This window comes from Pantoea sp. B65 (assembly GCF_047308185.1).
Classification (GTDB): domain Bacteria; phylum Pseudomonadota; class Gammaproteobacteria; order Enterobacterales; family Enterobacteriaceae; genus Erwinia.
On sequence record NZ_JAHXPU010000045.1, the window covers coordinates 10433 to 68103 of the forward strand.

Consider the following 57671-nt stretch of genomic DNA (forward strand, 5'->3'; position numbering starts at 1 on the left):
TAAACCGCCGGTTTTTTCACCATACTGAACACAAACATCAGCGCCGAACATAACACCACCGAAGGCCCCGCCGGGGTATCATAAAACGCCGAGAAGGTCAGCCCGCCGCTTACCGCCAGGATGCCAATTGCCACCGCTACGGCCGCCATCTGCTCCGGGGAACGGGCAAATCGCCGCGCCGTCGCCGCCGGAATAATCAGCAGTGAAGTGATAATCAGCGCGCCGACAAATTTCATTGATACGCCAATGGTCAGTGCGGTCACCAGCATTAACATCAGCTTGGTGCGCTGAATATTGACTCCATCGACCTGCGCCATCTCCGGACTGATGGTAATCGATAGCAGCGCGCGCCACTGCCAGGCGAGGATCGCCAGTACCAGCGCCACGCCGGTGGCAATGGCGATTAGATCCAGCGGAGTTACCGACAGCAGATCGCCAAACAGATAAGCCATTAAATCGACGCGCACGTTCGCCATCAGGCTCACCACCACCAGACCCAGCGACAGGGCGCTGTGCGCCATAATCCCCAGCAGGGTATCGATCGCCAGATGCGGGCGCCGCTCCAGCCACACCAGGCCAAACGACAGCAGCAGCGTGACGGCGATCACCGCATAGAACGGGTTGATATTCAGCAGCAGGCCAAAAGCCACACCGAGTAACGAGGCGTGCGCCAGCGTGTCGCCAAAATAGGACATACGACGCCAGACCACAAACGAGCCGAGCGGGCCGGCCGCGATGGCCAGCATCACGCCGCCCAGCCAGCCAGGAAGTAACAATTCAATCATAACGGGCCTTGTCCCCGGCGCAGAATAATACGTCCCTGAAGATCGTGACGATGATTATGGTGATGGCGATAAATCGCCAGCTGTTCGGCGCCGCGCGGGCCAAACATCGAAATAAATTCCGGATGCGTTGACACCACTTCCGGGGTTCCCGAACAGCAGATATGCTGATTAAGGCACAGTACTTCATCGGTTTTGGCCATCACCAGGTGCAGGTCGTGGGAAACCATCAGTACGCCGCAGTTCAGTTCATGACGTAACTGATCGATCAGATCATACAGGGATACCTGACCGTTAACATCGACACCCTGGGTCGGTTCATCCAGCACCAGCAGCTGCGGGTTATTGAGCAGTGCGCGCGCCAGCAGCACCCGCTGGGTTTCGCCGCCGGAAAGTTTTTGCAGCGGATATTCCAGCAAATGCCCGGCCTGCACGCGTTTAAGCGCCGGCAGAATATCGGCGCGTTTAACCCCAGGGCGCAGTCGCATAAAGCGATCCACCGTCAGCGGCAGGGTAGAGTCGAGATGCAGTTTTTGCGGTACGTAACCGATACGTAAACCTGCCGGGCGTTCGAGCTTGCCGCTGCCAGGGGCGATCAGTCCGAGCACCACGCGTACCAGCGTCGATTTTCCGGCGCCGTTTGGCCCCAGCAGCGTGAGAATACGTCCGGGCTCCAGTTTCAGTGAAACATCAGACAGCACGCGACGTTGACCAAAGGTCACCGAAATGTTTTCCAGCGTTACAAGTGAGGTCATCATCAATTACAGGTTGCAGAAGATATCGAATGTTATAATATCACACGCCATCAGCTAATCACGATGGATTGACGCATTATGTTACATAATAAAAAACGTTTATTTTCCGCTATTGCCGCGCTCGGATTCAGCGCTTCGCTTGCCGCGCCAGCCTCCGCCGCGGTGGTCGCTTCGATTAAGCCGCTCGGTTTTATCGCCGCCGCTATTGCCGATGGCGTCACGCCGGTGGAAGTGATGCTGCCTGATGGTGCATCAGAACATGACTACGCATTACGTCCCTCCGACGTGAAACGCTTGCAGAGCGCGGATCTGGTGGTGTGGATCGGCCCGGAAATGGAAGCTTTTCTCACCAAACCCGCGGCGAGTTTACCGGCGCAAAAGAACCTTGAACTGGCTGATTTACCCGGGGTAAAACCGCTGTTGATTCGCGGCGCCGACGAGGATGAACACCATGATGCAGACCATTCTGAGCACGCAGATGAGGGGCATGATGAGCACCATCACGGCGAGTATAATATGCACCTGTGGTTATCCCCTGAAATTGCACGACAATCGGCGGTTGCAATCCATGGAAAATTATTGGAACTTATGCCGCAAAGCAGGGACAAACTAGACGCTAACCTCCGGCAGTTTGAGGATAGCCTGGCGAAGTCTGACCAGCAGATTGGTTCCGAGCTGGCGCCGGTTAAAGGGAAGGGATATTTCGTTTTTCATGATGCTTACAGCTACTTTGAAAAACACTACGGCCTGTCACCGACAGGACATTTTACCGTTAATCCTGAGATCCAACCGGGCGCGCAGCGCTTACATCAAATACGAACACAGTTGGTTGAGCAGAAAGCGGTATGTGTTTTCGCTGAACCACAATTCAGGCCGGCCGTCATCGATGCCGTGGCCCGCGGAACCTCTGTGCGTAAAGGCACCTTAGATCCGTTGGGAATGGGTATCAGCTTAGGAAAAGACAGCTATGTGAAATTCCTCTCACAGTTGTCGAGCCAGTATGTGAGCTGCCTGAAAGGAGCATAGAGGAATAGTAAAAAGTGCAGCAGATAGCCCGCTCTGTCGCCATGGCGTTCAACAATTTACCGCGCCCCCACCGTGTAATGCTGGGGTCGCTTACTGTCGTTACTCTGGCCGTCGCGGTTTGGCGGCCTTATGTTTACCACCCGATTGAGAGCGAAAGCCCGATCGTTAAACAAATTGAACTGGATAAGAACGAGCTGCGCACCTTGCTGCCGGAAGCCAGTGAACCGATCGATCAACCGACGCCGGCGCCGGAAGAAGATATTCCGCAAGATGAAATCGATGAAGATGTACCGAATGAAGCCGGTACCCACGATTACACGGTATCTGCCGGAGACACCCTAAGCAGTATCCTTAATCAGTATGGCATTGATATGTCCGATATCAGTCAGCTGGTAAAAGAAGATAAGGATCTGCGCAATCTGCAAGTCGGCCAGCAAATTTCCTGGACGTTAACTGATGACGGTCAGCTACAGCGCCTGACCTGGGAAATGTCGCGCCGCGAAACCCGTACTTATGACCGCTCCGGTGATGGCTTTAAGGCCTCCAGCGAAATGCAGACCGGCGAATGGCAGAACAGCGTGCTGAACGGTGAACTGAATGGCAGTTTTGCCGTCAGCGCTCAGCGTGCCGGCCTGACCAGCGGCGAAGCCAGCGCGGTGATTAAAGCGATGCAGTGGCAGATGGATTTCCGCAAACTGCGCAAAGGCGACCAGTTCTCCGTGCTGATGTCGCGCGAAATAATGGATGGCAAAAGTGAGCAGAGCCAGCTGTTAGGCGTACGTCTGCGCAGCGGCGGCAAAGATTACTATGCGATCCGGGCGGAAGACGGCAAATTCTATGACCGCAACGGTTCCGGCCTGGCGCGTGGATTTATGCGTTTTCCGACGGTAAAACAGTATCGCGTCTCCTCTAACTTTAATCCGCGTCGCCTTAATCCGGTTACCGGACGTGTGGCGCCGCATAAAGGTGTCGATTTTGCTCTGCCGGTCGGCACGCCTGTGCTGGCGGTGGGCGACGGTGAAGTGGTGGTGGCAAAACGTGGCGGCGGCGCCGGTAACTACGTGGCGATTCGTCATGGACGCCAGTATATGACGCGTTATATGCATCTGAAGAAACTGCTGGTGAAACCCGGCGAGAAGGTGAAACGTGGCGATCGTATTGCGCTGTCCGGTAATACCGGCCGTTCTACCGGGCCACACCTGCATTATGAAATCTGGATTAACAATCAGGCAGTTAATCCGCTCAGTGCCAAACTGCCGCGTTCTGAAGGGCTGACGGGGCAGGATCGCAAAGCCTACCTGGCGCAGGTCAGGGAAGTGACGCCGCAGCTCAACTTTAATTAAGCGGCCTGAGCAACCAAACCGACCGGGAAACCGGCCGGTTTTTTTTATCTATGGTTTACAATGATTGCAAATTTGCCCGTCAGCACTATCATTAGCCGGTTATTGTTTGAGGCGAGTGCATGGAAAATAGCAAAAAAAGTACTAATGAATTTATTCCCGTCTTTCAGAAGGCTTTCCTTAAACCGAAATACTGGGGTGTCTGGTTAGCGATCGGCGCTTGTGCGGGTATTGCGCTGCTGCCTGCGCGCGTGCGTGATCCGATGCTCGGTGCGCTGGGGCGCACTGCCGGTAAATTTGCCCGTAGCGCGCGGCGGCGTGCGCAGATCAACCTGCTTTACTGCATGCCGGAGCTGTCTGAAGCACAGCGTGATGCGATTATCGACCAGATGTTTGCTATCGCCCCGCAGTCTATGGCGATGGTGGCCGAACTGGCGTTGCGCAAGCCGGAGAAAATGCGCCAGCGTATTGTCTGGCATGGCCGGGAGATTATGGATCAGCTGCGCGATAGCCAGCAGAATGTGATTTTCCTTGTGCCGCATGGCTGGGCGATCGATATCCCGGCGATGCTGATGGCCGCTGAAGGCCATAAAATAGCCGGCATGTTCCATCATCAGCGCAATGAGCTGGTGGACTATATGTGGAACCTGGTGCGCCGTCGTTTTGGCGGCCGCCTGCATGCGCGTGAAGATGGCATTAAGCCGTTTATCAGTTCGGTGCGTCAGGGCTACTGGGGCTACTATCTGCCCGACGAGGATCATGGCCCTGAGCAGAGTGAGTTTGTCGATTTCTTTGCCACCTACAAAGCCACGCTACCGGCAATCGGGCGTCTGATGAAGGTGTGCCGCGCCCAGGTGGTGCCGCTGTTCCCGACCTATGACAATAAAACCCATCAGTTGCATATGCATATTCGTCCGCCGATGGAGGGTCTGCTGGATGCTGATGATGTCACACTGGCGCGGCGGATGAACGAAGAAGTAGAAATTTTTGTCAGACCGAATCCGGAGCAATATACCTGGATCCTGAAGTTGCTGAAGACGCGCAAAGCAGGTGAAGAAGAGCCTTATCAGCGTGATGAGCTGTACCCTAAATAACCTGCATACGGGCGCCATTTATGGCGCCCGTTTTTATGGCAGCGGGGTAATCAGCGTGCAACGTTTACGTTCGCGCAGAAAGGCGAGTACCAGCCACAGCCATAGCATACCGCTGACCAGATTCACCAGACTGAACAGCCGGTTGCCACCGGAAAAATACGCGTATTTGGCTGCCTCAATACCGACTGCGAACACCGCGATACTGAACATCCCCACCATGGCCGCCACGCTGCCTTTACCCGCCTCGCTGGAGAACAGCGTCAGACGATACAGCCCGGCATTGACCATTCCGGCGCCAAAAGCATAGATGCTGAGGCCGCCGATCAGCCACAGATACGCATGGCTATCCAGCAGGGTACTGATTAACGCCAGCAGTAAACCCAGCAGGATCGGCCAGGCGCCGAGGCGCAGCGGCTGTTCAATCGGCAGACGTCCGGCCAGCTTACCGAGCGTCAGGTTACCGGCAATCATCGCCAGAAATACCGGCAACTGCAGCAGCGCATACATCATGCGGCTTAAGCCTTCATCATGGATCAGAATCACCGGCGACAGCGCCACCCAGGCGAGGATCGGCACAATCACCATGCCAATAGCCAGCGAGCCGCTCATCACCTGGCGATTCTTCACCAACGCCAGATAACCCTGCGCCATTGAGCCCAGGGCAATCGACTGGGTTTTATCACCGGCGGTTTCCGGCATAGTGCGCCACAGGCCGACAAAGGCGATGGCAGATAAGGCGGCAAACAGATAAAACATATTGCGCCAGCCGCTAAAACCCAGAAAAACGGCGCCGGCCACCGGACCGAGGATCGGCGCCAGCAGGGCCACGTTGGCCATCAGCGCCGAAATGCGCACGCTGAGGGTTTCATCGAAGGCTTCCTGTACCGCGGCGTAACCGACGGCGCCGATAAAGCACAGACTAATGCCCTGCATAAAACGCAGCGCGATAAACTGCTCGATACTCGCCACCCAGTGCATCAGCAGGCAGGAGAACAGAAAGAAGATCACCCCCGCCAGCATTACCGGCCGCCGGCCATATTTATCGGATAGCGGCCCCAGCAGCCACTGCAGCACAATGCCGCCAATCAGATAGCCGGTGAGTGAGGCGGACACCCATTCCGGTCCGACGTTAAATTCGGCGGTGACCAGCAGCATGCCGGGCTGGATCATATCGTGCGCGATATAGGTCGCGAATTCGAACAGCACCAGAGAGAGGGGGAAAATCAGGTGACGAAAAGTGAGATTCGACACCGGGGTATACGACGACGCCATCCAGGCTCCTTGTTTCCAGTAACGTAAAACGCGATCGCCAGTGCGATCGCGTTCAGGGTAAAGCAGATTAACGACGGTTTGATGAACGATTATCGCTGCGCAAAGGCGGCAATCGGATTGCTCAGCGTACCGGCAAACTTCAGATTTTCTGCCGGATCGGACAGATTAATCATCTGCTGATTATTGGCCAGCTGCAGGCGGTTGAGACATGAGCGCTGGAATTCTGGCATAAACAGATCGTAGCGGGCAAATTTGCTGCTCAGCTGTGGGTGCGCCTGCTGATACTCGTGCACGCAATCCGCCACGCAGCGCCAGAATACCTCTTCCGGCAGTGTATCGTCCTGCGCCAGAATAGCGCTGATAAAACGGAAAATACAATCGAAGACATCGGTAAACAGCGACAACAGTTTTAGCTGCTCCGGTACTTCCACCGCCAGACGCTGTGCTTTCTCCGGCAGCACCGCCTGCGGGTTCAGGACCGCAATCTCTTCGCCGATATCCTTCATATACGCGCTAACCGGCAGGTTATTTTCCAGCAGCAGGATCAGATTTTCACCGTGTGGCATAAACACCAGATCGTGCTGATAGAAACAGTGTAGCAGCGGGCTGAAGTAGCAGCGCAGATAAGCGGTTATCCAGTTTTCGGCACTGACGCCGGAATCGGCAATCAGCGCCGGCAGCAACGGCTGTTGCTGATGATCAATATGCAACAGTGACGCCATGGTCATCAGGCGCTGATTGGGCTGCAGAGTGGCTACCGGGTTATCGCGCCACAGGGCGGCGAACATCTTTTTATACGCGGAGTCGCCGCTGATCGCCTGCTCATAATAGCGGTTGTGATAGCCGATGGCCGCCACTTCACGCAGAATGCGGAAGTCACAGCGCTGTAGCCAGCTGTCATTTTTCACCAGCCCTTCCAGCCACTGATTCACCGCCGGAGTCGTGGCCATATAGTATGGCGACAGGCCACGCATAAAGCCCATATTCAGTACCGACAGGGCGGTTTTGACATAGCGTTTATGGGGCTGACTGCGGTTGAAGAAGGTACGGATCGATTGCTGCGCCTGATACTGGTCGTCGCCGGTGCCAAGATAAATAATATCGCGGGCGGCGATATCCGGGGCAAATACCGTTAACAGCTTATTCTGCCATTGCCACGGGTGTACCGGCATAAATAGATAGTCGCCACGCGCCACGCCCAGCTCATCAAGACGGGCGTTAAATTTTGCCAGCGTCGCGTCACCCAGTTCGTCACGCATTAGCTGTTCATAACTGAGTCGATCGATACTGGCGAAGTGCGCATTGCGCTGATGCACTGCAACCCACACCAGATTTACCGGGGTGGCGGCTTCCGGTGCGAAGGCCAGGTAATCGCGGGCATCAAAGCCGATGCGGCCATTGTTGGCGACAAAGCACGGATGGCCTTCGGTCATTGCCGCTTCCACCGTCTGGAAATCAGCGCGGGTCAGCGCCGCACTGTCCGGCAGCGTGTTTTGCAGCTTAAACACGCTGCTGCACAGGGTGCTGGTGATCTCTTCCATATAGGTCGCCAGCATCGTGGCCGGAATGCCGATCTGCTGACTGAATTCAACGATAAAGCTTAGCGCATCCAGCTTCAGGGGTTCGCCATTTTGATGCTTGCGCAGCGAATCGGCATCGATAGCCCAGTGATCCAGCGCCATACGCCGCGCGCTGAACTGATATCCGGCTTCGCTACCGGGGACCGCCAGACTATAGTAGTGGCCTTTCCCCGCGATCCCCAATTTTTGCGGCTCGATTAGTTTTTCATGAGCGAACTCGGAGATCGCTTTGCGGATCAGCAGGCGGTTGGCGCGTTCCCAGTGGTCGCTGGCAAGATGGCTACCGGTAAGCAGTGATGAGGTATTGGTCATAGTAAGCGTTTCCTGCAATAAAGCTTTTTGATAATCGTCACGCTGACAGAAAGCCAGCCAGGCGGTTTTGTGGCCCATATCGATGGTGTGCTGATAGCGGAAGCCGGCGCGCTTGTTGAGCGGGTGGATCTTGTGATTGCGCACGTCCGGTTCGACCACCACCCGCGCCACCTGCGGCAGACTGAACATGTACTCCATCACCGTGCTGAATACCTGCCAGCTAAACTGGCGGATCGGTTGTTCTGCCGGAGCAATCAGAATATGCATGCCGTAGTCGTCAGCGCGCGCCGGGTAAAATTGTCCAATCTGATCCTGCTGCGCCTGATAAAACTCCAGCAAAAACACCGGCTGCTGGTTACAACAGCCAATCATTGCCGCGTGGGGGTTATCACGCGTCAGATCGCGGTAAAACGCCGCCACCTTGTGGTACGGATCATCCTGCATACCCCAGAAGCGGGCGTATTCCTGCGTCACCCAGCGGTAAACTATCTGCGCATCTTCGGGCTGCATCGGACGCAAGGTAAACTCTCCCGCGCTACGCCTGCTGCGGTAAACCAGGTTAGCGCTCATCCGTGACCTCCGACTGCGCCGGGAAGGTCTGGAAGGCGATCTGACGTTCCACCGGGTAGACTTCGTGACCGACGATTTCACGGATTAATACCGAATTGCGGTAGCAGGCCATGCCTAAATCCGGCGTGACAAACCCGTGGGTATGCAACTCGGCGTTCTGTACAAATATCTGGTTATGCTGATCGATACTGTAGTTACGCTGCACGTCGTAACGGCCTTTCTCATCCCAGCGCAACCGATCGGCGATACCTTCGATAAACATCGGCGGCTGATAGTGATAACCGGTTGCCATAACCACACCTTCACTACGGCGGGTATAGGACTGGTCCTGCTCCTGCTGATGCAGTGAGAGTTCAAACTCGCCGTCTGGCAGCCAGCGCAGGTCGGTAAGTTCGGAGTGGGTAAACAGATTGACGTTAAGATCGCCATCCAGCTGTTTGATATACAGCAGGTCATAGATGTCGTTAATCAGCGTGGCGTTAATGCCTTTGTACAGACTCTTATGTTGCGCATTCAGCCGATCGCGCTGGCCGGCGGGCAGTGCATGGAAATAGTCAATCCACTCCGGCGAGGTCATCTCCAGCGTCAGCTTGGTATACTCCAGCGGATAGTAGCGCGGTGCGCGCGTCACCCAGTTCAGCTGATAGTGATAACGGTCGATATCCCCCAGCAGGTCATAGAAAATTTCCGCCGCGCTCTGGCCGCTGCCGAGTACCGTGATCGACTTTTTCTGCTGTAACGCCGCTTTATCCGCCAGATAGTGGCTGGAGTGGGTCAGGCGCTGATGATGAGGGCGGGCGCACGGCGGCATCCAGGCGCCGGGGCCGGTGCCGAGCACCAGTTTGCGCGCCAGCCAGCTTTTGCTCTCGCCGTTGATGGTTGAGCTGCTGCGCACCCGGTAACACTGCAATGTATCGTCATAACTGACATAGTCCACCCGCGTATTCCAGTGCAGGTTATGCAGTTGCGCGCTGGCCCACTGGCAGTACTGGTTATACTCTTTGCGCATCAGGAAGAAGTCTTCACGGATGTAAAAGCGATACAGCTTACCGCTCTGCTTCATATAGTTGAGCAGACTGAAACGGCTGGTGGGATCTGCCAGGGTCACCAGGTCCGCCATAAATGGCGTTTGCAGGTGCGCGCTCTCCAGCATCATGCCGGTATGCCAGTCAAATCCCGGATTCTGGTCGAGAAATACGCCGTTAAGCTGTTCAATCGGATCGGTCAGGCAAGCCAGACTGAGGTTAAACGGGCCGATGCCGATGGCGATAAAATCATAAACCGGACTATTCATCGTTATCCTCTCACTGCCTGACGGCATTCAGATTCTGACTGTGTGCCAGTTCGCGGCCGTAATGCGCGATCAGGGCGATGATATCTTCCAGATCCGCTGTGGTCGCGGCCGGGTTGAGCAGGGTGAATTTCAGATACTGGCGGCCATTCACTTTGGTTCCGGCGATCACCGCGCTACCTGAACGGAACAGCGCCTTGCGGATCTGCAGGTTAATCTCGTCGATGGCGGCATCACTTAAGCCGGGGCGCGGGAGATAGCGGAAAATCTGCGTAGTCAGCTCTGGCTGATGCAGGACCTCAATCGCCGGATGCGCCTGTAGTAACTGATGGGCGCTGTGCGTCAGCGCCAGCAGACTGTCAAAAGTGTCACCGAGCGCGTCCGGCCCCATAATGCGCAGCGTCATCCACATTTTCAGCGCGTCGAAACGGCGGGTGGTCTGAATGCTTTTGTTTACCAGATTGGGGGTGCCTTCCTGCTGAGCGCTTAACGGATTAAGGTAATCGGCATGGACCGTCACATGACTCAGGTGCTGACGATCACGGACGAAAAAGGCGCCGCAGCTGACGGTCTGGAAGAAGGATTTGTGATAATCGACGGTGACGGAATCCGCCTGCTCAATACCCTGCAGCCGCTGACGATGCTGCGGTGAGACCAGCAGCCCGCAGCCGTAGGCTGCATCCACATGCATCCATAAACCATAGTGCTGGCAGAGAGTGGCGATCGCACTCAGCGGATCAATACTGCCAAAGTCGGTCGTGCCGCTGGTAGCCACCACGGCAATCGGTATCAGCCCCTGCTGCTGACAGCGTTGAATCTCCTGCTCCAGCCGCGCCGCATCCATGCGGAAATGATCATCGTGGTCGATGGCGATTACCGCGTCGTAACCAAGCCCGAGGATCGCCGTTGATTTCTGGATGCTGAAATGACTCAGGCTGGAGGTGAAAATACGCCATTTACTGGCTTCCGGCGGCAGCCCTTTCTGTTTGATCAGATGGCCGGGGCGATGGTGTGCGCACCAGCTGTCGCGCGCCAGCAGCATCGCCATCAGATTTGACTGGGTGCCGCCGCTGGTAAAAATGCCGTCGGCGCTGGCTGGCAGGCCAATGCGACTCAGAGTCCAGTCGATAACCTTCTGCTCAATCAGCGTTGCGCCTGCACTCTGATCCCAGGTATCCACCGAGCTGTTAATCGCACTCATAATCTGCTCGGCGAGTAGGGAAGGCAGCACCACCGGACAGTTCAGGTGAGCGATATATTTCGGATGATGGAAGTAAACCGCATCACGCAACCACAGCTGCGACAGTTCATCCAGCGCAGCCTGATGGTGCGGCAGCGGCACATTAAGGTCGACGGCGGTAAACTCTGCCGCCAGTTCGTGGGGCAGAATACCGCTAAAAGGTTTTTCAACCTGCTGCATGGTGCTGTTGATCAGTTGCAGCGCGGTGAGCGTTTGTTGTGAATAAGCGTCGAGCTGAAGCGCGTTAAACAGCAGTTCAGCGGCAACCGGTGTGGATTGCGGTTGAATCTGCGTGGCAGCGCGTGCCGTTTGCGAACCAAAGACCATACCCTGTACCTTTTTTTGGACGTAAGAAACCCCGCCGCCATAACGTAATGACAGCCGTTACCCTGCGATATATGTGGATATCTGTTAAGTTTGTTTAACGTTTTTTTCTGCTGCGTCGGTTTTTGCTCAATATTGCGCTAATAGAAATAGTTAGCATAAATCGACTAATACCCTCATATTATTATGTAAAATCACTACTTGTAACATTGATGTTAGATTTATTAGTGTGAATGAGATTATAAATAGGAATCATTAGCATTCAATAAGTTTATTCTTACAACATATGTATAAATATTATTGATGTTAATTATGTGATGTAGATCACGTTGTTAAACAGAAGTAAACAGAGTGATTATCGGGTTATTGGCAAACTGGCGCTGTCGAAGGCAGAAAGGGGGGCTAAAAAAAAGGGCTGCACAACGGCAGCCCGGATTGAAACGGATAATAAATTACTCGACGCGCAGTACGCGGCTGGTGTTGGTGGTGCCGACGGTGCTCATCACATCACCCTGGGTGACGATCACCAGATCGCCCGATACGAGGAAACCTTTGTCACGCAGCAGGTTGATCGCATCATTTGCGGCGACAACCCCTTCGTTGTGACTGTCGAAGAATACCGGCGTCACGCCGCGATACAGCGCAGTCAGATTCAGAGTGCGTTCATGACGCGACATGGCGAAAATCGGCAGACCGGAGGTGATACGTGACGTCATCAGTGCGGTACGACCGGACTCGGTCATGGTGATAATCGCGGTGACGCCCTGCAGATGGTTGGCGGCATACATCGCGGACATGGCAATGGCTTCTTCGATATTATCGAACTGCACATCAAGGCGGTGTTTGGAAACGTTAATACTGGGGATTTTTTCGGCGCCGAGACAGACTTTCGCCATCGCTGCCACGGTTTCTGCCGGATACTGACCGGCGGCGGTTTCAGCCGACAGCATGACCGCATCGGTGCCGTCGAGCACGGCGTTGGCGACGTCCATCACTTCCGCGCGGGTTGGCATCGGATTGGTGATCATCGATTCCATCATCTGGGTCGCGGTGATTACGGAACGGTTTAACTGACGCGCGCGACGAATCAGCGCTTTTTGAATCCCCACCAGTTCCGGGTCGCCGATTTCCACACCGAGGTCGCCACGGGCAACCATAACCACATCAGAGGCGAGGATAATATCATCCATTGCTTCCTGCGATGCGACGGCTTCTGCCCGCTCGACTTTAGAGACGATCATCGCTTCGCAACCGGCTTCACGCGCCAGGCGACGGGCATAGTGCAGATCTTCGCCGCAGCGAGGGAAGGAGACCGCCAGATAGTCGACGCCGATTTTAGCCGCGGTCAGGATATCGGCCTTATCTTTTTCGGTCAGCGCTTCTGCTGACAGACCGCCGCCCAACTTGTTAATGCCTTTATTATTGGACAGCGGTCCGCCGACGGTGACTTCGGTGAACACTTTCATGCCCTGAACTTCCAGTACTTTCAACTGCACGCGGCCATCGTCCAGCAGCAGCACATCGCCCGGGACCACGTCTTCCGGCAGACCTTTATAGTCGATGCCGACTTTCTCTTTATCGCCTTCACCTTTGCTCAGGTTGGCGTCGAGCAGGAAGCGATCGCCCTGATTAAGGAATACTTTACCTTCTTTAAAGGTCGATACGCGAATTTTTGGACCTTGCAGATCGCCGAGGATTGCCACATGCCGTCCCAGTTTGGCGGCAATTTCACGAACTTTATCGGCACGCAGCTGATGATCTTCTGGCGTACCATGCGAGAAGTTAAGACGAACAACGTTAGCGCCAGCAGCAATGATTTTTTCAAGGTTGTTATCGCGATCGGTTGCCGGACCCAAAGTAGTTACGATCTTGGTTCTTCTTAGACGTCTTGACATGTAGGACTCCGTTGACTTTAACGTGGTGTTGCCATTGCAATCACAGTGTATTCTTTTTTATGCCCTGTGGTAGCCCGGACCGCTGCGCAATGACGGGTGTTACTGTCTTGCTACAGGCCGAATTACATTGGGTAGCTTTATATAACATTTATATAACAAATCGCACTTGCATGCGACACTAATGACATGCGAGTACCTGCACGCTATCGCGGCAAGAGAGATATCGTGGCGTCCTTATCTAAACGCGATTCTTTTAAACCTTCTTTGACGCGCTTCAGGTTATCTCTGAATTTTGGCCCGCGGCGTAAAGTAAAACCGGTTGCCAAAACATCAATAACGGTTAACTGCGCCAGACGCGACACCATCGGCATATAGATGTCGGTATCTTCCGGCACATCCAGCGTCAGGGCCAGCGTGGCTTCCCGCGCCAGCGGCGAGTGAGGGGAGGTGATCGCCAGCACCGTGGCATCATTTTCCCGTGCAAGCTGCGCCAGTTCGACTAAATTTTTGGTGCGGCCGGTGTGAGAAATCAGTACCACCACATCGCCTTCCGCACAGTTCATACAGCTCATGCGCTGCATCACAATATCATCGGTATAGATCACCGGCACATTGAAGCGAAAAAATTTATTCATCGCATCATGCGCCACCGCCGCAGAGGCGCCTAAGCCAAAAAAGGCGATTTTTTTGGCCTGGGTCAGCAGGTCGACGGCACGATTTATCGCGCTGATATCGAGATGCTGACGCACCTGATCCAGACCGGCCATCGCCGATTCAAATATTTTACCGGTATAGGATTCGGCACTGTCATCTTCGGCGACATGACGGCTGACATAAGGGGTGCCGGTGGCCAGACTTTGCGCCAGCTGCAGTTTAAAATCGGGAAAGCCTTTGGTTTCCAGACGGTGGCAAAAGCGATTCACCGTCGGTTCGCTCACCCCGGCGGCGCGTGCCAGCAGGGCGATACTCGAGTGGATAGCGCTTTGCGGCGAGGCGAGGATCACATCGGCGACTTTGCGTTCAGATTTGCTAAGTTGTTCGAGGAAAACGCGAATTTTTTCCAGCATATTCATAGGTCGATGACCACTCATCAATTCTGACGATTTCAGACAAAGGAGAAATCGATGTCATTTTGTAGAGAATATACAATGCCGTAGCGGACGACGGGCAGCGCTATCCCGGCGGAAAGTGACATTTTTTGCCAGAGTTTGAGCTGGGTCTGATTTTCATTACTGTAAAACAGTAACAAAAAAGTCGAAAAATTACGCACAAACTGACGCTACTGTTGATTATAACAGCCGGTAAATTGAACATCGGTAAATACATGAGCCTGGCAAATGCTGCGCTGGTTTACGCGCAATAGCCAAAGAAGTACATTGTATTGAAATAAAATTACAATAAGAATCTGACTGGTTACGGAACCCGCAGGTCAGATTCATCCTGCAACGAGGAGATAAAAATGGCGGTAACACAAACAGCCCAGGCGTGCGATCTGGTTATTTTCGGTGCCAAAGGCGATCTTGCACGCCGGAAACTGTTGCCTTCCCTGTATCAGCTGGAAAAAGCCGGACAGATTCATGAAGACTCGCGCATTATTGGGGTCGGACGCGCAGACTGGGATAAAGCGGCCTATACCAAGGTGATTCGTGAAGCGCTGGAAACCTTCATGAAAGAGAAAATCGACGAAGCGCTGTGGGATAAACTCAGCAACCGTCTCGATTTCTGCAACCTCGATGTTAATGATCACTCGCACTTTCCAAAACTGGGTAAGATGCTCGATCAGAAAAATCGCGTCACCATTAACTACTTTGCCATGCCGCCAAGTACCTTTGGCGCGATCTGTAAAGGTCTCGGCCTGGCGAAACTGAATGCCAAACCGGCGCGCGTCGTGATGGAGAAACCGCTCGGGACGTCACTGGCGACCTCGAATGAAATTAACGACCAGGTGGGAGAGTATTTCGAAGAGAGCCAGGTGTTTCGCATCGACCACTACCTCGGTAAAGAGACGGTGCTTAACCTGCTGGCGTTGCGTTTTGCCAACTCGCTGTTCGCCGCTAACTGGGACAACCGCACTATCGACCACGTGCAGATCACGGTGGCGGAAGAGGTGGGTATCGAAGGACGTTGGGGTTACTTCGATCAGGCCGGCCAGATGCGCGATATGATCCAAAACCACCTGCTACAGATCCTGACCATGATCGCCATGTCGCCACCGGCCGATCTCTCCGCTGACCGTATTCGTGATGAGAAAGTGAAAGTGCTGCGCTCACTGCGCCGTATCGATCACAGCAATGTGCGGGAAAAAACCGTACGTGGTCAGTATACCGCCGGTTTTGTGCAGGGGAAAAAAGTCCCTGGCTACCTCGAAGAAGAGGGGGCGAATAAGTCCAGCCATACCGAAACTTTTGTCTCGATCCGCGTTGATATTGATGACTGGCGCTGGGCTGGCGTACCTTTCTATCTGCGTACCGGTAAACGTCTGCCAACCAAATGTTCCGAAGTCGTGGTCTACTTTAAGAACCCGGCGCTGAACCTGTTTAAAGAGTCCTGGCAGGAACTGCCGCAGAACAAACTGACCATTCGCCTGCAGCCGGATGAAGGCGTGGATATTCAGATTCTGAATAAAGTGCCGGGCCTTGACCATAAACACAATCTGCAGACCACCAAGCTGGATCTGAGCTACTCGGAAACGTTCAACCAGTCGCATCTGGCGGATGCTTACGAGCGTCTGCTGCTGGAAACCATGCGCGGTATTCAGGCGCTGTTTGTGCGCCGTGATGAGGTAGAAGAAGCCTGGAAGTGGGTTGACTCGATCATGGAAGCCTGGGCCGCGGATAACGAAGCACCTAAGCCTTATCAGGCCGGTACCTGGGGCCCGGTGGCCTCAGTGGCGATGATTACCCGTGATGGCCGTTCCTGGAACGAATTCGAGTAATCTGTAGTGGCTGGTAAACCCGCGTAAAGCGGGTTTTTTTTGCGACGAAGCCGGTAGCTGAGAAAATGAACCGGGGTTTTAAAAATTGCGCTAGCGCATGGACGCTGTGGCGGAAAATCATGTATGGTAGGGACGATGTCACATTCCTGACGCCAGATGCGCGTCACTTTTGCCAGCTGCAGCCACCGGGATCAGCAGCGGGCTCGACGGGAGATATACACTGATGAAGAACTGGAAAACGAGTGCTGAACAGATTTTGACTACCGGCCCGGTAGTGCCGGTGATTGTGGTCAATAAGCTGGAGCATGCGGTTCCGATGGCGAAGGCGCTGGTTGCTGGCGGGGTGCGTGTGCTGGAAGTGACACTGCGCACGCCGGTAGCGATGGATGCCCTGCGCGCGATTATCAAAGAAGTGCCGGAGGCGATTGTCGGCGCCGGTACCGTACTGAATACTCAGCAGCTGGCCGAAGTGACGGAAGCCGGTGCGAAATTTGTTATCAGCCCGGGTCTGACGGAGTCCCTGCTGAAGGCGGCCGTTGAAGGCTCGATCCCATTGATTCCCGGAATCAGTACCGTGTCTGAACTGATGCTTGGCATGGAATACGGTTTGCGTGAGTTTAAATTCTTCCCGGCGGAAGCCAACGGCGGCGTGAAAGCGTTACAGGCAATTGGTGGTCCATTCCCGCAGGTGCGTTTCTGCCCAACCGGCGGTATCTCACTGAGTAACTATCGTAATTACCTGGCGCTGAAAAGCGTGCTCTGTATTGGTGGTTCGTGGTTAGTGCCAGCGGATGCGCTGGAAGCGGGCGATTACGCGCGGATTACTGAGCTGGCGCGTGAAGCGGTGGCTGGCGCACGTTAATTTATTGATAATTTGGGCGGCATAAATCCCGCCCTGGGTAAATTTAGCCGAAACACCCTGCGGGAGCCATTAATGGCTCCCGTCACATGGTTGTTAGCCGCTAACCTTGACGCCAGTAGCGCAGGCGATAGCGCGCGCGACAGCCTGATCGATAGTCTCAGCGCTAGCCAGTGCCACACCTAACCGACGCTGACCGCGGATCTCCGGCTTGCCGAACAGGCGCAGCTGCAGACCCGCGCCCAGCACTGCCGTTACTCCGCTAAACTGCACGTTATCACTGTCCAGCTCGGGCAGAATCACCGCCGATGCCGCCGGACCGTACTGGCGGATAGCGCCAACCGGCAAGCCGAGGAAGGCGCGCACATGCAGGGCAAACTCGGACAGGTCCTGCGAAATCAGGGTTACCATGCCGGTATCGTGCGGGCGCGGCGACACTTCACTGAACACCACTTCATCACCGCAGACAAACAGCTCAACGCCAAACAGACCATGGCCACCGAGAGCGATCACCACTTTGCGCGCGATCTCTTCGGCACGCTGCAATGCCAGCTCACTCATCTGCTGTGGCTGCCAGGATTCGCGGTAGTCGCCATCTTCCTGGCGGTGGCCAATCGGCGCACAGAAATGTATACCGTCGACCGCGCTGATGGTCAGCAGCGTAATTTCGAAATCGAAGTTAACCACACCTTCCACGATCACCCGACCCGCGCCGGCACGTCCGCCTTGCTGCGCGTAATCCCAGGCGTGATCCAGCTGCGCGGCGGTGCGAATAAAACTCTGCCCCTTGCCGGATGAGCTCATCACCGGTTTAACGATACACGGAAAACCAATTTCATCGGCGGCCTGCAGGAAGGCATCTTTGCTGTCGGCAAAACGGTAGGTTGAGGTCGGTAGCGCCAGCTCTTCCGCCGCCAGACGGCGAATACCTTCGCGGTTCATGGTCAGACGGGCGGCACGGGCGCAAGGCACTACGCGCTGACCCTGCTTTTCCAGTTCGATCAGCATATCGGTGGCGATAGCTTCGATTTCCGGCACGATATAATCAGGACGCTCTTGCGCGACCAACGCCTTCAGCGCTTCGCCATCCAGCATATTAATCACATGGCTGCGATGTGCGACGTGCATTGCCGGTGCATCGGCATAGCGATCGACGGCAATCACTTCCACGCCTAAACGCTGGCATTCAATCGCCACTTCTTTACCCAGTTCACCTGAACCTAAAAGCATCACGCGAGTTGCGGCAGGGCGCAGCGCGGTTCCAAGAGTCGTCATAATTCCTACCTGAATAGATGAAAAATTCGCGCGCAGTATAAACGAAAACGTTTGCGCAGACATCTGCTTTGCCCGCTTGCTTACAAAAAAAACGACTGATATACTGGATATAAATACAGTTACCTGAGGCAAAAATTATGGCTGTTGAAGTAAAATATGTCGTTGTCAGAAGAGGTGAGGAAAAGATGACGTTTGCCAGCAAAAAAGATGCGGATGCGTATGACAAAATGCTCGATATGGCAGAAGTCTTCTCCGACTGGCTGGTAACCAGTAACGCCGGGCTGGAAGAGCACCAGCTGGAAGCGCTGGGCATGTACCTGGCCGAAAATAAAGATGCGCTGCAACATATTCTGCGTACCAGCAAGATGCCGGAAGCGCCGGGTGAAAGCATTGCCGCGGCGGATTCGGTTGATAATACCGTGACCGACGAAAGCGCAGCCGCGAACGAACCGGCTAAAAGCAAACCGGTACGCGCGGTAAAAGCGGCCTGAGTCCGCCAGTCTCGGGCTGCCTGCGAGTGGCCCAATATTTTCCCGTCTTTTCTTCCCCTTACGCTTCTTGACGCCGGTTGTTTTACTCTGGACTTCAGGTTTTTTTGAGGGACAAGAGATGAATAACTGGCTACAGCAAATTCAATCCGTATTAGGCAATAACAAAAGCAGTGACAGCAAAGGCGGCAGTGAAGCTCTGAGCAAGATGCTGGCACCCGGCGCGCTGGGCGGCCTGGCGGGGTTACTGATTGCCAGTAAGTCGTCGCGAAGCCTGTTAACCAAATTCGGTAAAAATGCCCTGATTATCGGTGGCGGTGCGGTGGCGGGCACGGTGCTGTGGAATAAGTATAAGCAGCGCGTCAGCGAAACCCATCGTGATGAACCGCAATTTGGCCACGGCGAAACCCCGGTTGATGCCCGCGCTGCGCGCCTAATTACTGCGCTGGTGTTTGCGGCGAAAAGCGACGGTCATATCGACAGCGCAGAGCGTCAGGCGATTGAGCAGAATGTCCATCAGCTGGGTATTGGCGCGCAGGGCGAGAAACTGATCCAGCAGGCGATCGATCAACCGCTGGATCCGCAACTGCTGGCACGCGATATCCGCAATGAGGAAGAGGCGCTGGAACTCTACTTCCTCAGTAATGCGGTGATTGATGTCGACCACTTTATGGAGCGCAGCTATTTGCTGGCGCTCGGCGATGCGTTGAAAATTCCACAGGATGTGCGCGATGGCATTGAAAATGATATCCGCGCAGAGAAGAACAAGCTGAGCGACTAAGTGGCTAGCCGCCCGCGGAGTGGCGGCGCGCGCGTTGACTAACCGCCATCGCCAGTCCCAGTTTTCGCTGGTATTGATCCGGCAGAAAACCGCTATGGAGCGCTGGTGCCGCAGGGCACCGGCTTTTTTAATCGTTACCGCTTGGCAATCATGATGTTAGCTGCCACTCTTACAGCATGTCTGTTAAGAAAGTTGATGCCCTATGACTCCGCCAAAAGCAAAAAAAATTCCCCATCTGATGACCCTTCATGGTGATACCCGCCAGGATGACTACTACTGGTTACGTGATGATGAGCGCGAAGATCCGGCGGTGCTGGATTATCTGCATGCCGAGAACGACTATGGCAAGCAGGTCATGGCATCACAACAAGCGCTGCAGGACCAGTTGCTGCAGGAGATGATCGATCGTATTCCGCAGCAGGATCACTCGGTACCTTATGTGAAGAATGGTTTTCGCTATCAGCGCCGTTACGAAAGCGGTAACGAATACCCGATTTATACCCGTCAACCGGCCGACAGCGAAACGCCGGATGCATGGGAAACGCTGCTGGACGCCAATCAGCGCGCCTCGCACAGCGAGTTCTACACCATGGGGGCGCTGGATATCAGCCCGGATAATCAGACCATGGCGCTGGCGGAAGATTTTCTCTCACGGCGCATCTATGGCATTCGCTTGCGTAATCTCAGTAGCGGCAGCTGGTATCCGGAGGTGCTGGAAGATGTCTCTTCCAGCTTTGTCTGGGCCAATGATTCGCGCACTCTCTACTATGTGCGTAAAGACAAAAAGACGCTGCTGCCGTTTCAGGTATGGCGCCATACGGTTGGTGAACCGCAGAGCGCTGACCAGCTGGTGTATGAAGAGCAGGACGATACCTTTTATGTCAGTGTGCATAAAACGACCTGCGAACACTTTATTCTGATTACGCTAAACAGCAGCACCACCAGCGAGATCCTGCTGCTGGACGCTGAATTTGCCGAGGCGGAAGCGCAGGTGTTCTGTGCGCGTCGCAAGGACCATGAATACACCCTCGACCACTATAATCACCATTTTTATGTGCGCTCGAACCGTGAAGGTAAAAACTTCGGCCTGTACCGCACCGACTATAAGGACATGGAACGCTGGGAAACGCTGGTAGCGCCACGCGATCATATTGTGCTGGAGGACTTTCAGTTGTTCCGCGACTGGCTGGTAGTGGAAGAGCGTCAGCGCGGGTTGACCAGCCTGCGCCAGATCAACTGGCAAAGCGGGGAAACCTTTGGTATCGCCTTTGACGATCCGGCCTATGTGACCTGGCTTTCTTATAATCCCACGCCGGAAACCAGTAAACTGCGCTATGGCTATTCGTCAATGACCACGCCGGCCACGCTGTTTGAGCTGGATATGGACAGCGGTGAGCGGCTGGTGCTGAAACAGTCGGAAGTGAAAGGTTTTGATGCCAGCCAATACCGTAGTGAACATCTGTGGGTCAAAGCGCGTGATGGCGTCGAGGTGCCGGTGTCGCTGGTGTATCACCATCAGCACTACCAGCCGGGGAAAAATCCGCTGCTGGTCTATGGTTACGGCTCCTATGGCAGCAGTATGGATGCCGACTTTAGCGGCAGCCGCCTGAGTTTACTCGATCGCGGTTTTGTCTTTGCTCTTGCGCATATCCGCGGCGGTGGCGAACTGGGCCAGCAGTGGTACGACGATGGACGTCTGCTGAATAAATTGAACACCTTTAATGATTTTATCGACATCACCCATACGTTACTGGCACAGGGCTACGGTGATGCACAGCGGCTGTACGCCATGGGCGGCAGTGCCGGTGGATTGCTGATGGGCGCGGTGATAAACCGTGAACCGCAATTGTGGCACGGAGTGGTGGCGCAGGTGCCATTTGTTGATGTGGTGACCACCATGCTGGATGAGTCGATTCCACTGACCACCGGTGAATATGACGAGTGGGGTAATCCGGCGCAGGAGGATTATTATCACTATATCAGCCAGTACAGTCCGTACGATAACGTGCGGGCGCAGGACTATCCGCATCTGCTGGTGACCACCGGATTACATGATTCCCAGGTGCAATACTGGGAACCGGCCAAATGGGTGGCAAAGCTGCGTGAGCTGAAAACCGACGATAATCTGTTGCTGCTCTGTACCGATATGGATGCCGGCCACGGCGGTAAGTCTGGCCGCTTTAAGGCTTATGAAGGGGTGGCGCTGGAGTATGCGTTTCTGATTGGCCTGGCGCAGGATACCCTGTCGCCGCAGCGCAACAGCTAATTAATCTGCCAGATGGCGCAGCATGGCGCTGCGCAAATCGGCTTTCAGATCCGGGATATTTTTCAGCATCCATTGCAGATAGCCCGGATCGCGTTTCGCCACATCAGCAATTTTCTGGCCGCGATATTTACCGAACGGAAAACTGTCGCTGCTGCCAGCGCCCTGCATGCGTCTGGCCATTTGTAATGCATCCCAGCCAGATGTCTCCATAATACGGATTAACAGTGCGGCGGTGACGTAGCAGTCATATAGCGCGCGGTGCGCATGCAGTCCGGCAGGAGGGGTGACATCCAGCCGCAGGCTTTCCCGCAGCGCCTGGTTGCCATACTTAAGGCCTGGCCATAGCGCCCGCGACAGCGTCATCGTGCAGATCCATTCACCCTGCATTTCCGGTAGCATACGGCGGTCGAAACTGGCGTTATGCGCCACATAGTAGCGGCTGCCCTGATAACGGCCGATGGCCTGTTCAATGGGCGGTTTATCAGCCACCATGGCTTCAGTGATACGGTGAATTGCCATGGCCTGACGGCTGATAGGACGGTCGGGACACACCAGATCGCTCATCGGATTGACAATCTGGCCGTCAATAACGTCAACCGAGGCGACTTCGACAATGCCGCCCTGCAGACCGCAAGTTTCCGTATCAATAACGCGTAACATGGCTCACCTTAGTTATCCATTTTGTCGCTAGCCTAACGGATGGACTTCGCCTTGCCAACCCCCGGCGCTGCGGCGCGCGATCATTAACAGCTCACCGTCGCCACAACATATTACCTGGTTGCCATCGGCATCCCATAACGCGCTGCCGCCGGTGCTATGATAACCGCCGCTTGGCGTGGCATGGTTGGCCATCAGTACCGCCATACGATAATCCATCGCCCAGCGCGCAAGATAAACGCAGTCATCGCTATAGCCCTGTTCCGAGATAAGTACGCCGGCAGCATAGAGGTCGGCGCCGGATTCTGACGCCTCGCGTGCAAACTGTTCAATCACGATATCGGCGCACACCGCCAGCGCCACATTACGCGTCGGTACGCCGAATAACGGTCCGCCGTGGCCGGCCTGAAAGAAGGTCTTCTCATGGCCATGCAGCTGGCGCTTGGCATAAGTGAGGCGGGTGCCATCCGGCAGAAAACTCATTGCGGCGATATGTTGCGCCTCCGCAACACGCAGCGGCATACCAACAATAACCGTCATATGGTGCTCACAGGCAGCAGCAGCCAGCAGATCCAGCCGCGGATCTTCGGGTAACAACGAGAGTTCAGGTGCGGCATCCAGCTCGTAGCCGGTGAGTGACAGCTCGGGAAACAGCAGCAAATCGACACTGAGTGTGGCGGCTTGCCGGATATAAGTGATGTGATGAGATATATTTCCGTCAATATCACGTGCGCGGGAGGCATACTGCGCAGCGGCAACACTCCAGAGTGTCATGCTAGCTCCTGAATTCACATTGAGAAGCTGTTATATCAACGCAATTTTTTACTAATCTCAAGATGATAAAATATTATTTTTGTTTGGGTTCATAGGGTAAGCGCGACAGGCTAAGGGAAGTCTGGCGATAATGCATCAGCCGCTGACGGAACCAGTCGCGTAATGCTGCGGGTTGTTCGCGTTCCACCACTTCGGCGATGATCGGCATATTATAGCGCTCTTTAAATGCCACCCCGGCCGCCGCCAGATCGACGCTGACCTTATCTTTCTCTTCCTGCGGCAGTGTCGCCAGATTATGACTCATTTTCTTCTCCTGTTGCTATGCGGCAGAAAGTAATGCAGATCGGCATAATTGGCAAGCGCGGAGGCAGCCGGATAGCCGTTATCGCCTCGACAGCCTGTTTCCAGGAGAGTATTCTTCGACCTCATCGGCAGCCAGGGGGCTGCAGCACTGAAGGACAAGACGATGTTTAACGCAAAATTCTCCCCGATTTTAATCGCCTCTGCGCTTCTGACTACCCTGGTGTTTTCACAGTCAGCCCTGGCGCATGCGCATCTGAAAAATCAGTATCCGGCGGCCAACTCCCGTGTTGATGCCGCGCCACAAGCCCTGACATTAACCTTCTCAGAAGATATCGAGCCGGCATTTAGCGGCCTTGAGATCAGCGGTGCCGATAACCAGCCAGTACCGGTGGCGAAGGCGCAGCGCAATGGCGCCGGGAAAAATCAGCTGATCGTGCCGCTGGAGAAACCGCTGACCAGCGGAAATTACCAGGTGAAATGGCATGTGTTGTCGGTTGATGGTCATAAAACTAAAGGGAACTACAGCTTTAGCGTGAAGTAAGCGATGTCGCTTAGTACGCTATTTGTGGTTTGCCGCTGGCTGCATTTTGCGGCGGTAATGCTGCTGGCCGGTAGTGCGTTTTACAGTGCATTGCTGGCGCCGAAACGTTATAAAGCGCGGCTGGCGCGGCGATTGCAGCCGCTGTTAGTGATCAGCAGCGTTGCGGCGCTACTGAGTGCTATCGCTTTACTCGCCGTCCAGACCGGACTGATGAGTGGCGACTGGCGCAATATTGCTGATGCAGAAACCTGGCAGGCGGTACTGGATACCGGATTCGGCAGCGCCTGGCGCTGGCAGATGGCACTGCCACTGGTGGCCTGCGCCACTTTTGCACTGCGCGACCCACAGCGTCAGCGTATATTACTGCTGGCAGGTCTGGCGCAGCTGTGCGGTCTGGCATTTGTCGGTCACGCCACCATGCTGGAAGGCTGGCCTGGGGCGTTACAGCGCATTAATCATGCGATACACCTGATCGCTTCGGCATTCTGGGTGGGCGGATTGTTGCCATTGCTATTAATGATGGCTGATGCGCGCGATATTGCTCTGCGCAGCGACGCCATCCGCGCGATGATGCGTTTTTCGCGCTACGGTCACCTGGCGGTTGCGCTGGTGATTATCAGCGGTATGATCAACTCCCTGATGATACTGGGCTGGCCACTCACCAGTTTTGCGCTGTACAGCCAACTGCTGCTGGCAAAAACCTTGCTGGTGGCGGTAATGGTGGTCATCGCGCTGGTTAACCGTTACTGGCTGGTTCCGCGTTTTCGCCGGGCAGGGGGGCAGACACAGCAAACCTTTATTCGCATGACCCGGCTGGAACTGTTGCTGGGCTGCGTGGTATTGCTGCTGGTCAGTATTTTCGCCACGCTGGCACCGGCATAATTTATTTTGCGCCTGATCCTTCGGGCGCCTTCACTGAGCTCAGGAAACTCGATGAAAAAACTGGTCTGTTTATTGCTCGCGATGGGCATCAGCAGCAGCGCGCTAGCTGCATCGCAAATCATTACCGTTAGCCGTTTTGAAATTGGTAAAGAGAAGTGGGCATTTGATCGTGAAGAGGTAATGCTGACCTGCGCCAAAAACCACGCGCTGTTTGCCATCAATCCCAGCACGCTGATGCAGTATCCGCTGAATGATAAAGCCAACCAGATGATGCAGGCCGGGCAGGTAAAAGGGCAACCAATCAGCGTGATTCAGATTGATGATCCGAAAAATCCGGGGCAAAAAATGAGTCTGGCGCCCTATATTGAACGCGCCGATAAACTCTGCAACTGATTGATTTACCATAGCCAGCAGCGCCCCTCGCTGCTGGCAAAATCGTCACTATATTAGTCAAAATATTTCAATCTGTAAGGCTGAATTCAGTTTTCTGCCGTAACGATCACATAGTTTACTTCTTTCTTGCATGCTGTTTACAACTGGCTGGAAATCCCTCTTTTTTTGTCTACGCTTTAAAAGGCAAGGCGACATCGCCTGCATTAATGCCAACTTTTAGCGCACGGCTCCACACGAGCCATTTCCCTGGACCGAATATAGGAATCGTATTCGGTCTTTTTTTATCCGGGGTTTGCAAACAACGACTTAGTGTAAAATCAATGGGTTAAACTACCTCCAGTTCTACCCAATACCCCCTCTGTAGACACCCCGTAGTCAATTTGTAGTCACTGATTTTAGCCTTTGCAGTGGGTTTAAATTAATTGCGTCCTCAAGATGGTCTGGTGCGAAATGTGCATAACGCATTGTGACTCTTATATCGGAATGCCCGAGGATACGTTGCAACACGATGATATTACCCCCGGCCATCATAAAATGGCTGGCGAATGTATGGCGTAAAACGTGGCTCATTTGTCCTTCGGGCAGCTCTATTTTTGCGATCTTTAATACCCGATAAAACTGCCGGTAACATTCGGTGAAGAGTATGCCTTTACGCTTGGTGAGTTCGTTATATAGCTCTTGCGAAATAGGGACAGTGCGATTTTTTTTACCTTTGGTTTTTACAAAAGTGATCTTATTCGGAGACAGTTGCGAGGCGCGCAAGCTGGCGGCCTCATTCCAGCGGCAGCCGGTGCTAAGACAGATTTTAACGATCATTGTCAGGTCGGGGTTGGCATGACCACGGCAGGCGCTCAATAATTTATGAATTTGCTCATCAGTAAGCCAGGCCATTTCTTTTTCTGGCACATCAAACTCACGGACATTTTTTAGCGGGTTGGGGTAGTTAACTTCGCCGAGGCGTTCAAGTTCGTTAAATACAGCGCGCAAAAAAGCGTGCTCACAGTTCACCGTACCGATAGACACTTTTAGCGACTTGGTACTGGTCTTGTAGCCGTTCTGATTGACTGGTGCCCGGTATGGATTGGTTATGATCCGTCACATATCGGCGGCAGCGCCGGCTGTGCCGTGTTTGCACCGCCGGTGGTCGCTGGCGGCAAGGTCCATGTGTGTAAACGCCACCGGTGGCGCAGCATGGACTTTGCCGCACAGGCTAAATCGATTAAGGAACTGACGGAAAAATATCACACTGAATATATCGGCGTGATGTCACCGGTATCGGACAGGGGACAGCTGGTAAGGTCGTTTTTCCCGGCGGCGCGTGCAATCCGCTACACCCCGTAAATCAATATCGCAATGGTGCTGAAGGCGAAAGACACCATCGGCAGCCTTGATATGACGCAGGGCACACCGATATCACGCAGTCGTTTATGGCGATCCGCAAAACCATGACCGCCAGTGGTAACAGTTCCACCTATGAAGCCAGCCGTACTGAGGACGCCAGACACGCCGATGTCACCTGGACATCTATGCACGCCTTACTTAACGAACCGCTGACCGCCGCTAACGGTGGAATGAGTCCAAACTTTGTGGAGTTTTATTTATGAGCAAGCGCAGAGACCGCAAGGCATTCGCCACCAAAACCGAAACGGTAAAGCAGCCAGGTGGAAATGCCGTAGTATCTGCATCATCCGCAGTGCACACCATGCCGACAATGGCGGTTGAAACGGTGCGCGTGCCGTCATTAATTTCGACGATGCGGACATCATGATGATAATCAGACATCTGCTCCGTAATAGGGGGCGCTCAGAATGGCGGTTCATAAACGGTTAATCATGTGTTGAACGTCCTGCCGCCGATGACCAAACAAAATAGTAATAGTTACGGTTTTGATAGCTTTTGACAGATGAGGTTTATCTGAAAAAGTCGAGGGTAAGTATCAATAGGGGAGATTTAACTCTGGGAAATATTTTTTTACGGGAACGACAATAGGATGCTGAAAAATAACATATTGTTGTTTATTGCTACCTAATTAAAAAGAAATAATAACCGATTATAGGTGGCGAAATTCTTAATATCATCAGATTGCACGGATTTTAGTCTCTTCTGATTTTTATACTAATCTGATGTAAATGAGATTGGGAGGTTATTGTTGCTTTTTTTGATATGTCAAGTGTGGTAAGTTGTATTTTGTTCGATATAAGACACACTTTTAATTTTTTAAGTGTTATATTTTATTTTTTCTAAAAATTCCTAAAAGTTACTTACAGGTGATATATGCGAGAATCATGGGTTGACTATGCCAAAGGCATAGGGATTTTTCTTGTCGTTTTTGGGCATGTAAATCGGGGGTTATATAGTTCCGGAATTTATATATCTGAAAAAATATATAAAATAATCGATAGCGTTATTTATAGCTTCCATATGCCATTATTCTTTTTTCTTGCTGGTTTGTTTTTTGTTCAATCTATTGACCGAAGAGGGAAAAAGGATTTTTTAATCAGCAAAGTAGATACAGTGATGTATCCGTATGTCCTTTGGTCACTGATTCAGGGTGGTATCGAAGTTCTTCTCTCTCATTACACAAACAGTAAGACCGAAGTGGGTGAGGTGTTATCTTTTTTAACACAACCACGCGCGCAGTTCTGGTTCCTCTATGCGCTGTTTATGATTTTCTTTGTATCTTCGGTTATCTATCAGAAAAAAATTTTTAATAAATACCTTCCTTTATTACTGGTTGTCTCACTACTTATAAATATTTACAATGATAAGTTATTTGGTTATTTTCATTTTAACTATATCACAAAGTATATTTTCTTTTTTATTCTTGGTGTCATCTTCCGCAAGTTATCTGACAGAATAATTATGTATATGAATGGAGTGACATTTTTTATTATTTTTTTCATATTTGTTTTTTCGCAAATAATGTTTCATGGTGTACATGGAAAAACATATATTGTCGCGGGTTTCGAAAATGTGGAAGTGGCAACTATATCTATAGCCTTTATTGTTTTCCTCTCTGTATATATTTCAAGGCTAAATTTTAGAGTGTTGAGGTATTTAGGTGAGTTAAGCATGGTGATTTATTTAATGCATATTATAGCAGGAAGTGGAATGCGTGTTTTCCTTAATAAAATTTTACACATAAATGACTGGTTTGTTCATGTGGCTCTCGGTACGTTTGCCGGGATTATAGTGCCTGTGATCGCTATTTTTCTTCTCAAACGCTGGCACACAGATTTTCTGTTTGTCAGGCCACATCTTCATCTCAAATCCAAAGCATCGTAATAAAGTTATGGCGATGGCCAGTCCCAACGATTTTTTAACTTGCATCTCTACTTTCAATAATTACAGATGAATCGGATACAACTGATTCACATTACATATTCCAAGGCTCTGCAGCCAGAGCCTTTTGCGATCCGACCAACCCGTCAACGTAAACCACGTACTATTTACAACGGAGAATCATTTGTTGTAATCATTGAGTTATTTGTATGTGATAACGCCGTAATCATCTGATCGCGGCGACGGATAGTATCTGCCAGGCGGTAATTCCTCCATTTTTAACAGTACTGATAAGTAGAATCAGGTTAGCGCTGAATGTGCTGCATCGGGGTAAAGCCATTCAGTGCCATATTCGGTCTTTCATGATTATAAAACCACTACCATTGTGTCGCGTATTCCTGCTATTCATTCAGTGATGAAAACAGATGCTGTCCCAGCCAGTTATAACTCACCGTCCGGTTATAGCACTCGATGTAGGCATTCTGCTGCGGTTTTCCCGGTTGAATAAATTTAAGCTCAAAATGTTGTCTTTCAGCCGGCTCATCAGAGCAGCGTCCGGGCCACCAAATTTTGAAAGCTATTTATAGAAACTGGCGCTACTGATGCCATGCTCCCGGCACAACTCCGGGACAGGTGTTCCGGCCTCAGCCTGTTTAAGAAGGCAATGATCAGACTGTCAGTAAAACGTCATCGCTTCACAGAAATCCCCCTGCATTCAGGTCAGGAGAAAATTCTACTTATTCATGCACCGGTTTTTCGGGGGGATTACTCAGACAGGGAAGCTGACGAAGGATTAACTGAAGGAACTGCTGGAGCGGCCAGCGGGAATCGAACCCGTGTCTTCAGCTTGGGAAGCTGAGGTAATGCCATTATACGATGGCCGCGGTGGTGGGTCGTGCAGGGTTCGAACCTGCGACCAATTGATTAAGAGTCAACTGCTCTACCAGCTGAGCTAACGACCCACAGCGGAAAGGATGGTAGCACAAAGTTATCCGCTAATGTTGAGGAATATCAAAGATTTCTACATGTAGCGAAAAAATTGCCTGCGAATGCTGCTCTTTTAACCAGCATAGCGCCGCCACAGAGGGTTCCGCAAGGCAAGGCGCAATAAGAACAGGCACAAGGCCTGTTGTCGCTGTCCAGATTGTCGCCATAACGCTGTTAATACAGTAAGCAGTTATTTTCAAACCGTCTTCACTGATACCGAAACCTCATATCCCAGCAGATACAATGCCTGCTCAAGGGTTTCAACTTTTGACGCATGGGCGACATCTAACAGTCGGTCTATCTGTGGACCTTTATGATTGAGCTTTCTGGCTAAGTCAGCCTTACGGGTTCCGGTCTGGATCATGGCGTTATGCAGCGCCGCTTTCAGGCAGGTCAGCACCGGCAGGTGCACGATAAATTCCCCTGCCACAGCCGGCTCCGGCTCCGGAATCGGGATGCGGGATTCAATGTATTCGCCAATCGCCGCGGTTAAACCCTCTATTGCTTCCAGCTCAATATCATCTTCGCTGAAAGCTTCGGTTTGTAGCGCATTGAAGTCGCGGAAACTGATTGCGTAACTGCCGGTTTCCTCGTCGAAGTTCACCGTTGCCGGAAATGTAAACATGTTGCACCTCATTCTGCTATGGCCTTTTGACTACGTGTCGCAAACGAGGACGCATAGCCTTGATTTTCCTGTTACTTCTGGCATTCTCAGCATCAGAGTCTGCGGGGAGTCAGTGGGTTGCCTAAAACGTCCTCTTTGCTGCCGCAGCATAGTGTAACAACATATTGGATGTAAAATAAAACAAATATGTTGTATTTACTCTCGCCATGGTAAAGGCAAATGGCGGGCTGCCGCACCAGGAACGTGGCATAAGCAACGGATCATAACGTTTAAAGGGTTGGGATATGGAAACCATATTTGGTTTACTGGGTTTGATTCTGGGCGCATGGGCAGTACGCAGCATCTGCCTTAAACCACAAAGCGGCGTTAGCAAGTGCCTTAAGTCGATTGTTGCCGCTGCGTATTTTCTTGGCGCCGGTGGGTTAGGGGGCACTCAGGTGGATAAAGCGCCGGTGGTTATTGCGCTGCTGTTAATCGGTGCTGCGGTGGTGGCGTATTCCAATCACCGGGATAAAACCGCTTAGGATTTTGGGTAAATTACGCGGGTGCGGTGATTTACCGATTATCACGTCGTTAGCCGCTACCTCACAAGCACCGTTACGCCATTTCTTAGCGCTCAAAGCGCCGATTTCTGTCCACTGGCTCCCTGAGGCTCCAGCGATGCTTGTACTTCACCGTAGGTCTGCCGAAAGTGAAACACATGGTTTTTGCTGACAAGCGTGGCTTCTTTGGGTACAGATCCTGTTTACCGGATAGCGGCTAATTTACGCGATCTGTTATTACAAGACGCCGCCACGGGCGGGGGGATATTGACGGTATAAGTCACGGGGGATAAATGCTCCCGGTATCTGTTGCGCGGGAGCCAGTGGTGCTTACTGCGCGGTGGCTATCACCGTTTCACGCAGTTGCAGGAACTGCTCTTCAACCATATCAACCGTGATATCGCCAACGTTACGTGACTCGGCAGAAATGATTTTATGCGGTACCTGCCAGGGGCCCCAGAACCAGGCTTCGCTGTTACCAAACAGCGCCACCACAGGTTTACCCAGACCGGCGGCAATATGCAGTGCGCCACCGTCACTGGTTAGCATCTGGTCGCAAAGTGATACGGCAGCCATTAATTCGCGCAGCGTATTGGTGACGACCGGCGTCAGTGCCAGATCTTTGCAGCGGTCGATAATATACTGTGCTTTTTCGTCATCGCCAGGATGCTGCTGATTGTCCGCGCTGCCCGGTGACCAGAACAGCAGGAAATGGCAGTTCTGCTCGCGGCCAAGGCGGTGAGCCAGTTCAATAAATTTATCTGCCTGCCAGCGTTGCATCGGCTTACGCGCGCTAATCTGCAAACCATATAGCGGAATACCGCTCGGCAATGCCAGACTCTGCACCGCGTTTTCCAGTTCCTGCGGTGTCACATACAACTCGAGGGAGCCCGGTTGCTGCCGGATATCTAAAACCTCGGCAAACTGATTTAACAGCTCAACGATATGGATCTGCTGCTGCGTCGGGGGAATGCAGTCGGTGATTGCCGCCGGGGCATTCTCGCCGATGGCGATAATACGTTTGGCGCCAGAGAGTTTCGCCCATTGCAACGGCCGTTTATCCCACTGTTCGCGGGCAATAATCGCCACGTCATAGCCGGCACGACGAATATCGAAGATAGTTTTCAGTCGCCGGAAGATTACGCCGACAGACGACTGACCCGGCTGGCGATGATGCAGCTTGCTGTAGATATGAACTTTACCTACATGGGGGTTATGTTCAAGAATCGGCTGGTTGTAAGTGTTGACCAGTACATCAATCTTGCAGTTTAAGCTGTTGGCGAGCGTCGCGATAAGCGGAGTAGTGAGGATCAGATCACCAATATTGTCGCGACGGATTAGCAGAATTTTCATTTCACTTAAGGCATCGAAATTAGAGAGCTCTATTTCTAACACAACTCAGCGACTCAATCTGTATTTTCAGCAACCTTAACGTACTCTTTTACATAAACTGCCAATAAAGCCACTGATTGAGTGGCCCGGACAGGCAGTGTGCTGAAAGAGCCGTAGCTTGTGTTCTGGTTGATTATTATCAGGCTATGTAATTAAACAACCGCCATCCATACAACTGCCACCAGTGTCCAGAAGATGGCACAACTGATAAACACCATTGTCCATGCGGTTCGTTTAGTAACCATTACCTTCTCCCTTATTTAAGTCGATATTTCAAATAGGTAGCACAGCGGACTGCCGCTGTGCTACAGAGGCCCATCTATGGATAACGGCTGAAATTCGCAAAACTTAAGTGTTTTTGCAAAAAACAGTGTAAATCTGCTGATATGGGTATCTCTGGTCAGTGTCGTAACGACGAAAAGTGGACTGGAATGGGGAGCGATCAACGCGTTAGCTGATTGGGATTATTATTTTTAGCGGAAAAAAAACGCATCCGTCTTATCTATGTTTGTTAAATGTTTCTGATGATTTTATTAAGTATGGCATGTCTTAAACCCTGTCGCCATATTTCAGTTTAAACAACATGACAACGCCGCTGAAATACACTGAGGTCTTTTTTATTGATTCATACGCGGTTTAATTATGCTCTGCTGAAATAGCTGCTCGATAAATTATAGGGCACGATATAATGCCGCAACTTATACTGCCGTACGGATTATCCTCGCCAGCTACCGGATGGAAACTTTTCACTGCTCTGGTGAATGGCGAGTTAAAACCAGGCAATGCCTGGCACCGGCCAGGCTATCGGACGAAATATTTTCTGCGCGCTCTGGCGCTGCCGCTATCGAGTTATGGTTTACTGAATAATTTAGCGCAGAATGCGCGCTTAGCGTTGATCCTGAAGGCGCAGCCTGCACTGCCGACAAAACTTTACCGGCCCTACCTGGCGGCAAATTTAAGCCGTCCAACGGTGATGACGGCATTAAGCCAGCACTACCAGCAGCTGGAGCGCTATTTGCCCGCGCGCCTGTTTGAACATTATCTCACTGCCGCCGGGGCAGCTCTGGTGTCGCTGGAGGGTAAAAATGGTGAACATTTCAGGATTAAGTTAGTGGCGATGGACCAGCTGAACAAAGAAGGTGAAGCAACCCTGCTTTTTGAAAATGCGCAGGGCGTACAGCTGGCAACTGTCACATTTAGCGTATTTCGCTATCAGCAGCGGCAAACGCTGTTTATCGGCGGCATCCAGGGAGCGCGTGCGGAAACGCCCCATGATGTGATTCAACAGGCCAGTAAAGAGTGTCACGGCCTGTTTCCCAAGCGTCTGCTGATTGAAGTGCTGTGCCGGCTGGCATCACATCTGGCAGTAGAACAGATCCTGGCCGTCAGTAATCAGAGCCATATTTATCAAAACTGGCGTTATCACTATAAGAAAAAGGCGCTGCTGTTCGCTGATTATGATGGCTTCTGGCTGTCGCTGAACGGTGAACGAACCGCCAATCACCATTTTCGTTTGCCGGCGCGTATTGAACGTAAGTCACCGCAGCAGATTGCCAGTAAGAAGCGCGCTGAGTATCGCCGTCGCTACGCTTTGCTGGACAGTCTGGATAGCCAGATGGAAGATCACTTTAAATCATTGAGTTATGTTCATCGCCGCCACAGTCGATTACTCTATTGATAATTCAAGTGCTAATCAGGAGAGCATCAGATGCTAAGAGTCATGCAGCCAGCGGATTTCGCGCGGTGGCAGGCGTTGTTTATTGAGGAATATGCCGAAGATCTGCGCACCAACTCCGGCTACAGCGACGAGGTAGCCCGTCAGCGGGCGCAAAAGTCACTGGATGATTATCTGCCGCAGGGACTGGATAGTGCGCGTCAGGTGCTGTTGTGTATCGAGGCGCAACAGCAGGTCGTCGGCTACTTTTGGTATCAGCACGATGAACAGAGTGTCTGGATTCTGGATTTTCTCGTGCTTGCCAGCTTCCGCAGCGCCGGTTATGGCCGACAGGCGTTACAGGATCTTGAGCAGCGTTTGCTCGGGCAGGGGGTGCAGGAAATCAGACTGCGCGTGGCGGCAAATAACAGCCGCGCGAAAGCCCTATATGAAGCCTGTCAGTTTCAGGTAACCGGCTACAATATGAGCCGAATATTAACAAAATAAAACAAAATAATTAGCCAGCAATAATAAAGTGCGCCAGCCTGGCTAAAACTTCCAGCAGTAACAGGCAGCCGGTAAATATCAGCACTAAAGTCAGAATAAATTGTTTACGATCGTCCATTTTTACGGAAACCTTCAGCTGTATTTCTGTGGTTGCTATACTTTAGGCGTATTCAGTTAAACAGAGTATCAATATCGCAGATATATATCCGCCATACGTCAGGCTACGCAGGGCATAAATGTCGTGCACTGCAGACCGAACTCGGTTGGGTATCGTGGCACAGGTTGCTGTTATGATCTATCAATACCTGAACGGTGAGAACTGGCGACATATTTATATTGTGGGCGATCTGCACGGGTGCAGATCGCTGTTAGATCAACAGTTAGTGGCCAGCCACTTCGACACGCAGCAGGATCTGCTGATCTCGGTGGGCGATCTTATCGACCGCGGACCGGACAGTCTGGCCTGCCTGGCGCTGTTAAAAGAGCCATGGTTCCGTTGCGTACTGGGTAACCACGAAGCGATGGCGCTGCTGGCGATCACCGCAGGGGAACGCGACCTGTGGGAAATGAACGGCGGCGACTGGTTTTATCGCCTGAGTGGCGCCCGACTGGCGGCGGCGAGGCATACGCTGAAACTGTGTCGCGAGCTGCCGCTAATACTGCATCTTACGCTGGAAGAGCGGATTGTGGTGGTGGCCCATGCCGACTACCCCGCAGAGCACTACGCCTGGGGGCAGGAGGTGAATCAGCAACAGGTGGTCTGGAGTCGCGAGCGCATCAGTCGGTTACAACGCGGCGCTGGCGCGGCAATTAGCGGCGCCGATGACTTTTATTTTGGCCATACGCCGTTGCAAAATCCACTGCATGCTTTTAACCAGCATTTTATCGATACCGGCGCGGTGTTCGGTAACCGGCTAACTCTGGTGCAATTGCAATGATTCCCTTTATTCCTGACGCCGCAGCGGCGTTAGCGGCGCTGAATTCCCGCATCACCACTGCCTTTTGCTGCCTTGCCGCAACGCCAGTGATGTTGGGCATCGGTTTATGCCTTAAACAGTTTGCCATCGCGCACCAGATCGCGCGGGTAATTGTTTTTCAGGCGGTTACTGACTTTTTTCGCCAGCCCAATCGGCTGCTGTTGCCAGGTAACAATCACTTCATCGCGCGGCAACGGCGCTTCAGGATAGATATCGCGACCGCGGTACCACTCTTCGGCTTCCTCTTCATTCAGCGCAACACTGTTATCTGGCGTCGCACGCGCCAGCGCCACGGTGGCTTCATGCTGCCAGCGGTAACCTTTCGGGAAGGTTTCCGCCAGCTTCAGGCCGATACGCGAGAAGCGTACCCGGCCGAGCAAAGGCTCAATGGCGGTCGGGAATAACCACAGTTCTTTATCGCGTTGCCACAGCGACAGCGACGAATTGTCCCAGTACAGCCCGGATTTATTGGCCGCGGCCATTACTTCATCAGTCAGCTTGCGGCTCAGCGGCGTGAACGGCAGTTTGCCCACCTTGTAACCGGGTTTGGCCATCGCCGCAACCGGGGCGATCTTGCGCAGACGCGCGACAAAGAAACCTTCGCTATCGAAGAGTTGCGGGAACACATGCAGATAGCCTTCCGGCGTCAATGCGCGTTCCGCGCCGTCAAATAGCCCGCCAAGCGGCAACACTTCCACCGCATCGGGATAGCGTGCCAGCAGCCACGCGACCACATGCTGATTTTCCGTCTGGTTCAGGGTACAGGTGGAGTAGATCAGGATGCCGCCGGGTTTCAGGGCATGAAAAGCACTGTCAATCAGGTCGCACTGCGTCGCGGCAATTTCCCGGGTACTTTCCGCTGACCAGTTGCGTAGCGCATCAGCATCTTTACGGATCACCCCCTCACCGGAGCAGGGGGCGTCGAGCAGGATCGCATCGAAGCACTCCGGCAGCGCCGGACCAAATACCCGGCCATCGAAATGGGTCATGGCGGTATTACTGACGCCACAACGGCTGAGATTGGCATGCAGTACCTTGACGCGGCTGGCTGAATATTCATTAGCCAGAATCGCGCCGTGGTTGCCCATTCGCGCCGCCATCTGGGTGGTTTTTGAACCGGGCGCGGCGGCGACATCCATTACCCGCTGCGGCTGCGGCACGGCATCAAACAGTGCGCTGACCGGCAGCATTGAACTGGCTTCCTGAATATAAAACAGGCCACTTAAATGTTCGGCGGTACTGCCAAGCGGCAGATCGTCGCCGTCGTCGCGCGTAATCCAGAATCCCTCTTCGCACCACGGAATCGGTGTTAGCGCCCAGTGATAAGGCGCTACCAGCTGGAGAAAATCCGCCACGCTGATTTTCAGCGTATTGACCCGCAGACTGCGGCGCAGCGGCTGCTGGCTGATGGCGATAAAGGCATCAAAGTCAGCGCTGTCAGGCAGAGCCTGGCGCATGACGGAGAGAAAAGATTCAGGAAACCAGACGCGGGAAGAGTGAGTCACTGAAGGGGTCCGTTACAAAAAATGAAGCGCCGAGTTTATCACAGCAGCGGCTAATGCAGAAAAACTGCGGGCGACTGAGGTCGCCCGCAATAGAGGGATCAGCGTGGGATTGCCGTTCCCCATGTCCGCCACTCTTTCGGCTCGCTGTCCAGCAGCAGGAAGTGTTTATTGGAGGTCGCCTGCGGCGCCAGCGGCACCGTTGGCGGCGTGGCGAACTCAATCCCCCCGCGAATAAACTGCTGGAAGGTCCCGGTTTTCACCACGCCGCCGATCAGACCGAACTCCAGGTTATAGCCGGAAGCCAGCCAGAACACCGAGTTATTGCGTACCAGATGCTGGTATTTTTTGCTGATACGTAGCGTGACCTGTACCCGGTCCGCCATGCTGCCCAGCGCGGTGCCGGTGACGGTGCCGACTTCCACGCCGCGGAACAGAACCGGCGTGCCGACGGATAATGAACCGCCTTCCGGCGTATCCACCACCACGCTGAGGCCATCCAGATAACGTGAGTCGCTAATGGTCGCTTCCTGCAGTTCAAAACTGCGTGAGCTCTGGCCTTTACCCGGATCCACATTAATATAAGGCTGCAGCAGCGTTTCCAGATGATTGACGCCGGCTGCGGAAATCTCCGGGGAAACCACGGAGAAGCGGCTGCCGACACGGGCAAAGTCGTCAACATATTCCGGATACATTACCGCTTTGGCGATCACCTGGTTTCTGTCCGGGCTGAGCGCCAGCGATTCCACCTGACCGACATTAATGCCGAGATAGCGGATTGGCATGCCGGCCGACAGTTTGCTGGCGTCAAAGGTGTGCAGCGCAATCTGGCTGCCGACGGCGCGCGCGGCGGTTTCAGAAGCATACAACACGCGTTTCTGATCGCGGCTGACGCCGCTACTGGCGCCACTGAGGTTATCAAAGCTGATTGCCCCTTTCAGCGCCCGGTTCAGTGGCGATGCCTGTAGCGTCAGACCGCTGCCGTTCAGCTGGACGCGGGCGCCGCCTTCGGCCCAGAACACGCTGTTATCACTTAGCAGCTTGCGGTATTCCGGTTTGATATGCACGGCGACATCAAACTCGTTCGCTTTCGGTATGACATCGACAATTTCACCCACCTGGAATTTACGATACAGCACCACGGAACCGGCCTGGATATCCGGCAGGCTATTGGCGGTCAGCATGACGGTGGTCGGTGGCCGATCGCTGGTAATGCCTTCCTCCGCTTTTTCACTGTCAGCATACAGTGGGTAACTGGTTTTCAGCGCCCCTTTACTGCCCGGGTCGAGGCGAATGCCGCCATCTACCCATTCACTGGCGCTGGCGCCCAGCACCTGCATACCGTCGATGCCGAATTTAACGTTCAGGCGGCTATTAATAATAAACTTGCTGTCGCCATGTACCAGCTGGCGATATTCCGCAGCGATAGCGATCTCGAAATTAACCCCTTTACTGTCCAGTTTACGGCTCAGCACCTGACCAATTTTCATGCCGTGCAGCACAACCGGTTGGCCGCCATCGATGCCATAGCTTTCCGGCGCGTTCAGTTTTACCGTCAGCACATCCGGCTGTTGCAATAATGATTCATTGCTGGCCAGTACCTGAAAGTGGTCCTGAGGATCCCCGTCACCAGGCAGCAGCTCAAGGGTATTGCCGGTCAGCAGGCTACTCAGGCTGGCATCGGTCAGGCTGACTTTCGGGCTGCGCATTTCAATCCGCGTGCCCTGACGCATCAGGCCGACCACCGAGGGATCAACGGTTAACTCGCCGGTGACTTTTCCCCCCGGTTGCAGGGTCATCCCGGTCAGCGTACCGACCTCCAGCCCCTGATACATCAGGGGCGTGCTGCCTTGCTTCAGGTTCTTACCATCGGGCAAATCCAGCGATATCACCACGCCGCGCTGGCTGTGCGCGAGGTCGGGGTACAGCGTGTAATTATCTTCCGAGGCGGCCTGCGGTGAAGCGCCGGGCGAATCGAAGGCGATCGCGCCATTTACCAGCGCCGCCAGACTTTCCAGCTGCACTTTGGCGCCGTTCAGGCCGACATCGGCTTTCACGCCGGAGACATTCCAGAAACGGCTCTCTTTGCGCACCAGATTGGTAAAGCGGCGCTCAATCAGCACATCAACGGTTACGCCCTGATTATTCGGGGTAATACTGTAGTCATAGACGCGCCCGACCGGAATTTTACGGTAATAGACCAGCGAGCCGCTATTCAGCGCCCCGAGATCCGGGGCATGCAGATGAATCAGCATCTCACCGGTATTCACCCGGTATTTCGGCTGGGTATCCAGTGCGGCAAAGTTCTCCCGCGGCTCCCCTTTGCCCGGCATCATGCCGATATAGTTACCGCCAACCAGGGCATCAAGGCCGGATACTCCGGCCAGCGAGGCTTTCGGCGTTACCAGCCAGAATTGGGTCTCATCGCGCAGCGCGTCTTTCATATCGTTTTTGATGCTGGCTTTGATCTTAATGGTGCGCAGATCGTCGGTCATGCTGATGCCCTGCACCAGACCGACTTCCACCCCCTGATAGCGGATCGGGGTTCTGCCGGGCACAATACCGTCCGCCGAAACGAAATCGATAGTAATAGTGGTGCCCCGCTCCTGATAGTTGGTCCAGAGCAGCCAGCCGGCGATCAGCAGCGCGATTAAAGGCAGCAGCCAGAAGGGCGATATTCGGCGTTTATTCCTGACCTGAGCCTTAGTCGGTATAATCGGCGTTTCCTGTTGCATGTGCATCCCAAAGTAAACGGCTATCCAGCCACTCAACGGCCATGATAGTGAGAACAACCGCCGAGCCAAAATAAAAGGCTGCCGGTCCCATAGTGAAAGCTAAAAGTTGATCGCGATTAACCAGCGACATGGTCAGGGCAATCACGAACAGATCGAGCATCGACCAGCGTCCTACCCAGGTGACCACGCGTAATAAGCGCACGCGGGTCTTCAGACCTTGCTGGCACTTAAAATGGATGCTGAGCAGTAAGGTCAGCAGCACAATCACTTTGGTAAATGGCACCAGAATACTGGCGATAAACACCACCGCCGCGACCGGAATATTACCGGATGCCAGCGAAAGAATACCGGAAAAGATAGTGTCTTCATGGCGTGCGCCATTAAGATAGATAATTGAAATGGGTAGCAGATTAGCCGGTAGCAGTAATACCATCGACGCAATCAGTGCCGCCCAGGATTTTTGCAGGCTGTGGCGGCGGCGCAGACGCAGGGGCGTGTGGCAGCGTGGACAGCGGCCGCGCTCATCGGCATTGCCGGTATGATGGCAGTTCAGGCACACCTGCAGGCTATCAGAAGGCACCAGCGCCTGCTGCTGCGGATAAAAGCGCTGCCACAGTTGCTCGACATTCAGGTGGATCAGGGTCAGCAGACTGAGCAGGGTTAACACCACATAAGCGATCAGCCCGGTTCCCAGTTGCAGCGCGGCATAATCCTGCACTTTAATGGCGGCGACCGCGATACCCACCAGATAGATATCCAGCATGACCCACTCTTTCAGCCGATCAAGCATCAGCAGCACCGGGCGCAGATTCATACCAAGGCGATCGCCGAAAAACAGGTAGATAATTGCCGTAACCAGCGTCACCGGCGCACCGATGGTGCAGAACGCCACCATTGAGGCGGTAATCACGTTACCCTGTTCAGCCATCTGCAGAATGCCGCCGCTCAGGCTGGCGCTGATATTGGTGCCGAGCAGGCGGATATCGACCAGTGAGCCGCCGAAGGCAAAAGGCATCAGCATAATCATGGTGATGGCCATGGCGGTTAAACGCGTCATCGACCAGTCACGACCGTTAAGAATTTTTGCATTACAGCGTGGACAATGTGCCGACTGGAAGGATTTCACATCTGGTAAGGAAAAAAGGGTATCGCATTGCGGGCAACGCTGATAACGTTCTTGGGGCAGAGCATGGCTGATGGCGTATATTTTCATATTATGATGATGCTTTGCCCATGTAATGCAAATAATAAGCAGTAATTGTTATCGACAGCGGAGTAGTGAAACGCCGTGACAATAACAGATTGTTCTGCAAACAGGTCCATAAGATCCTAAGGTTATCTGAACTGACAGCATGATTCATCTTGTCGGCCTGGGCAAATAATGCTTATTTTACGAGTGATGCGCTAAAATGAAATCGCTCAATAGTTTTTTCAATGGTTAATAAATGAACAAACAAGAATTTTATGCGGATTTAAACCGCGATTTGCGCGCATTGATTGCAGGTGAGAGCAGTTTTCTTGCTGTAATGGGCAATTGTAGCGCGCTTTTGTATGAACGTCTTGATGGTGTTAACTGGGCAGGTTTTTATTTGCTCACGGAAGAGAATACGCTGGTGCTGGGGCCGTTTCAGGGCAAAATTGCCTGCGTACGTATTGCCGTCGGTAAAGGCGTATGCGGCACGGCGGTTGCAACTAACCAGATACAGCGTGTTGATGATGTGCATGCGTTTCCAGGTCATATCGCTTGCGATGCCGCCAGCAATGCTGAAATTGTGCTGCCGCTGATGGTGAATGGCGAAGTTATCGGCGTACTTGATATCGACAGTACGGTTTATAACCGCTTCGACAGCGACGATGAAATTGGCCTGAAAACCCTTACTGACGGGCTTTGCGAGGTCCTTGCGGCCAGTGATGTGGAAAAATTTATTCACATGAAACGCACCTAAAGCGCTGGATCACGTAGCAATTGCCGATTGGCTCATTATAATGTCGCCTGTTCATGCCTGCGCTGGTTGGCAAACCCGTTGTAATCAGGAAATTTCATGGAAAATCAACCTAAGTTGAATAGCAGTAAAGAAGTCATCGCCTTTTTGGCAGAGCGTTTTCCACACTGCTTTAGCGCCGAAGGCGAAGCACGTCCGCTCAAAATCGGTATCTTTCAGGATTTAGTCGAACGCGTGCAAGGCGAAATGGGTCTGAGCAAAACTCAGCTTCGTTCAGCATTGCGCCTGTACACCTCCAGCTGGCGTTACCTTTACGGTATCAAAGCTGGCGCGGCACGTGTCGATCTGGATGGCAATGCCTGTGGTGTTCTTGACGAACAGCACGTCGAGCATGCACGTAAGCAGCTTGAAGAAGCAAAAGCGCGTGTTCAGGCACAGCGTGAAGCGCAGCAGGCGAAGAAACGTGAAGCTGGTGAAGACACCGCGCCACGTCGTCCGCGTAAGCCTGCGCCACGTAAACCCGCAGCAGAAGGGGAACAGCCACGTAAGGCACGCCCTAAGGCGCCTCGCCCTGCTCAGGAACGCGCCGCACCAGCACCCGCAGCTGAAAGCCAACCGCGCACTCAACCCGTTACCGATACCTCAGCACTGCAAGTCGGCCAGAACATTAAAGTCAAAGCAGGTAAAAGTGCCATGGACGCAACCATCCTGGAAATTTCCAAAGATGGCGTTCGTGTGCAACTGGTTTCCGGCCTGGCAATGATCGTACGCGCAGAACATTTGCAGTTCTGAAACGGAGGCCAACCAGGGCATGAACAACTTTTTTAGAACGACTATTATTGCGGGCCTGCTGATTGCGGGCCACGCATTCGCCGCCGAGAACATTACGCGCGCCGATCAGATTCCACAGCTGCATCAGGAACCGCAACACGCGACCGTCAGTGAGCGTGTAACGTCTCGTTTTACCCGTTCTCACTATCGTCAGTTCGATCTGGATAAAGACTTTTCCGCGAAAATTTTCGACCGCTATCTGAATATGCTGGACTACAGCCATAATGTGCTGCTGGCCTCGGACGTGGCGCAATTCGCCGACAAGAAAACCACCCTTGGCGAAGAGTTTAAATCCGGCCAGCTGCCGGTATTTTACGATTTATACAATCTGGCGCAGAAGCGTCGGTTTGAGCGTTATCAGTACGCCCTTTCGGTGCTGAATAAACCAATGAATTTTAATGGCAACGACACCATCGATCTCGATCGTGGTAAGGCGCCATGGCCAAAAAGCGTTGATGAACTGAACGCGCTCTGGGACGCCAAAGTCAAATATGACGAGCTAAGTCTTAAGCTCACCGGCAAGGAAGAGAAAGAGATCCGCGAGATCCTTACCAAACGCTATCAGTTCGCCGTTCGCCGTCTGGCGCAAAGCAACAGCGAAGATGTATTCCAGCTGGCGATGAATGCCTTTGCCCACGAGATTGATCCGCACACCAATTATCTCTCCCCGCGTAACACCGAGCAGTTTAATACTGAAATGAGCCTGTCTCTTGAAGGTATCGGTGCGGTGTTGCAGATGGATGACGACTACACGGTGATTAACTCGATGGTCGCCGGTGGTCCGGCTGCCAAGAGTAAGTCGATTACGGTCGGCGACCGTATTGTTGGTGTCGGTCAGCCAAACAAACCGATGGTGGATGTTATCGGCTGGCGTCTGGACGATGTGGTGGCGCAGATTAAAGGTCCAAAAGGCAGCAAAGTGCGCCTGGAGATCTTACCGGCGGGTAAGGGGACCAAGACCCGTATTATCACCCTGACGCGTGAGAAGATCCGTCTGGAAGATCGCGCGGTGAAAATGTCGGTGAAAAACGTCGGCAGCGAGAAAGTCGGCGTGCTGGATATTCCGGGCTTCTATGTCGGTCTGACCGATGATGTAAAAGTCCAGTTGCAGAAATTGCAGAAGCAGAATGTCAACAGCGTGGTTATCGACCTGCGTACCAATGGCGGTGGCGCATTAACCGAAGCGGTATCCCTCTCCGGTCTGTTTATTCCAGGCGGTCCGGTGGTACAGGTACGTGATAACAACGGCAAGGTGCGTGAAGACAGTGACAATGACGGCATTGTCTATTACAACGGCCCGTTAGTGGTGCTGGTGGATCGCTTTAGCGCATCGGCTTCTGAGATCTTTGCCGCGGCGATGCAGGACTATGGCCGTGCGCTGGTGGTGGGTGAACCGACCTTTGGTAAAGGCACCGTCCAGCAGTATCGCTCGCTGAATCGTATTTACGATCAGATGCTGCGTCCGGAGTGGCCGGCGCTGGGCTCTGTTCAGTACACCATTCAGAAGTTCTACCGCATTAATGGCGGCAGTACGCAACGTAAAGGCGTCACGCCTGATCTGCTGATGCCAACCGGCGTGGAAGCCGTGGAAACCGGTGAGAAGTTTGAAGATAACGCGCTGCCGTGGGATAGCATCAATGCGGCGACTTATGTGAAAACCGGTGATATCACGCCGCTGCAGCCGCAGTTGTTGAAAGATCACCAGGCGCGTATCGACAATGATCCTGAGTTCCAGTACATCATCAAAGATATCGCCCGCTTTGACGCGATGAAAGCGAAGCGTAACACCGTCTCGCTCAATCTGGCGCAGCGCGAGAAAGAGAACCGTGAAGAAGATGCATTGCGTCTTGACCGGGTTAACGCGCGTCTGAAGCTGGAAGGTAAAAAGGCGCTGGCGAAGATCGAAGACTTGCCTAAGGACTACAAAGAGCCTGATCCGTATCTTGATGAAACGGTGAAGATTGCCAACGATTTGGCGAAGCTCGGTGGCGGGCAGCCGGCAGCAAAAAGCGCTGCCAGCAAATAAGCGAAAAGGCACTGCACAGGCAGTGCCTTTTTTATTGGCGTGAGCCATTCAGTCATCGCGCTTATCACGCGGTCACCCTCCAGCACTCTTCCGCCGCGCGCTAATTGCGACAAAATGTAAAGTTATGTCTTTTTAGACACTTAAACGTTAAGGTCGCTTGAAATGCTGGCGGTTACCCATACGATGTATATCCGAATACCGTTACTTAAGCTAACTGAGGAAGATTAAATTTTATGATGCGTATTGCTCTTTTCCTGCTAACCAACCTGGGCGTGATGTTGGTTTTCGGGCTGATTCTCAGCCTGACAGGGATCCAGTCAAGCAGTGTTCAGGGCCTGATGATTATGGCAGGCCTGTTTGGCTTCGGCGGTGCGTTTGTTTCACTGCTGATGTCGAAATGGATGGCACTCCGCTCGGTGGGTGGTGAAGTGATTGAACAGCCGCGTAATGAGACTGAGCGCTGGCTGATGGAAACGGTTGGCCGTCAGGCACAGCAGGCGGGCATCGCGATGCCGCAGGTTGCCATCTATCATGCGCCGGATATTAACGCCTTCGCTACCGGCGCGCGTCGCGATGCTTCACTGGTGGCGGTTTCAACCGGTCTGTTGCAGAACATGAGTCGCGATGAAGCTGAAGCGGTACTGGCGCATGAAGTCAGTCATATCGCCAGCGGTGATATGGTAACCATGACCCTGATCCAGGGCATCGTGAACACCTTTGTTATCTTTATCTCGCGTATCATCGCTCAGGTGGCCTCCGGTTTTCTCTCCGGCAACCGCGATGATGAGGGTGAGAGTAACGGTAACCCGCTGGTTTACTTTGCCATCTCGATGGTTCTGGAACTGGTGTTTGGTATTCTGGCCAGCATTATCACCATGTGGTTCTCGCGTCATCGCGAATTCCACGCCGATGCCGGCGCCGCCCGTCTGGTGGGGCGCGAGAAGATGATTGCCGCGTTGCAGCGCCTGAAAACCAGCTACGAGCCGCAGGAAGCCAGCAGCATGATGGCCTTCTGTATTAATGGCAAAAACAAATCTTTCAGTGAGATGTTTATGTCACATCCACCGCTGGATAAGCGTATTGAAGCACTGCGTAGCGGTGAATATCTGAAGTAAAGAAGCCTAAATGCTAAGGGAGCCATAAATGGCTCCCTTAGCGCTTCTGTAGGAGCGGTATTAATGCCGCCCGCGCCAGTGATTTTCTCCCGCTATGATGACTGCATTAATTGCCCGGCTGCGTCATCCGCATCATGCTGACCATTGCCGCTATGCTGGAAAAACAACCGGCCAGCATAAGCGCGACATGAGTACCATGGTTGCCGAACAGATTAAACATCAGCGCCACCAGTGCCGCACCGCTGGTCTGTCCAAGCAGACGCGCGGTTCCCAGCATGCCGCTGGCGCCGCCGCTGCGATTACGCGGCGCGGAGGAGATGATGGTGTGATTGTTTGGCGACTGGAACAACCCAAAACCGGCGCCACACAGCATCATGCGCCAGATGATATCCACATCAGTGGGCGACGACGGCAATAACGCCAGGGCAAACAATCCGCTGGCAAACAACGCCAGCCCAATACCGCCCAGCAGCCCTGCGTGGTAGCGTTCAATCAGCCGTCCGGCAATCGGTGCCATCACCATGGTTGCCAGTGGCCACGGGGTTAACAACAGCCCGGTCGCGACTTCATTACGGCCAAGCACCGTTTGCAGATAAAATGGCAGCGAGACCATCGCCAGCATCTGGGCACAGAAAGAGCAGACCGAGGTGCCGATAGAGAGCGAGAAAATCGGAATACGCAGCAGATCGACGGGCAACAGCGGAAAGCTCAGGGTCAGCTGACGGCGAATAAACAGATAACCGATCACCAGTAGCGCAACCACTTCCGTCACAATGATCTCCCAGCGCTGACCCTGCGCAGCGCCACTCAGCGCCGATATCAACAGACCAAAGGTCAGGGCATTCATTACCGCACTGGGGATATCGAAATGCTGTCCCAGGGCTTTCTGCTGGTTATCGGGCAGAAAGCGCATCGCCAGCCACAGGGCGACGATGCCGACCGGGACGTTAATAAAGAATAACCACTGCCAGGAAGCGACGGACAGGATCGCCGCCGCCACCGTCGGACCGGCGGCGGTTGAAACGGCAACAATGAGCGAGTTAATCCCCATGCCGCGTCCCAGGTGGCGTTGCGGATAAATAATGCGTATCAGCGCGGTGTTAACGCTCATCAGCGCCGCACCGCCAAAACCCTGCAGCACCCGTGCCAGCGTCAGCATTTCCAGCGAGCTGGAGAGCGCGCAGAACAGAGAGGTACAGCTGAAGAGCACCAGCCCACACTGGTAAATCCGGCGGTAACCGAGAATATCGCCGAGAAACGACAGTGACAATAACGAAATAATGATCGCCAGCTGGTAGGCATTCACCACCCAGATGGATTTCGCCGGGCTGGCATTCAGCTCCCTGGCGATAGTCGGCAGGGCGACGTTTGCAATCGCGCTATCAAGTACCGCCATGGTAATGCCTAAGGCGATAGCGAGGATCGCGCCATAGCGCTGTGGAATGGGTAAACCATCCATTGGAGAGGTCGGTGACATAGCAGGCAATTAATCATAGGTGTGAATATCATCATGCTAATGATTTTTTTGCTTTATTGCACCGCATAATTCTGTGCAAATGTATCGGTAAAAAAATGACGGGTGGATTGCGGTAAGCGGGATTGCACACGTATACTGGAAATGGTGTTCCATTTTTAATAAAACAATTTCAGAAAGGTTGTCATTTATGGCTAATGCGGATCTTGATAAGCAGCCCGATTCGGTCTCTTCGGTGCTGAAGGTATTTGGTATTTTGCAGGCGCTCGGCGAAGATCGTGAACACGGCATTACCGAATTATCACAACGTGTGATGATGTCCAAAAGTACCGTTTACCGTTTTCTGCAAACCATGAAGTCGCTGGGTTACGTCTCTCAGGAAGGGGAGTCAGAAAAATATGCCCTGACGCTGAAATTGTTTGAGCTGGGGGCGAAGGCTCTGCAAAACGTGGATCTGATTCGCAGCGCGGATATTCAGATGCGTGAGTTGTCGCGGCTGACCAAAGAGACCATTCACCTTGGCGCGCTGGAAGAAGAGAGCATCGTTTACATCCATAAGATTGATTCGATGTATAACCTGCGTATGTACTCGCGTATCGGTCGTCGCAACCCGCTGCACAGTACCGCTATCGGCAAGGTGTTGCTGGCATGGCGTGATGCCGCGGAAGTGCAGGAGATCCTGCAGCATGTCGAGTTCAAACGCAGCACCGCGCGTACGGTAGGCAGTGCGCAGGAGCTGTTGCCGGTGCTGGAGAAGGTGAAGGTTCAGGGCTTTGGTGAAGACAATGAAGAGCAGGAAGAGGGCTTGCGTTGTATCGCCGTGCCGGTGTTTGACCGCTTTGGCGTGGTGATTGCCGGTTTAAGCATCTCGTTCCCGACCATCCGTTTTTCTGAAGATAGCAAAAGCGACTACGTTGCGATGCTACATCGTGCGGCGCGCGAACTGTCATCGCAAATGGGTTTCCACGACTATCCATTCTGAGGCGAAAAGCACGGGTGGCAGGCAGAAATGCCTGCCACCCGCTCAGTCTGCTGGTGTCGATCAGTTATCGACGACTTCCCCACTCTTTTTCAAAATCGGGCAATTAGTGATGCCAATAATTCCACTGTCGCTGTGCAGATACTGCGCCGTAATCATGCCGCGCGCGGTCAGGTACTGACACTGTAATCCCAGCCCGGCGGCATTTTTGCTGCTACCCGTCAGTACGCCATAGCCGGTCAGTAACATTGCCAGCCAGATAATCGCCAGTACCACCACAATACGTATCACTGTTTTCATTTTTGTCTCCTTGTAAGACGACTTCCTCATTCTGACGTCGCGCCTGAGCATGGCAGCATGCCGTGAAGCGTGCCCGTCGTCGATCAGAGGATGCCGAAATCGGGAAACAAACTGCTGACCAGCGATCAATTTGTGTGACGTATCTATCAATTCGCGCCTGAGAGGGTAAAATTAGCAAGTTGCGTCGCGCGCTTTGCTGCGACCACTGAAAGAAGCGCAAGAGATTGAGGCATGTATGAATGATATGGCGAATGGCGCAATGGGTTTCGCGTCAATGGGATTTATTGCTGCGCTGGTGATTGTTGGCCTGATCGCATGGTTTTTTGTTAATCGCGCCAGTGTGCGTGCCAGTGAGCAGATCCGCCTGCTGGAAGCGATGCTGGACGAACAGAAAAAACAAAATGCAATGTTGAGTCGTCTGACCGATGCGGTAAGCGGCACCGATAAGAGCCCGGCGCAGACAGAGGAAGACGATGACGAAAAAGATTTTACCCGTCTGATCCCCGAGCGATAAATCTGCAAGCAGGGCAATGAGGAGTTTTAACGATGGTCTGGAAAAACCCGTGGTATGACCCCGCCAAAGCCCACCACACGCCAGAAGGCTTCCGTAATCCGGAAGCCGATTTGCGCCAGCAGGGTGATTTACGACGCTGGCAAAAGGAGCGTAAAGCGCAGGGACTGCCGTTTCCGCCTGCGGGCGGCTATGATGAATTTATTGCGCAATGGTGGCAGCCTGCCGATCTTTCCGGCAGCGATGATGCTATCTGGTGGCTCGGCCACGCCTGCCTGATGCTGCGGATTAATCAGCGCTATACGTTGATCGATCCGGCACTGTCGCACCGTGCGTCGCCGCTGAGCTTTTATGGCCCGAAACGTAAAACCCCCACGCCGTTAGATATTGCGACGCTCCCGGCGCTGGATACGGTGCTGGTTTCGCACAATCACTACGATCATCTTGATCGCCCGACGATTAAAAAAATTCTGCGTCGTTTCCCTGACGTACAGTTTATTGTCCCGCTCGGTCTGAAACCCTGGTTCGTACAGCAGGGCGCGCGGCATATTATCCAGCTTGACTGGTGGGAAGCCGCGCCGCTGACCGGGATGACGGTGCACGCTGTGCCCGCGCGTCACTGGAGTATGCGTTCATTAAAAGATCGTAACCGTTCCCTGTGGTGCGGCTGGACAATTAATGCGGGAAATCTGAGTTTTTGGTTTACCGGTGATAGCGGTTATTCAGAAAATTTACTGGATATCCCGCGCCGTCTGGGGCCGTTTAATGTAGCGGCATTGCCGGTCGGGGCCTATGCACCAAAATGGTTCATGCAGGGACAACACATGGACCCGGAACAGGCGGTATCACTGCATCGCGATCTGGGCTGTCCGTTGTCGATTCCGATCCACTGGGGCGTGTTTGAACTGGCAGACGAATCGCTGGACGCTCCGCCGCTGGAACTGGCGCAATCGATGCAGGCCGCAGGGCTTGAGCAGCGGCGCTTTCAGGCATGGAGAATAGGTGCAAGAAAGTTGCTTAATAATATCCACCAGGAATAATCCTAAAGAAAAGATAAAATCTGATCAGGTTCAGTGGTGATATTTTTTTAAAACCATAAGTTCAAATGGATCGAATAAAACAGCAATCCGTTGCCCCTGCATTTAATTGGGGCAGGTACCAATATAGTCTCCTGATTTTGGTGCAATTTAATCATTAATGTGTACCGCTATACATTTACTGTACAACTTATCACCACAACCATTTCACAATAGTCGTATTGCGCTTAATCAAAAAAATGACCGTTCTTTTGCCATATTTATGCAATAATTATGTTGATTAGTAATGAGTCAGGCTTACGTCGGATTAGACGTAGCCTGTTCTTTAGGTTAAAGTAATCCTGAGTTTAGAGACACGCTGGATGGGCCTGCGCTGCCATAGTTGTATGTAACCGTTGCCCGGAAGTCTGCATATATGTGCAAACTGTGACATTAGTCGTTTCAATAATGTGCGACATGTCTATCACTGTTTAAAAATGGCTTGCCATTAATTAACGGATATGTGATAACGCTTTCTGGGTAAAACGAGGTACAGTTCTGTTTATGTGTGGCATCTTCAGTAAAGAAGTTCTGAGTAAAGACGTTGACGTTGAATACCGCTTCCTTGCCGAACCTTAAATTAGTGCCTCATGCAGTAATGTCTCTGGTTTCTCAGTAAGTAAGCCTCCGGGCGAATAAAACACTCTAAGGAATTTGCAAAATGGCAAAGATTAAAGGTCAGGTTAAGTGGTTCAACGAGTCTAAAGGTTTTGGTTTCATTACTCCTGCTGACGGCAGCAAAGATGTATTCGTACATTTCTCTGCAATTCAGGGTAACGGCTTCAAAACTCTGGCTGAAGGCCAGAACGTTGAGTTCGAAATTCAGGACGGCCAGAAAGGCCCGGCAGCAGTTAACGTAACTGCAATCTGATTTTGATCTCAGCCTCAGCGTTATGTTTCAACACATAACGCCGCTGAATCTGAATAGTGAAAGCCCCGCCACTTTGTGCCGGGGCTTTTTCTTTGTCACGGCGAAAAATTGTTGCAGGATTGCTGGCGCACGTCGTTGATGAAAGGTGTAAACTGCCGCCCTGTTTTTTTTCCGGAGAGCCTGAATGCCGTACCTTTGTCCACTTTGTCAGCAGCCGCTGGCACCTGTTGAGCGCAGCTGGCGTTGCAGTAATCAGCATCAGTTTGATTGTGCGAAAGAGGGCTACGTCAATTTGCTGCCGGTACAGCATAAACACTCGCGGCAGCCGGGTGACAGCGTGGAGATGATGCAGGCGCGCCGCCAGTTTCTTGATGCCGGACACTATCAGCCGCTGCAACAGCGCGTTGCGCAACTGCTGGATAGCGTGTTACCACAGACAAGTATCAGCCTGCTGGATATTGGCTGCGGTGAAGGTTACTACACGGACGGGGTCAGTCAGCGCCTGTCACCGCGCGCAGAAACCCGCATTTACGGTCTCGACGTGGCGAAAGTGGCTATCCGCTATGCCGCTAAGCGCTACCCGCAGATTGCGTTCTGCGTCGCTTCCAGTCATCGCTTACCTTTTGCCGATGGCGCAATGGATGCCGTGCTGCGCATTTATGCCCCCTGTAAAGCTGCGGAGCTGGCGCGTGTTATCCGGCCGGGCGGTTATCTGTTAACCGTGGCGCCGGGGCCGCGCCATCTGCTGCAATTTAAAGCGCTGATTTATCAACAGGCAAAATTGCATGGTGAGAGTGAAGAGCAACTGGCGGAATTCAGCCGCGTTGAGCAGAGCAGCCTGGCCTATCCGATGACGCTAAATGGTCAGCAGGCCACGGCGCTATTGCAGATGACGCCATTTGCCTGGCGGGCACGCGAGGAGGTGTGGCGGCAACTGGCGGCAGAGACGGATTTTGTTTGTGAAACCGATTTTGTTCTGACGCTGTGGCAGCGCAATTAGGCCAGACTGGTGTAAAGAATATGGCAGCCGATGCCGATTAACACCACGCCGCCGAGTATTTCCGCGCGTTTGCCGAGCATCGGCCCGATAAAGCGGCCAAGCAGAATACCGATGGTTGACATAATTAGTGTCGCCGTCCCGATCATCAGCGCGGTTTGCAGGATATTAACCTGCAGGAACGCCAGACTGATGCCGATCGCCATCGCATCCAGACTGGTGGCGATGGCGGTCATCACCAGCAGCCAGAAGCCGTGACGGTATACCGGCTGCGCGTCGGTTTTCGCCGTGCGCAAGCCTTCCAGCACCATACGGCCACCGAGCAATGCCAGCAGCACAAAGGCGATCCAGTGATCCCAGCGTACCACATACTGGCTGGCCAGCTGACCTAAGCTCCAGCCAATAAGCGGCGTAATGGCTTCAATCACGCCAAAAATCAGGCCGGTGCGCAGGGCTTCAGAAAAGCGAGGTTTATGCAGAGCGGCGCCTTTGCCAATAGACGCGGCAAACGCATCCATTGACATACCCAGCGCGAGAATAACTGTTGCGGAAAAATTCATCGAAGTCGTAACCCCGGCCGGGACATCCATTTACACGTGCGCCATCCCCAACCCTGCATGGGCACGTGTCTATGGTCTCGCCTGACAGATGAAGGCCGCAGCTGCCACGTTTATGCGTAAACGAGTATGTTGACAGATGCATTTCTGCGGCTTTGGCAGAAACGGGCTACTCCCCAATGACGCTGGCTACATTATCACAGCAGATAATTAAGATAAAATAAAAATCGTTATTTTTTGACCCTAACGATAATGATTTTCATTAATTATTTACTTTTTAAGATGTTGCAAAATTAAACGTAATGTTGTTAAGGTTTTGTCGATAAAATATTATCCTGACAATTAGTGGAAGTATAAAAACCAAACAAAATATACCTTGTGCTATATTTTAACTTATTGATTTTCAATCAATGTTTTATAGATTCTTTCTAAATCATCTAATTCTTTGACGTGGATAAGTAACTGCCGGTGCTCTAATTGCATCACCAGAACCCCATCTTCGGATAAATTCATACCTTTAATGCGGGAATAATCAATCCAGACGTTGGCATAGAAAAACCCCTGGGATTTGAAGATCAATTTTGGCCGGCGGATCCAGAAGGTATAGATGGCAAGGAACGCCAGTACCATTAACAGAACGGTGGTGATTTGCGCGCCCTGAGCCATTACATTGTGGTAAATCAGAATGGCAATCAGGCCGATAAAGATCAGACTATCCAGCTTATTGCGCCGTTGCAGCAGGACTTTCAGGCGGATTTCCCCACGCCGACGTTCCATCAGGAACTCATCATAAATGGCATACAGTAGGAAAAGGGCGAGAAGGGCGATAATCAGATAATCGGTTAAAGACATACTACAGCTCCCTGAAAGTCGTTTTGTCAGCGCTCAGGATAAACACTGATAAAGCGACTCTGAAGTAAAACCGGGAGCCTTAACTCCCGGTCAGACAGTTTACAGTCCGAGTAAACCAATCCAGTAGCCGAAGATACCAATGGCAAAGAAGCCAATGATAATCCACAGCGCATTCACTTTACGGCGCAACAGCCACATACAGCCAAAGGTCAGCAGCAGCGGCACCAGTCCCGGCATCAGTTGATCGAGGATAGTCTGCACGGTGGTGACGGTGGTTTTACCGGTCGGGTCGGTTATCCGCGATACCACCATCGGGATATTGACGTGCGTCCACTTGTTAACCAACGCCCCCATAACAAACAAACCGAGGATTGACGCCGCCTCCGTCAGTTTCTGCAGGAAGCCGCCGCCCATATCGCTTACGATATCGACACCCTTTTTATAGCCATAGGCCACACCGTAGTAGCGTGTCAGCAGGCGCGCCAGGTTAAACAGCACAAAGAACAGTACCGGGCCAAGCAGGCTGCCGCTCATGGCGATACCGGCACCGAGTGCGGCAAATACCGGGCGCACGGTTCCCCAGAAAATCGGGTCGCCGACACCGGCCAGCGGGCCCATCAGACCGACTTTAATACCGTTAATCGCGGCGTCATCAATCGGCGCGCCATTCGCGCGTTGCTCTTCCATCGCCATGGTAACGCCAAGCACTGGCGCAGCGACAAAAGGCTGAGTATTAAAGAATTCAAGGTGACGTTTAATTGCCGCTTTGCGATCGTCGTTATTTTCCGGATAGAGGCGACGGATCACCGGAACCATGGAGAAGCAGAACCCCAGCGCCTGCATGCGTTCGAAGTTCCAGGACCCCTGGAACAGGTTCGAGCGCAGGAATACACCGCGAATATCACCTGCCGTGAGTTTCTTCTGTGTTGTAGTGGTATCAACCATTTCTCTCACCTTTTCCTTAGTCTAATTCGTTGTCGAGATCGTTATTGGACGGGCCGGATGCCGACGCACCCGCTACGCGGTTATATTTCGGACTCAGCTGAATGTAGAGTACCGCCATTACCACGCCAATCACGCCAAGGGCAACCAGATTGAAATTGGTAAATGCCGCAGTAACGAAGCCAAGGTAGAAGAATGGCATCAGATAACCGGCACGCATCATATTGATGACCATCGCATAACCGACCACAACAATCATGCCGCCAGCAATATTCAGGCCGTTGGTGACCACTTCCGGAATCGAGCTCAGCATGTTGTGAACTACGCTGGTGCCGACGGAAACGGCGACAATCAGCGCCGGAATGGCGATACGCATTGCCTGCAACACTAACGCTGAAACATGGATCCAACTGATAGCGCTAAGATTGCCTTTCTCGGCGGCTTTATCGGCAGCATGCTGGAAGGCGACAGTAATGGTACGCACAATAATGGTCAGTACCTGACCGGCTGCGGCCAGTGGGATTGCCAGGGCAATACCGGCACCGACGCTTTGTCCACCGGCGATAACCAGAATGGTGGAAATAATTGAGGCGAGGGCGGCGTCAGGCGCCACTGCGGCACCGATATTCATCCAGCCAAGGGCGATCATCTCCAGCGTACCGCCGATGATAATCCCGGTTTTAACATCTCCCAGTACAAAACCGATTAAAGTACAGGCCACCAGCGGACGGTGGAACTGAAACTCATCAAGAATCGAACCCATACCTGCAATACAGGCAACAAAAAATATCAGTACAATTTGAAGAGTGGAGATCTCCATTGCACAACTCCTTCTGACATTTGCAATCTGAGTTAAACCTGACGCGTCAGGCAATGAATAAGACTATTTCAACTTATTGATTTACTTTGGCAATCAGATCCATCATTTTCAGTTTCTGGTCGGATGAGACCTTTCTCACTTCCAGCTCAATACCGCGCGCATGCAATTTGTTAAAGGCTTCAATATCTTTTGGGTCGACGGAAACGGCGTTATTCACCTGAGTTTTCCCCTGGCGGAAAGCCATACCGCCAATATTGACCGATTTAATATTGACGCCTTCAGACACAATACGCTCGACATCGGTGGGGTTAGTGAACAGCAGCATCACTTTATCCTGAGCATATTTCGGGTTGTTGTAGACACGGATCATTTTAGCGACATCAACCACATGTGCGGTGACGCCCGGCGGGGCAACCTGGGTCAGCAGCGTTTTACGAACATGGTCGGCGGCAACTTCATCACTGACGACAATAATACGACTGACGTTGGTTTCTTTGGTCCAGCGGGTGGCGACCTGACCATGAATCAGGCGGTCATCAATACGTGCCAGACCGATCTTCATATGATCTTCAGGACCCAGCGGTTTTTGCGGTTTAGCCACCGCGGCCGGTTTGGCTGGCGCTGCAACTACCGGCTCTTTCGCCTTCAGCGCTTTCACTCCTTCGCGACCGGTTTCCAGCGCCAGTGCCACCAGATCGTCGAATGACGGATTATCGTCACGCGCCATCAGGGTTTCGACCAGCATTGGAATATTGACGCCGGCAATCACTTCGTAGTTTTGTTTATCCACCACAATACGGCTGGCGGCGTTAAATGGGCTTCCACCCCAGGTATCAACGAGGAAGAGCACGCCCTCATGGGTATCCAGTTCCGTAAGGCGCGCATTGTATTTCTCTATTAAGGTTTCGGCATTTTCCCCGGGAACAAAATCGATCCACCCGACGTTTTGCTGCTCGCCTAATAGCATTTCGGCGGTCTTAACAAGCTGCTCCGCTGCCCAACCATGGGTGCCGATTACAATAGCAATAGTCACTTGCTACCTCCTTTTACAATATTGAGCGTTTCAGCCGGTTGCACTGAACCGCCAACGATGTCATTTCAGCTACACTCAACTCAAATGAACTGACCCAAATTAAACGCTGCGCTGATCTGCTAAGATTTCGTGCAGTGTCAGGATGTAAAGCTGTTATGTCGCGAATTATTTTAGTCCGTGAAAAAATAAATTATGTGACGACGCTCAGCAATTACGACGCATAACCTGCTGATTTACCTTTCTGCTCTCTGCAGAACCTCAACACGGCGCGAGCTGCGGGTTAACTGTAAGAAAATATTTTGACGCCAATGTTTCTGCTGGTAGAGTAATGATTCTTTTTTTGCTACAGGAGTAACGGGCCTCAGCCCCCCCCATGGACTGTCACCGACGTTGTTTATCCATGCCACCGGGTCATCCGGCTTGTTTATTAACGCCATTCGGCGTGTCACGCACTATTGCCTGTCGTTATCCTCGTCGCGCGTCCGTTAATCTGGTCGTGGCGTTGTCCTGTTCCTTTTTCCGGAGTCTGTAATGGAATTTCTTCTGGACCCCTCAATTTGGGCCGGTCTGCTGACGCTTATCGTTCTTGAAATCGTGCTGGGTATCGACAACCTGGTGTTTATCGCCATCCTTGCCGACAAACTGCCGCCCAGACAGCGTGATAAAGCGCGCCTGATTGGCTTATCACTGGCTCTGTTGATGCGCCTGGCGCTACTGTCATTGATTTCCTGGATGGTCACGCTAACGCGTCCACTGTTCAGCGTAGCTGACTTTAGCTTTTCTGGCCGCGACCTGATTTTATTGTTTGGTGGGGTATTCCTGCTATTTAAGGCCACCATGGAGCTGCATGAGCGGCTGGAAAACCGTCAACTCGAAACGGATGGTAATCGAGCCTACGCCAGTTTCTGGGCGGTGGTGATACAAATTGTGGTGCTGGATGCGGTGTTCTCGCTTGATGCGGTGATTACCGCCGTCGGGATGGTGAACAATCTGGCGATTATGATGACCGCAGTGGTGATTGCGATGGGCGTGATGTTGCTGGCGTCGAAACCACTGACTAATTTTGTCAATGCGCATCCGACCGTGGTGGTGCTCTGTCTGAGTTTCCTGTTAATGATCGGTCTGAGTCTGGTGGCTGAAGGCTTTGGCTTCCATATTCCGAAAGGTTATCTCTACGCGGCGATTGGTTTCTCGATTCTGATCGAGTTGTTTAACCAGCTTGCCCGACGCAACTTTATTCGCCATCAGTCCCATCGTCCGATGCGTGAACGTACCGCTGAAGCGATTTTACGACTGATGGGCGGACGTCGCGGCTCGCAGCAGACCAGCAGCGAAAACAGTGGCGAAGTGGCATCGGTGATGCCGCAGGAAGCCTTTAAAGACGAAGAACGCTATATGATTAATGGTGTCCTGACGCTGGCTTCGCGTTCGGTACGCAGCATAATGACGCCGCGCGGCGAGATCTCGTGGGTTGATGCGGAACGTCCGCTGGATGAGGTCCGTATT

50 protein-coding genes, 2 tRNA genes, 6 pseudogenes and 1 riboswitch (1 of these 59 cut by a window edge) are annotated in these 57671 nt (G+C 52.8%); of the genes and pseudogenes, 28 read left to right on the forward strand and 30 right to left on the reverse strand.

All coding sequences use genetic code 11. The features are described 5' to 3' along the window. On the reverse strand, positions 1-785 hold a 785-nt coding region (gene znuB / locus JWF83_RS24215), incomplete at its 3' end, for a zinc ABC transporter permease subunit ZnuB (RefSeq protein ID WP_413653060.1). Then, on the reverse strand, positions 782-1537 hold the full coding sequence (gene znuC, locus JWF83_RS24220; protein ID WP_413653535.1) for a zinc ABC transporter ATP-binding protein ZnuC: 756 nt from the start codon (positions 1535-1537) through the stop codon (positions 782-784). The genes znuC and znuB, both read right to left, overlap by 4 nt. Before the next feature lie 78 nt (positions 1538-1615). Between znuC and znuA the strand changes: the two genes are divergently transcribed. The 3 genes from znuA to lpxM all read left to right on the forward strand — a co-directional run bounded on the left by znuA (position 1616) and on the right by lpxM (position 4997). Further along, the gene (gene znuA / locus JWF83_RS24225) at positions 1616-2563 is read left to right on the forward strand and encodes a zinc ABC transporter substrate-binding protein ZnuA (protein WP_413653061.1); all 948 of its coding nucleotides are present in this window, start codon (positions 1616-1618) and stop codon (positions 2561-2563) included. A gap of 14 nt (positions 2564-2577) precedes the next feature. Next, positions 2578-3906: a murein DD-endopeptidase MepM gene (gene mepM / locus JWF83_RS24230; protein ID WP_413653062.1), complete on the forward strand. Its 1329-nt coding sequence runs from the start codon at positions 2578-2580 to the stop codon at positions 3904-3906. A gap of 119 nt (positions 3907-4025) precedes the next feature. Next, entirely contained in the window at positions 4026-4997 is a 972-nt protein-coding gene (lpxM, locus tag JWF83_RS24235) for a lauroyl-Kdo(2)-lipid IV(A) myristoyltransferase (protein ID WP_413653063.1), read from the forward strand. Positions 4998-5030: 33 nt separating this feature from the next. On the opposite strand, the gene JWF83_RS24240 is transcribed toward lpxM, so the two are convergent. From JWF83_RS24240 to JWF83_RS24265, 6 genes are all read right to left on the reverse strand, one after another. After that, positions 5031-6269, reverse strand: coding sequence for an MFS transporter (locus tag JWF83_RS24240; protein ID WP_413653064.1), 1239 nt, complete (start codon positions 6267-6269; stop codon positions 5031-5033). Between the two features lie 89 nt (positions 6270-6358). Next, complete coding sequence (locus JWF83_RS24245) at positions 6359-8731, reverse strand: GNAT family N-acetyltransferase (protein WP_413653065.1); 2373 nt, start codon at positions 8729-8731, stop codon at positions 6359-6361. Beyond that, positions 8721-10025: a lysine N(6)-hydroxylase/L-ornithine N(5)-oxygenase family protein gene (locus JWF83_RS24250; protein WP_413653066.1), complete on the reverse strand. Its 1305-nt coding sequence runs from the start codon at positions 10023-10025 to the stop codon at positions 8721-8723. Before JWF83_RS24250 ends, JWF83_RS24245 begins: the two co-directional genes overlap by 11 nt. Before the next feature lie 10 nt (positions 10026-10035). Next, a complete protein-coding gene (locus tag JWF83_RS24255) occupies positions 10036-11589 on the reverse strand; it encodes a pyridoxal phosphate-dependent decarboxylase family protein (RefSeq protein WP_413653067.1) in 1554 nt (517 codons plus the stop codon). Positions 11590-12038: 449 nt separating this feature from the next. Next, entirely contained in the window at positions 12039-13481 is a 1443-nt protein-coding gene (pyk, locus tag JWF83_RS24260; protein ID WP_413653068.1) for a pyruvate kinase, read from the reverse strand. A 203-nt stretch (positions 13482-13684) separates the two neighbouring features. Next, positions 13685-14590, reverse strand: coding sequence for a MurR/RpiR family transcriptional regulator (locus tag JWF83_RS24265; protein WP_413653536.1), 906 nt, complete (start codon positions 14588-14590; stop codon positions 13685-13687). A gap of 350 nt (positions 14591-14940) precedes the next feature. On the opposite strand from JWF83_RS24265, the gene zwf reads away from it, so the two are divergent. Together zwf and JWF83_RS24275 are read left to right on the forward strand one after the other, a co-directional pair. Next, the gene (zwf, locus tag JWF83_RS24270; protein ID WP_413653069.1) at positions 14941-16416 is read left to right on the forward strand and encodes a glucose-6-phosphate dehydrogenase; all 1476 of its coding nucleotides are present in this window, start codon (positions 14941-14943) and stop codon (positions 16414-16416) included. Positions 16417-16639: 223 nt separating this feature from the next. Next, the gene (locus JWF83_RS24275) at positions 16640-17278 is read left to right on the forward strand and encodes a bifunctional 4-hydroxy-2-oxoglutarate aldolase/2-dehydro-3-deoxy-phosphogluconate aldolase (protein ID WP_413653070.1); all 639 of its coding nucleotides are present in this window, start codon (positions 16640-16642) and stop codon (positions 17276-17278) included. A gap of 93 nt (positions 17279-17371) precedes the next feature. On the opposite strand, the gene purT is transcribed toward JWF83_RS24275, so the two are convergent. Then, positions 17372-18550 (reverse strand): formate-dependent phosphoribosylglycinamide formyltransferase, encoded by a 1179-nt coding sequence (gene purT, locus JWF83_RS24280; RefSeq protein ID WP_413653071.1) that lies wholly within the window; start codon positions 18548-18550, stop codon positions 17372-17374. Between the two features lie 137 nt (positions 18551-18687). On the opposite strand from purT, the gene JWF83_RS24285 reads away from it, so the two are divergent. The 3 genes from JWF83_RS24285 to JWF83_RS24295 all read left to right on the forward strand — a co-directional run bounded on the left by JWF83_RS24285 (position 18688) and on the right by JWF83_RS24295 (position 22085). Beyond that, positions 18688-19041, forward strand: coding sequence for a YebG family protein (locus JWF83_RS24285; RefSeq protein WP_413653072.1), 354 nt, complete (start codon positions 18688-18690; stop codon positions 19039-19041). Between the two features lie 118 nt (positions 19042-19159). Then, positions 19160-19819, forward strand: coding sequence for a tellurite resistance TerB family protein (locus JWF83_RS24290; RefSeq protein WP_413653073.1), 660 nt, complete (start codon positions 19160-19162; stop codon positions 19817-19819). Positions 19820-20021: 202 nt separating this feature from the next. Then, the gene (locus tag JWF83_RS24295) at positions 20022-22085 is read left to right on the forward strand and encodes a prolyl oligopeptidase family serine peptidase (RefSeq protein ID WP_413653074.1); all 2064 of its coding nucleotides are present in this window, start codon (positions 20022-20024) and stop codon (positions 22083-22085) included. Here the strand turns inward: JWF83_RS24295 and exoX are convergent, their stop codons facing one another. The 3 genes from exoX to JWF83_RS24310 form a co-directional block, all read right to left on the reverse strand. Then, positions 22086-22745: an exodeoxyribonuclease X gene (exoX, locus tag JWF83_RS24300; RefSeq protein WP_413653075.1), complete on the reverse strand. Its 660-nt coding sequence runs from the start codon at positions 22743-22745 to the stop codon at positions 22086-22088. Positions 22746-22772: 27 nt separating this feature from the next. Continuing rightward, entirely contained in the window at positions 22773-23516 is a 744-nt protein-coding gene (locus JWF83_RS24305) for a carbon-nitrogen hydrolase family protein (RefSeq protein WP_413653076.1), read from the reverse strand. A 73-nt stretch (positions 23517-23589) separates the two neighbouring features. Next, the gene (locus JWF83_RS24310) at positions 23590-23820 is read right to left on the reverse strand and encodes a DNA polymerase III subunit theta (RefSeq protein ID WP_413653077.1); all 231 of its coding nucleotides are present in this window, start codon (positions 23818-23820) and stop codon (positions 23590-23592) included. Positions 23821-23982: 162 nt separating this feature from the next. Here JWF83_RS24310 and yobA point away from each other — a divergent pair, with 162 nt between their 5' ends. From yobA to JWF83_RS24325, 3 genes are read left to right on the forward strand one after another with little or no spacing between them, the layout of a single operon-like run. Further along, positions 23983-24360: a CopC domain-containing protein YobA gene (gene yobA / locus JWF83_RS24315; RefSeq protein ID WP_413653078.1), complete on the forward strand. Its 378-nt coding sequence runs from the start codon at positions 23983-23985 to the stop codon at positions 24358-24360. A gap of 3 nt (positions 24361-24363) precedes the next feature. Then, positions 24364-25242, forward strand: a complete 879-nt coding sequence (gene copD / locus JWF83_RS24320; protein ID WP_413653079.1) for a copper homeostasis membrane protein CopD — start codon at positions 24364-24366, stop codon at positions 25240-25242. 51 nt (positions 25243-25293) lie between these two features. Continuing rightward, positions 25294-25635 (forward strand): YebY family protein, encoded by a 342-nt coding sequence (locus JWF83_RS24325; RefSeq protein ID WP_413653080.1) that lies wholly within the window; start codon positions 25294-25296, stop codon positions 25633-25635. Between the two features lie 375 nt (positions 25636-26010). Here JWF83_RS24325 and JWF83_RS24330 read toward each other — a convergent pair. After that, a pseudogene (locus JWF83_RS24330) lies at positions 26011-26691 on the reverse strand (tyrosine-type recombinase/integrase); the annotation flags it as partial. Positions 26692-26706: 15 nt separating this feature from the next. Between JWF83_RS24330 and JWF83_RS24335 the strand changes: the two are divergent. Further along, positions 26707-27239 (forward strand): annotated as a pseudogene (locus JWF83_RS24335) (oxidoreductase); the annotation flags it as partial. Between the two features lie 22 nt (positions 27240-27261). On the opposite strand, the pseudogene JWF83_RS24340 reads toward JWF83_RS24335, so the two are convergent. Next, positions 27262-27417, reverse strand: a pseudogene (locus JWF83_RS24340) (phage tail protein); the annotation flags it as partial. A gap of 492 nt (positions 27418-27909) precedes the next feature. Between JWF83_RS24340 and JWF83_RS24345 the strand changes: the two are divergent. Continuing rightward, the gene (locus JWF83_RS24345; RefSeq protein ID WP_413653081.1) at positions 27910-28920 is read left to right on the forward strand and encodes an acyltransferase family protein; all 1011 of its coding nucleotides are present in this window, start codon (positions 27910-27912) and stop codon (positions 28918-28920) included. Between the two features lie 302 nt (positions 28921-29222). On the opposite strand, the pseudogene JWF83_RS24350 reads toward JWF83_RS24345, so the two are convergent. The 5 genes and pseudogenes from JWF83_RS24350 to JWF83_RS24370 form a co-directional block, all read right to left on the reverse strand. Beyond that, a pseudogene (locus tag JWF83_RS24350) lies at positions 29223-29453 on the reverse strand (integrase core domain-containing protein); the annotation flags it as partial. Between the two features lie 44 nt (positions 29454-29497). Further along, a pseudogene (locus JWF83_RS24355) lies at positions 29498-29589 on the reverse strand (transposase); the annotation flags it as partial. 138 nt (positions 29590-29727) lie between these two features. Further along, positions 29728-29801: transfer RNA gene (locus tag JWF83_RS24360), tRNA-Gly, on the reverse strand. 2 nt (positions 29802-29803) lie between these two features. Continuing rightward, positions 29804-29879 (reverse strand) — tRNA-Lys (locus JWF83_RS24365). A 221-nt stretch (positions 29880-30100) separates the two neighbouring features. Further along, entirely contained in the window at positions 30101-30529 is a 429-nt protein-coding gene (locus JWF83_RS24370; RefSeq protein WP_413653082.1) for a hypothetical protein, read from the reverse strand. Positions 30530-30813: 284 nt separating this feature from the next. Here JWF83_RS24370 and JWF83_RS24375 point away from each other — a divergent pair, with 284 nt between their 5' ends. After that, the gene (locus JWF83_RS24375) at positions 30814-31053 is read left to right on the forward strand and encodes a hypothetical protein (RefSeq protein WP_413653083.1); all 240 of its coding nucleotides are present in this window, start codon (positions 30814-30816) and stop codon (positions 31051-31053) included. Positions 31054-31401: 348 nt separating this feature from the next. On the opposite strand, the gene JWF83_RS24380 is transcribed toward JWF83_RS24375, so the two are convergent. Beyond that, positions 31402-32466, reverse strand: coding sequence for a glycosyltransferase family 9 protein (locus JWF83_RS24380; protein ID WP_413653084.1), 1065 nt, complete (start codon positions 32464-32466; stop codon positions 31402-31404). A 685-nt stretch (positions 32467-33151) separates the two neighbouring features. Here JWF83_RS24380 and JWF83_RS24385 point away from each other — a divergent pair. The 3 genes from JWF83_RS24385 (at position 33152) to JWF83_RS24395 (ending at position 35562) form a co-directional block, all read left to right on the forward strand. Beyond that, the gene (locus tag JWF83_RS24385) at positions 33152-34141 is read left to right on the forward strand and encodes a VirK/YbjX family protein (RefSeq protein WP_413653085.1); all 990 of its coding nucleotides are present in this window, start codon (positions 33152-33154) and stop codon (positions 34139-34141) included. Between the two features lie 30 nt (positions 34142-34171). After that, positions 34172-34624, forward strand: coding sequence for an N-acetyltransferase family protein (locus tag JWF83_RS24390; RefSeq protein WP_413653086.1), 453 nt, complete (start codon positions 34172-34174; stop codon positions 34622-34624). A gap of 290 nt (positions 34625-34914) precedes the next feature. After that, positions 34915-35562, forward strand: coding sequence for a metallophosphoesterase (locus tag JWF83_RS24395; RefSeq protein WP_413653087.1), 648 nt, complete (start codon positions 34915-34917; stop codon positions 35560-35562). Positions 35563-35666: 104 nt separating this feature from the next. Here the strand turns inward: JWF83_RS24395 and rsmF are convergent, their stop codons facing one another. The 3 genes from rsmF to yebS form a co-directional block, all read right to left on the reverse strand. Further along, the gene (gene rsmF, locus JWF83_RS24400; RefSeq protein ID WP_413653088.1) at positions 35667-37106 is read right to left on the reverse strand and encodes a 16S rRNA (cytosine(1407)-C(5))-methyltransferase RsmF; all 1440 of its coding nucleotides are present in this window, start codon (positions 37104-37106) and stop codon (positions 35667-35669) included. A 98-nt stretch (positions 37107-37204) separates the two neighbouring features. Then, positions 37205-39838 (reverse strand): MlaD family protein, encoded by a 2634-nt coding sequence (locus JWF83_RS24405; RefSeq protein ID WP_413653089.1) that lies wholly within the window; start codon positions 39836-39838, stop codon positions 37205-37207. Next, on the reverse strand, positions 39807-41051 hold the full coding sequence (yebS, locus tag JWF83_RS24410; protein ID WP_413653090.1) for a membrane integrity lipid transport subunit YebS: 1245 nt from the start codon (positions 41049-41051) through the stop codon (positions 39807-39809). Before yebS ends, JWF83_RS24405 begins: the two co-directional genes overlap by 32 nt. Before the next feature lie 232 nt (positions 41052-41283). Here yebS and JWF83_RS24415 point away from each other — a divergent pair, with 232 nt between their 5' ends. From JWF83_RS24415 to htpX, 4 genes are all read left to right on the forward strand, one after another. Continuing rightward, a complete protein-coding gene (locus tag JWF83_RS24415) occupies positions 41284-41784 on the forward strand; it encodes a GAF domain-containing protein (RefSeq protein WP_413653091.1) in 501 nt (166 codons plus the stop codon). 96 nt (positions 41785-41880) lie between these two features. Continuing rightward, positions 41881-42573 carry an RNA chaperone ProQ gene (gene proQ / locus JWF83_RS24420; protein WP_413653092.1) on the forward strand — a complete coding sequence of 231 codons (693 nt, stop codon included), beginning with the start codon at positions 41881-41883 and terminating at the stop codon, positions 42571-42573. Positions 42574-42592: 19 nt separating this feature from the next. Further along, positions 42593-44638 carry a carboxy terminal-processing peptidase gene (gene prc / locus JWF83_RS24425; protein ID WP_413653093.1) on the forward strand — a complete coding sequence of 682 codons (2046 nt, stop codon included), beginning with the start codon at positions 42593-42595 and terminating at the stop codon, positions 44636-44638. A gap of 233 nt (positions 44639-44871) precedes the next feature. Next, positions 44872-45753, forward strand: a complete 882-nt coding sequence (gene htpX / locus JWF83_RS24430) for a protease HtpX (RefSeq protein WP_413653094.1) — start codon at positions 44872-44874, stop codon at positions 45751-45753. A gap of 106 nt (positions 45754-45859) precedes the next feature. Here the strand turns inward: htpX and JWF83_RS24435 are convergent, their stop codons facing one another. Next, on the reverse strand, positions 45860-47230 hold the full coding sequence (locus JWF83_RS24435; RefSeq protein ID WP_413653095.1) for an MFS transporter: 1371 nt from the start codon (positions 47228-47230) through the stop codon (positions 45860-45862). A gap of 187 nt (positions 47231-47417) precedes the next feature. On the opposite strand from JWF83_RS24435, the gene kdgR reads away from it, so the two are divergent. Next, complete coding sequence (gene kdgR / locus JWF83_RS24440; protein ID WP_413653096.1) at positions 47418-48209, forward strand: DNA-binding transcriptional regulator KdgR; 792 nt, start codon at positions 47418-47420, stop codon at positions 48207-48209. A gap of 60 nt (positions 48210-48269) precedes the next feature. Here kdgR and JWF83_RS24445 read toward each other — a convergent pair whose 3' ends face one another. After that, positions 48270-48506: a YobH family protein gene (locus JWF83_RS24445; RefSeq protein ID WP_413653097.1), complete on the reverse strand. Its 237-nt coding sequence runs from the start codon at positions 48504-48506 to the stop codon at positions 48270-48272. Between the two features lie 235 nt (positions 48507-48741). Here JWF83_RS24445 and JWF83_RS24450 point away from each other — a divergent pair, with 235 nt between their 5' ends. The 5 genes and pseudogenes from JWF83_RS24450 (at position 48742) to rlmA (ending at position 51964) form a co-directional block, all read left to right on the forward strand. Further along, on the forward strand, positions 48742-49020 hold the full coding sequence (locus JWF83_RS24450) for a YebO family protein (RefSeq protein ID WP_413653098.1): 279 nt from the start codon (positions 48742-48744) through the stop codon (positions 49018-49020). A 32-nt stretch (positions 49021-49052) separates the two neighbouring features. Next, positions 49053-50057 (forward strand): MBL fold metallo-hydrolase, encoded by a 1005-nt coding sequence (locus JWF83_RS24455; protein WP_413653099.1) that lies wholly within the window; start codon positions 49053-49055, stop codon positions 50055-50057. Positions 50058-50597: 540 nt separating this feature from the next. Continuing rightward, positions 50598-50742: pseudogene (locus JWF83_RS24460) on the forward strand (DUF2627 domain-containing protein). Positions 50743-50754: 12 nt separating this feature from the next. Further along, positions 50755-50964: a transcription antiterminator/RNA stability regulator CspE gene (gene cspE / locus JWF83_RS24465; protein ID WP_001062678.1), complete on the forward strand. Its 210-nt coding sequence runs from the start codon at positions 50755-50757 to the stop codon at positions 50962-50964. A gap of 184 nt (positions 50965-51148) precedes the next feature. Then, positions 51149-51964 carry a 23S rRNA (guanine(745)-N(1))-methyltransferase gene (gene rlmA / locus JWF83_RS24470; protein WP_413653100.1) on the forward strand — a complete coding sequence of 272 codons (816 nt, stop codon included), beginning with the start codon at positions 51149-51151 and terminating at the stop codon, positions 51962-51964. On the opposite strand, the gene mntP is transcribed toward rlmA, so the two are convergent. The 5 genes from mntP to manX all read right to left on the reverse strand — a co-directional run bounded on the left by mntP (position 51961) and on the right by manX (position 56165). After that, complete coding sequence (gene mntP / locus JWF83_RS24475; protein ID WP_413653101.1) at positions 51961-52521, reverse strand: manganese efflux pump MntP; 561 nt, start codon at positions 52519-52521, stop codon at positions 51961-51963. The two genes, rlmA and mntP, sit on opposite strands and share 4 nt — an antisense overlap. Before the next feature lie 12 nt (positions 52522-52533). Beyond that, positions 52534-52708: riboswitch (yybP-ykoY riboswitch) on the reverse strand. Positions 52709-52911: 203 nt separating this feature from the next. Further along, positions 52912-53370 (reverse strand): DUF986 family protein, encoded by a 459-nt coding sequence (locus JWF83_RS24480; RefSeq protein WP_413653102.1) that lies wholly within the window; start codon positions 53368-53370, stop codon positions 52912-52914. 99 nt (positions 53371-53469) lie between these two features. After that, complete coding sequence (locus JWF83_RS24485; protein WP_413653103.1) at positions 53470-54315, reverse strand: PTS mannose transporter subunit IID; 846 nt, start codon at positions 54313-54315, stop codon at positions 53470-53472. 16 nt (positions 54316-54331) lie between these two features. Continuing rightward, positions 54332-55132 (reverse strand): PTS mannose/fructose/sorbose transporter subunit IIC, encoded by an 801-nt coding sequence (locus JWF83_RS24490; RefSeq protein WP_413653104.1) that lies wholly within the window; start codon positions 55130-55132, stop codon positions 54332-54334. Between the two features lie 73 nt (positions 55133-55205). Then, positions 55206-56165, reverse strand: coding sequence for a PTS mannose transporter subunit IIAB (gene manX / locus JWF83_RS24495; protein ID WP_413653105.1), 960 nt, complete (start codon positions 56163-56165; stop codon positions 55206-55208). A 531-nt stretch (positions 56166-56696) separates the two neighbouring features. On the opposite strand from manX, the gene JWF83_RS24500 reads away from it, so the two are divergent. Continuing rightward, positions 56697-57671 carry the 5' portion of a TerC family protein gene (locus tag JWF83_RS24500; RefSeq protein WP_413653106.1) on the forward strand. The gene runs 591 nt beyond the window's last position, so 975 of the gene's 1566 nt are visible here — the first part of the coding sequence; its start codon is at positions 56697-56699; its stop codon lies beyond the right edge, outside the window.

What these genes read in the sequence shown, in the direction of transcription:
- znuC (WP_413653535.1), bottom strand. Translation starts at nt 1,537, where the DNA reads ATGACCTCACTTGTAACGCTGGAAAACATTTCGGTGACCTTTGGTCAA.
- znuA (WP_413653061.1), top strand. Translation starts at nt 1,616, where the DNA reads ATGTTACATAATAAAAAACGTTTATTTTCCGCTATTGCCGCGCTCGGA.
- lpxM (WP_413653063.1), top strand. Translation starts at nt 4,026, where the DNA reads ATGGAAAATAGCAAAAAAAGTACTAATGAATTTATTCCCGTCTTTCAG.
- JWF83_RS24240 (WP_413653064.1), bottom strand. Translation starts at nt 6,269, where the DNA reads ATGGCGTCGTCGTATACCCCGGTGTCGAATCTCACTTTTCGTCACCTG.
- JWF83_RS24245 (WP_413653065.1), bottom strand. Translation starts at nt 8,731, where the DNA reads ATGAGCGCTAACCTGGTTTACCGCAGCAGGCGTAGCGCGGGAGAGTTT.
- JWF83_RS24250 (WP_413653066.1), bottom strand. Translation starts at nt 10,025, where the DNA reads ATGAATAGTCCGGTTTATGATTTTATCGCCATCGGCATCGGCCCGTTT.
- JWF83_RS24255 (WP_413653067.1), bottom strand. Translation starts at nt 11,589, where the DNA reads ATGGTCTTTGGTTCGCAAACGGCACGCGCTGCCACGCAGATTCAACCG.
- pyk (WP_413653068.1), bottom strand. Translation starts at nt 13,481, where the DNA reads ATGTCAAGACGTCTAAGAAGAACCAAGATCGTAACTACTTTGGGTCCG.
- zwf (WP_413653069.1), top strand. Translation starts at nt 14,941, where the DNA reads ATGGCGGTAACACAAACAGCCCAGGCGTGCGATCTGGTTATTTTCGGT.
- JWF83_RS24275 (WP_413653070.1), top strand. Translation starts at nt 16,640, where the DNA reads ATGAAGAACTGGAAAACGAGTGCTGAACAGATTTTGACTACCGGCCCG.
- purT (WP_413653071.1), bottom strand. Translation starts at nt 18,550, where the DNA reads ATGACGACTCTTGGAACCGCGCTGCGCCCTGCCGCAACTCGCGTGATG.
- JWF83_RS24285 (WP_413653072.1), top strand. Translation starts at nt 18,688, where the DNA reads ATGGCTGTTGAAGTAAAATATGTCGTTGTCAGAAGAGGTGAGGAAAAG.
- JWF83_RS24290 (WP_413653073.1), top strand. Translation starts at nt 19,160, where the DNA reads ATGAATAACTGGCTACAGCAAATTCAATCCGTATTAGGCAATAACAAA.
- JWF83_RS24295 (WP_413653074.1), top strand. Translation starts at nt 20,022, where the DNA reads ATGACTCCGCCAAAAGCAAAAAAAATTCCCCATCTGATGACCCTTCAT.
- exoX (WP_413653075.1), bottom strand. Translation starts at nt 22,745, where the DNA reads ATGTTACGCGTTATTGATACGGAAACTTGCGGTCTGCAGGGCGGCATT.
- JWF83_RS24305 (WP_413653076.1), bottom strand. Translation starts at nt 23,516, where the DNA reads ATGACACTCTGGAGTGTTGCCGCTGCGCAGTATGCCTCCCGCGCACGT.
- JWF83_RS24310 (WP_413653077.1), bottom strand. Translation starts at nt 23,820, where the DNA reads ATGAGTCATAATCTGGCGACACTGCCGCAGGAAGAGAAAGATAAGGTC.
- yobA (WP_413653078.1), top strand. Translation starts at nt 23,983, where the DNA reads ATGTTTAACGCAAAATTCTCCCCGATTTTAATCGCCTCTGCGCTTCTG.
- copD (WP_413653079.1), top strand. Translation starts at nt 24,364, where the DNA reads ATGTCGCTTAGTACGCTATTTGTGGTTTGCCGCTGGCTGCATTTTGCG.
- JWF83_RS24325 (WP_413653080.1), top strand. Translation starts at nt 25,294, where the DNA reads ATGAAAAAACTGGTCTGTTTATTGCTCGCGATGGGCATCAGCAGCAGC.
- JWF83_RS24345 (WP_413653081.1), top strand. Translation starts at nt 27,910, where the DNA reads ATGCGAGAATCATGGGTTGACTATGCCAAAGGCATAGGGATTTTTCTT.
- JWF83_RS24370 (WP_413653082.1), bottom strand. Translation starts at nt 30,529, where the DNA reads ATGTTTACATTTCCGGCAACGGTGAACTTCGACGAGGAAACCGGCAGT.
- JWF83_RS24375 (WP_413653083.1), top strand. Translation starts at nt 30,814, where the DNA reads ATGGAAACCATATTTGGTTTACTGGGTTTGATTCTGGGCGCATGGGCA.
- JWF83_RS24385 (WP_413653085.1), top strand. Translation starts at nt 33,152, where the DNA reads ATGCCGCAACTTATACTGCCGTACGGATTATCCTCGCCAGCTACCGGA.
- JWF83_RS24390 (WP_413653086.1), top strand. Translation starts at nt 34,172, where the DNA reads ATGCTAAGAGTCATGCAGCCAGCGGATTTCGCGCGGTGGCAGGCGTTG.
- JWF83_RS24395 (WP_413653087.1), top strand. Translation starts at nt 34,915, where the DNA reads ATGATCTATCAATACCTGAACGGTGAGAACTGGCGACATATTTATATT.
- JWF83_RS24405 (WP_413653089.1), bottom strand. Translation starts at nt 39,838, where the DNA reads ATGCAACAGGAAACGCCGATTATACCGACTAAGGCTCAGGTCAGGAAT.
- yebS (WP_413653090.1), bottom strand. Translation starts at nt 41,051, where the DNA reads ATGAAAATATACGCCATCAGCCATGCTCTGCCCCAAGAACGTTATCAG.
- JWF83_RS24415 (WP_413653091.1), top strand. Translation starts at nt 41,284, where the DNA reads ATGAACAAACAAGAATTTTATGCGGATTTAAACCGCGATTTGCGCGCA.
- proQ (WP_413653092.1), top strand. Translation starts at nt 41,881, where the DNA reads ATGGAAAATCAACCTAAGTTGAATAGCAGTAAAGAAGTCATCGCCTTT.
- prc (WP_413653093.1), top strand. Translation starts at nt 42,593, where the DNA reads ATGAACAACTTTTTTAGAACGACTATTATTGCGGGCCTGCTGATTGCG.
- htpX (WP_413653094.1), top strand. Translation starts at nt 44,872, where the DNA reads ATGATGCGTATTGCTCTTTTCCTGCTAACCAACCTGGGCGTGATGTTG.
- JWF83_RS24435 (WP_413653095.1), bottom strand. Translation starts at nt 47,230, where the DNA reads ATGTCACCGACCTCTCCAATGGATGGTTTACCCATTCCACAGCGCTAT.
- kdgR (WP_413653096.1), top strand. Translation starts at nt 47,418, where the DNA reads ATGGCTAATGCGGATCTTGATAAGCAGCCCGATTCGGTCTCTTCGGTG.
- JWF83_RS24445 (WP_413653097.1), bottom strand. Translation starts at nt 48,506, where the DNA reads ATGAAAACAGTGATACGTATTGTGGTGGTACTGGCGATTATCTGGCTG.
- JWF83_RS24450 (WP_413653098.1), top strand. Translation starts at nt 48,742, where the DNA reads ATGAATGATATGGCGAATGGCGCAATGGGTTTCGCGTCAATGGGATTT.
- JWF83_RS24455 (WP_413653099.1), top strand. Translation starts at nt 49,053, where the DNA reads ATGGTCTGGAAAAACCCGTGGTATGACCCCGCCAAAGCCCACCACACG.
- cspE (WP_001062678.1), top strand. Translation starts at nt 50,755, where the DNA reads ATGGCAAAGATTAAAGGTCAGGTTAAGTGGTTCAACGAGTCTAAAGGT.
- rlmA (WP_413653100.1), top strand. Translation starts at nt 51,149, where the DNA reads ATGCCGTACCTTTGTCCACTTTGTCAGCAGCCGCTGGCACCTGTTGAG.
- mntP (WP_413653101.1), bottom strand. Translation starts at nt 52,521, where the DNA reads ATGAATTTTTCCGCAACAGTTATTCTCGCGCTGGGTATGTCAATGGAT.
- JWF83_RS24480 (WP_413653102.1), bottom strand. Translation starts at nt 53,370, where the DNA reads ATGTCTTTAACCGATTATCTGATTATCGCCCTTCTCGCCCTTTTCCTA.
- JWF83_RS24485 (WP_413653103.1), bottom strand. Translation starts at nt 54,315, where the DNA reads ATGGTTGATACCACTACAACACAGAAGAAACTCACGGCAGGTGATATT.
- JWF83_RS24490 (WP_413653104.1), bottom strand. Translation starts at nt 55,132, where the DNA reads ATGGAGATCTCCACTCTTCAAATTGTACTGATATTTTTTGTTGCCTGT.